The organism is Novosphingobium sp. ERW19 (assembly GCF_012641315.1).
Classification (GTDB): domain Bacteria; phylum Pseudomonadota; class Alphaproteobacteria; order Sphingomonadales; family Sphingomonadaceae; genus Novosphingobium.
Genome location: NZ_JABAIC010000002.1, coordinates 57672 through 114982, shown reverse-complemented (window position 1 = coordinate 114982; position 57311 = coordinate 57672). Strand labels below are relative to the sequence as shown.

The window sequence follows — 57311 nt, the reverse complement described above, 5'->3', positions numbered from 1 at the left end:
TCCTCCAGTCGCCAGCACCAGCAGTTCGCCGCGCGGCACGTCCATGGCATCATCCATGTGGACGAGGTCAGGGAAGTTCTTGAGATAACCGCAGGACTGCGCGACGCGGATGATCCGATCGAGCGACCGCCCTGCAACGCACAGCTTGCGATTGGTCGCTTCCGCCACTTCGCCCAGCGTCTGCAGACGCGCCACGTTGGAAGCGAAGGTGGTTACGACAACACGGCGCCCCTTCTGCGCACCAACGGCTTCGAGCAGCCCTGCCCGCACTTCACCTTCCGAACCGGATGGCTTGGGATTGAACACGTTAGTGGAATCGCAGACCAGCGCCAGAACGCCCTCATCACCGATGGCGGTCAACTCTTCTTCGGTCGCCGGAGTACCGATGCGCGGCTCGTCGTCCAGCTTCCAGTCGCCGGTATGGAAGATACGGCCGTGCGGCGTGTCGATCAGCAGCGCATTGCCTTCAGCAATCGAGTGCGCCAGCGGCACGTAGCGAACGCCAAAGGGGCCGAGTTCGAACCTGTCGAGATGGTCGATGACGTTGAGTTCGACCTCGTCATCGATCCCAGCTTCGACCAGCTTCTCATGGACCAGCTTGGCCGTGAAAGGCGTCGCATAAAGCGGCACGCCGAGGTCCTGCGCAAAGTACGGCACGGCGCCAATATGGTCTTCGTGCGCGTGCGTCAGCACGATACCCACCAGGTCATCGAGCCGCTGCTCGATGAAATCGAGGTCGGCAAATACCAGATCGATCCCGGGATAATAGGGGTCGGCGAAAGTCATGCCGAGGTCGACCATCAGCCACTTGCCGTCACAGCAATAGAGGTTGACGTTCATCCCGATCTCGCCCGATCCGCCGAGCGCGAGGAAAAGGAGTTCCTTGGCAGGCTTCACGAAACAGGCACTCTTTCAGCAAGGATCGCGAGGCCATCGAGCGTAAGGTCGGTGTCAACGTGATCGAAAATCTCGGTATGCTCATCGAACAGCACGGCAAGGCCGCCCGTCGCGATGATCCGGGCAGGGCGACCGATCTCGGATCGCAGTCGCGCGATCAGGCCTTCCATCATCGCGACATAGCCCCAGAACACGCCGATCTGCATCTGGTCTTCGGTATTGCGACCGATGACCCGGCGGTCATTGCCCTGCGGTGGCGCGATTGCGATGCGCGGCAGTTTTGCCGCCGCCGTGACCAGCGCGTCGAGCGACAGGTTGATCCCCGGCGCGATGATCCCGCCCTTGTAGGCGCCGTTGAAGTCTACCACGTCGAAGGTCGTGGCCGTGCCGAAATCGACCACGATCAGGTCCCCGGCATACTTCGCATGTGCCGCGACAGTGTTGACTGCGCGATCCGCCCCCAGCGAGCGTGGTTCATCAACGTCCGCCTCGAAACCCCACTCCACCGGCGCCTGTCCGGCGATCAGCGGATCAAGCCCGAAATACTTCTGCGAGAGCACCTCAAGGTTGTGCTGCGCGCGCGGCACCACAGTCGAGATGATGATCTTGCTCACCGCATTCCGGTCAAAGCCTTGCAACTGCATGAGTTGCAGCAGCCACACCGCGTACTCATCCGCCGTTCGGCGCGGATCGGTCGCCACGCGCCAGCGCGACTTGATCTCGCGGCCTTCGAACAGTGCGAAGACGATATTGGTATTGCCGACGTCAACCGCCAGAAGCATGGGAACCCACCATATCTATGTCGCCCGCGTGGATGGCACGGACGGCCCCGTCAGCCAAGCGAAGAAGGGCAACACCGTCGTCATCGATCCCGGCAAAAGCCCCCATGATTGTGCCGTGGTCGCTATCCTTGACCGAGACAAGCGTCCCTGTGGGCAAGGCTCGGGAAATCCACTGCTGGCGCAACAGCGGCCATTCGCCAAAGTGCCACCGGTCGATCGCATCGCGCAGCCGGGCCGCAAGATCAGCGGCAAACTGGTCGCGGGAGATGTCGATGCCCAGATCGCGCAGCGAAACTGTGGTACGGTCAGGCACTTGCGGTGCTCGCGCGAGGTTCACGCCGATACCGATAACCACGGCATCGCGCTGGCGCTCGAGCAGGATGCCCGCCAACTTGGCCTCACCGACAAGCAGGTCGTTCGGCCACTTCAGATAGAGATCGGCCAATGCCGGGGCGACGGCACCAACCGTCTCGTGCACAGCCAGCCCAGCAACCAGCGCCAGCGTCTGCGGCAGGGCATCGGAACCGCGCAGATTGACGACGGTCGACCCCATGAAGTTGCCGAGGCCGTCGCTCCATGCACGCCCTGCTCGCCCACGTCCGGCGCTCTGCCGATCAGCAATCAGCCAGTCACCCTCGGCCAAGGCCTCTCCCCCGCCAAGGCGCGCAAGTAGCGCACCATTGGTCGAGGGAATTTCGGCGACAGTCTCTATCAAGTGATCAGCCGACCGGGAAAAGCGCTGCGGCAGCGTAGTTCGCCAGAGTGCCGAGGCACTTGGTGCCAAGGTAGCCCAGCGGCGAGATTGCAAGGCTGGAAAGCACCAGAAGCACGGTGTGCGAAGTCTCGCCCGCCCCCTTCACCACGTCGGCCGGTTCGTCGAAGTACATGACCTTGACGACCTTGAGGTAGTAGAACGCACCGATAACCGAAGCTGCAATACCGATCGCGGCAAGCACGATCATGTCGGCCTGCACGGCTGCCTGAAACACCACGAACTTGCCCCAGAAGCCGAACAGCGGCGGGATGCCAGCCAGGCTGAACATCACCGATGCCATCGCCAGAGCAATCCACGGGCGGGTCTTGGAAAGGCCCGCAAGGTCCGAGATCGCCTCGACCTGCTCGCCATTCTCGTCACGCAGCAGCAGGACGGCAACGAAGCCTGCCACTGACATGGCAACATAGATCGCGATGTATACCAGCATCGCCGACGCACCTGCACGTGTCGCCGTGGCGAGACCGATCAGGATGAAGCCGACGTTGTTGATCGACGAATAGGCCATCAGGCGCTTGATGTTGTTCTGGCCGATCGCCCCCAGCGCACCGATCACAATCGAAAGCAGCGAAGCAAAGATCACCACCTGCTGCCAGGCATGCGGCTGGCTGCCGAACGCCTCGAAGCTGACGCGCATAAGCAAGCCGAGCGCCGAGACCTTCGAGGCCGTGGCAAAGAAGGTCGTCACCGGGGTCGGCGCACCTTCATAGACGTCGGGCGTCCACATGTGGAACGGAGCGGCGCTGATCTTGAAGGCAAGGCCGGCCAGCACAAAGATCAGGCCGAAAGTTGCTCCGGTCGACAGACCGCCCGAAAGCGCCGCATTGATCCCGGCAAAGCTCGTCGTACCAGTGAAGCCATAGGTCAGGCTCATGCCGAACAGCAGGATACCCGAAGCCAGCGAACCCAGCACGAAGTACTTGAGGCCGGATTCCGCCGAACGCTCGTCATTGCGGAGCATCGAAGCCATGACGTACGACGCAAGGCTGTTCAGTTCGAGACCGATGTAAAGCGCCAGCAGGTCGCCCGCCGAGACCATCATGCCCATGCCGAGCGAGGCGAACAGCACCAGCAGCGGGAATTCGGCGCGCATCGCCCGCGACTTGTCGAAGAACGACTGCGCGACGATCAGCGTGACGCCAGCGCTGGCGTAGATCAGCAACTTACCGAATGCCGCGAAAGCATCCGCACGATGCTGGCCACCGAACGCGGCCACGTCCGGCCCCATAGCCTGACCCCACAGCGCGGGCGCAGTAAGGATCGCGCAAACCGTAAGGACAGCAACGGCAAGGATCGAGATCAGGCGCGAGGCCTTGTCACCGCCCCATGCGGCAATCAGCAGCAGCACCAGGCCCGAGATCGAAAGCAGGATTTCGGACGAAGTGAGCGCGAGCGAACGGGCGAAGTCCATCAGTGTGCCTCCCCGTGCGCGGCAGCATGTTCAGTCATAGCGTGTTCGGGAGCCATCGGCTTTCCAGCAGTAGGTTGCGCATCGCCCTTGGGCTTGGCCTGCGCGAGGCGCGCATCGAGCGCAGCAATGTCCTTGCGCATCGGCGCGATGAAGCTTTCCGGGTACACGCCCATCCACAGCACCACGGCGGCCAGCGGCACCATCATCGCCCATTCGCGCTTGTCGAGATCGAGCATCGCGGCGGCATCGGCGTTCTTCTGTTCGCCATAGGCAATGCGGCGATAGAGGTAGAGCATGTAAGCCGCACCGAGGATGATCCCGGTGGTGCAGATCAGCGCCACCCAGCTCGAGATCTGGTAGACTCCCATCAGCGACAGGAATTCGCCGACGAAACCACTCGTGCCCGGCAGACCGATCGATGCCATCGTGAACAACAGCAGGAACACTGCATAGTACGGCATGTTGATCGAAAGACCGCCGTAACGGGCGATTTCACGCGTGTGCAGGCGGTCATAGATCACGCCGACGCTGAGGAACAGCGCGCCTGCGACCAGGCCGTGGCTCAGCATGATCAGCATCGAACCTTCAAGACCCTGCTGGTTGAACGCGAACAGGCCGATCGTCACGATCGCCATATGGGCGACCGAGGAATAGGCGATCAGCTTCTTCATGTCGTGCTGCACCAGCGCGATCAGCGAGGTGATGACCACCGCAGCCATCGACATTCCGAAGATCAGCGGCGCGAACTGCGCCGAGGCTTCGGGGAACATCGGCAGCGAGAAGCGGATGAAGCCGTAACCACCCATCTTCAGCAGCACGCCGGCAAGGATCACCGAACCACCGGTCGGAGCCTGAACGTGGGCGTCCGGCAGCCAGGTGTGAACTGGCCACATCGGCATCTTCACCGCAAAGCTCGCGAAGAAGGCCAGCCACAGCCAGGTCTGCGCCTGAACCGGGAAGTTGTAGGCCATCAGCGTCGGGATGTCGGTCGTGCCCGCCTCGTTCACCATCCAGAACATCGCGATAAGCATCAGCACCGAGCCGAGCAGCGTGTAGAGGAAGAACTTGTAGCTGGCGTAGATGCGTTCAGCACCGCCCCACACGCCGATGATCAGGTACATCGGGATCAGGCCGGCTTCGAACATGATGTAGAACAGGAACAGGTCCTGCGCTGCGAAGACGCCGATCATCAGCGTCTCCATCAGCAGGAACGCCGCGTAATATTCGCCTTGGCGCTTGTCGATCGAGGTCCAGCTGGCACCGATGCAGATCGGCATCAGGAACACCGTCAGCGCAATCAGCAGCAGCGCAATGCCATCGATGCCGAGCTTCCACGAGAAGCCCGAGAACACCGCAGCACTTTCCGTGAACTGCCACTGCGCGCCGCCGATGTCGAAATTCGCCCAGAGGATCACCCCCAGCACGAAGTCGATCAGCGTAGCGACGAGCGCAACGGAGCGCGCCTGTTCGCGCGGCACGACAAGGCAGGCCACTGCCGCAACCAGCGGCACCAGCAGCATCAGCGAGAGGATCGGAAAACCGGTCATTGTGCGATCACCCAGCTGATCGCGCCGACAAGGCCGACGAGCATGACCAGCGCATAGCTATAGAGATACCCCGACTGGAGCTTGGCGGCGGCGCGGCTGCCCTGGGCCACGACCCATGCGGCACCGTTCGGTCCGAACCGGTCGATCACGCCCTGGTCGACAACCTTCCAGAACACGCGGCCCAGCCACATCGCGGGGACGACGAAGACGTAGTGGTAGAGTTCGTCGAAGTACCACTTGTTAAGCAGGAACTTGTAGAGGAACCCGAACTGGTCGACGAACGCCGCCGGGAACTTCGTGTTCTTGATGTAAGCATACCAAGCAATCAGCAGGCCAGTAGCCATGACCGCGAACGGCGCCCACTTCACCCAGGTCGGCACGCCGTGCATCGCGTGGAGCGTATGCTCGGCAAAGACCAGAGAACCCTTCCAAAACTCGCCCGTGCCTTCGCTGATGAAGGCGTGGTGGAACACGTACCCCGCGAAGATCGCACCCAGCGACAGCACGCCCAACGGAACCAGCATGTTCAGCGGGCTTTCGTGCGGGTGATAGCCCGCCGTTCCGTCGCTATGCTCGTCATCATGATGGGCGTGCGCGTGGTCGTCGTGACCATGGGCATGATCGTCATGGCCATGTGCATCATGCACCGCGTGCTGGATATGCTCGGACTGCTCCCAGCGCGGTTTACCGAAGAAGGTCAGGAAAACCAGACGCCACGAATAGAAGCTGGTCAGCAGTGCCGCGAAGATGCCGAGGAAGAAGGCGAAGTGGCCAAGTTCAGTGCCCTTGCCATAGGCCGCCTCGAGGATCGCATCCTTCGAGTAGAACCCGGCGAAGCCGAACACGTCGACGATGCCGACGCCGGTGATCGCCAGCGTGCCCATCATCATCGCCCAGTAGGTCAGCGGGATGCTCTTCCGCAGGCCGCCGTAGTACCGCATGTCCTGCTCGTGATGCATGGCGTGGATCACCGAGCCTGCGCCGAGGAACAGGAGCGCCTTGAAAAAGGCATGCGTGAACAGGTGGAACATCGCCGCGCCATAGGCCGAGACGCCTGCCGCAAAGAACATGTAGCCCAGCTGCGAACAGGTCGAATAGGCGATCACGCGCTTGATGTCGGTCTGCGTCGTGCCGACGGTTGCGGCAAAGATGCAGGTCATCGCGCCGATGAAAGTCACGAACGACAGCGCCGTCGGGCTGACTTCGAACATCGGCGACAGGCGGCAGACCATGAACACGCCTGCGGTCACCATCGTCGCTGCGTGGATCAGCGCCGACACCGGGGTCGGGCCTTCCATCGCGTCGGGCAGCCAGGTGTGCAGGCCAAGCTGCGCCGACTTGCCCATCGCGCCGATGAACAGCAGCAGACACAGCACGGTCATCGTGTCGAAGCGATGGCCCAGGAAGCCGATGGTCGAACCGGCCATGCCGGGAGCGGCTTCAAGGATCGCCGGGATCGACACGGTGCCGAACACCAGGAACGTCCCGAAGATGCCCATCATGAAGCCAAGGTCGCCCACGCGGTTCACCACGAAGGCCTTCATTGCAGCGGCGTTGGCCGAGGGCTTGCGGAACCAGAAGCCGATCAGCAGGTACGAGGCAAGGCCGACGCCTTCCCAACCGAAGAACATCTGCACGAGGTTATCAGCGGTCACCAGCATGAGCATGGCGAAAGTGAACAGCGACAGGTATGCGAAGAAACGCGGCTGATCCGGCTCCTCGCTCATGTAGCCCCACGAGTACAGGTGGACGAGCGCCGAGACGCTGGTGATGACCACCAGCATGACCGCGGTCAGCGTGTCGACCCGCAGCGCCCACGAGAAGTCGAGCGCGCCCGACTTTACCCAGTGCAGAACTGGCGTCACGCTCGCCTCGGCATGCCCGCCCAGGAACGAGAGGAAGATCGGCCAGGACAGCGCGCAGGAAATGAACAGCGCGCCGGTGGTCACGACCTTGGCCGGAACCGCGCCCAGCCTCTTGTTGCCGAGCCCTGCGATGATCGCTGCCAGAAGCGGCAGGAATACGATGATCAGGATGGAAGACATGTGTTCAGCCCTTCATCCGGTTGACATCGTCGACGGCGATCGTGCCGCGGCCACGGAAGTAGATGACGAGAATGGCAAGCCCGATCGCGGCTTCGCCCGCGGCCACCGTCAGCACGAACATCGCGAAGACCTGGCCGACAAGGTCGTGCAGGAACGCGCTGAACGCGACGAGGTTGAGGTTCACCGAAAGCAGGATCAGTTCGATCGCCATCAGGATGATGATCACGTTCTTCCGGTTGAGGAAGATGCCGAGCACGCCCAATACGAACAGGATCGAGCTGACGACGAGATAGTGTTCGATGCCGATCATCAGATCTGGACCCCCTTGCCGATCTCAGGCTGGAGATTGACGGTCGCCTCTTCCGGACGACGCGCGTTCTGCTTCGAGACGTTCTGGCCGCGCGTGTCGGTGCGCTGGCGATGCGTCAGCACGATCGCGCCGATCATTGCCACCAGCAGCACGATGCCCGCCGCTTCGAACAGGAACAGGTAACGGCTGTAGAGCAGCGCACCGATCGCCTCGATGTTCGAGGCCTCGGCCACAGGCGCAGCCGAACCATCGGCCTTGCCCAGAGCCACCGATCCCGCGCCACGCACGATAAGGCCGACGAACAGCTCGACGAACAGCACGACTGCCAGCGCCAGCCCGAGCGGGAAGTTCTTGATGAACCCGGCGCGCAGTTCGGCAAAATCGATGTCGAGCATCATCACCACGAACAGGAACAGCACCGCGACCGCGCCGACATAGACGATGACCAGCAGCATCGCGATGAACTCTGCGCCCACCAGCACCATCAGGCCGGCGGCGTTGAAGAACGCGAGGATCAGCCAGAGCACCGAATGCACCGGATTGCGCGCAAGGATCGTCACCGCACCACTGAAGATGCAGAGCGTGGCAAAGAGATAGAAGGCAAATACCTGAATCATTGGCGCGGCCCCCTAGCGATACGGCGCATCGGCTTCAAGGTTCGCGGCAATCGCCCGCTCCCACTTGTCCCCGTTCGAAAGGAGCTTGGCCTTGTCATAGAGCAGCTCTTCGCGCGTTTCGGTCGCGTATTCGAAGTTCGGCCCCTCGACGATGGCATCGACCGGGCAGGCTTCCTGGCAGAAGCCGCAGAAGATGCACTTGGTCATGTCGATGTCGTAGCGCGTGGTGCGACGGCTGCCGTCCTCACGCGGTTCGGCCTCGATGGTGATCGCCTGCGCCGGACACACCGCCTCGCACAGCTTGCACGCGATGCAGCGCTCCTCGCCGTTGGGATAACGGCGCAGCGCATGTTCACCACGGAAGCGCGGGGAAAGCGGGTTCTTCTCGAACGGGTAGTTGATCGTCGCCTTGGGCTTGAAGAGATACTTCAAGGTCAGCCAGTGCGCCTTCACGAACTCCCAAAGGGTAAAGCTCTTGATGAGCTGTCCGACGGTCATGCGAAGTGTCCGGTAGCCATGAGGTAGCCGCTGACGAGCAACACGAACAGCAGCGATACGGGCAGGAAGATCTTCCAGCCCAGGCGCATCAGCTGGTCATAGCGATAGCGCGGGACGGTCGCCTTCACCCAGCTGAATATGAAGAAGAAGAACAGGATCTTGAGCAGCAGCCACACGAAGCCCGGCACGAGGTAGAGCACCGGAATGTCGAGCGGCGGCAGGTATCCGCCCCAGAACAGCACAGCGTTCAGCGCGCACATCAGCAGCACGTTGGCATATTCGCCCAGCCAGTAGAGCGCAAAGGCCATCGACGAGTATTCGGTCTGATAGCCCGCAACCAGTTCCGATTCCGCCTCGGTCAGGTCGAACGGTGCGCGTGCGGTTTCAGCCATGCCCGAGATCAGGAACATCACCCACATCGGGAACAGCAGCGGGTTCGCGACGAAGCCGTTGATGATCCAGACGTGGCTTTGTTGCGCCTTGACGATGTCGTTCAGGTTGAACGTCCCCGCCCACAGCACCACGCAGATCAGGATGAAGCCGATCGAGACTTCGTAGGAGATCATCTGCGCCGAGGCGCGCATCGCCGAGAAGAACGGGTACTTCGAGTTCGACGACCAGCCCGCGATCACCACGCCGTAAACGCCCAGCGACGAAATTGCCAGAACGTAGAGCAGGCCGACGTTGATGTTGGCCAGCACCGCGCCCGAATTGAACGGGATCACCGCCCAGGCCATCAGCGCGACGGTAAAGGTGATGATAGGCGCGATCAGGAACAGGCCCTTGTTCGCGGCCGAAGGAATGATGGTTTCCTGCAGGAACACCTTCAGACCGTCGGCAAAAGACTGCAGCAGGCCCAGCGGACCCACCACGTTCGGTCCCTTGCGCAGCGCCATCGCCGCCCAGATCTTGCGGTCGGCATAGATGATCATGGCAACGCCGAGCATCAGCGGAAACGCGATCAGCAGGATCCCGCAGATGGTGGCAATGCCCCAGGCCCACTCGTACGAGAGGCCAAGACCCATGAAGAACTCGGTCATTCCGCGGCCTCCGCGAAGCTTTCCCCATGCAGCAGTTCCGCCGAGCAGCGCTGCAGCGTCGGGCTGGAACGGGCGATGGCGTTGGTCAGGTAGCGGTCCTTGATCGGATAGCCCGCAATCACGCCCTCGGCCTTGGCACCCGAAGGGGCGGCAGGCAGAGCGCCATAATCGGCCAGACCTTCCACACCCAGCGCCGGAACCTCGGCAACCATCGCGGCACGAAGCTGCTCGAAGCTGTCGAAGCCGACCGAAACGCCCAGCGCATCGGCCATGGCGCGCAGGATCGTCCAGTCCTCGCGGGCATCGCCCGGCGCGAACACGGCCTTTTCGGCATACTGCACGCGGCCTTCGGTGTTGACGTAAGTGCCGTCCTTCTCGCTGAACGCGGCGGCCGGCAGGATCACGTCGGCAGCATGCGCCGCCTTGTCGCCATGATGGCCGATGTGGACGATCATGCTGTCGGCAAACTTCGTAAAGTCCACCTCGTCTGCGCCCAGCGAGATCACCATCTTCGGCTTGGCCGCAACCAGATCGGCAATGCCGCCGGCCTGAGCGTAACCGAGCATCAGTCCGCCCATGCGGCTCGCGGCCATGTGGACGACGTTGAAGCCGTTCCAGCCCTCACGAACGAGGTTGAACTGCTCGGCAAAGGCCAGACCTGCGCCAAGCGCGCCCTTGCCCAGTGCCGCGCCGCCCAGAATGACCGCAGGCTTCAGCGCCGAACCGAACACATCGCTGACTTCGGCAGGCAGGTTGCCCAGCACCGCCAGATCGTCACCGAGGAACGTCGCCGGATAAGTCGGGTCCCACTGCGGGCCGACCACGAAGACCTTCGCGCCCTTCTTCACCGCCTTGCGCAGGCGGGTGTTAAGCAGCGGCGCCTCGTCGCGGATCATTGACCCCACGATCAGCACGGCGTCCGCATCCTCGATGCCAGCCAGCGTCGAATTGAAATTCACTGCCGCAAGGTTCGACGTGTCATAAGCAAGACCGGTCTGGCGGCCTTCGAGCAGCGTGGAACCCAGGGCTCCGGCCAGCTTCTTGGCCGCAAACATCGTCTCGCAATCGACCAGATCGCCCGCGATCACCGCCACCGACGAACCCGGATTGATCCTCGCAACGGCCTCGAAAGCCTCGGCCCAGGTCGCCGCAACCAGCTTGCCATCACGGCGTAGCCACGGCTTGTCGAGACGGCGGCGGGTCAGCCCGTCGACCATGTAGCGGCCACGGTCGGACAGCCATTCCTCGTTCACGTCGTCGTTCACGCGTGGCAGGATGCGCAGCACTTCACGGCCACGGCTGTCGAGCCGCACGTTCGAGCCGATCGCGTCCGAAACGTCAATCGACAGCGTCTTCTTCAGCTCCCACGGACGCGCTTCGAACGCATAGGGGCGAGAAGTCAGCGCGCCGACCGGGCAAAGGTCGATCACGTTGGCGGAAAGCTCGTGCGCCGCAGCCTTTTCCAGATAGGTGGAAATCTGCATCGTCTCGCCGCGATAGAGCGCGCCGATCTCGTCCACGCCCGCCACTTCCTCGCTGAAGCGGACGCAGCGGGTGCAATGGATGCAGCGCGTCATCGTCGTCTTGATGAGCGGCCCCATGTACTTCTCGGTCACCGCGCGCTTGTTCTCGTGATAGCGCGAGGCGCCGCGGCCATAGGCGACCGACTGGTCCTGCAGATCGCATTCGCCGCCCTGATCGCAGATCGGGCAGTCGAGCGGGTGATTGATAAGGAGAAACTCCATCACTCCTTCCCGCGCCTTCTTGACCATCTCGGAATCCGTGCGGATTTCCTGGCCTTCGCTGGCCGGAAGCGCGCACGAAGCCTGCGGCTTGGGCGGCCCCGGCTTCACTTCGACCAGGCACATGCGGCAGTTTCCGGCAATGCTCAGCCGCTCGTGATAGCAGAAGCGCGGGATTTCCTTGCCGGCCAGCTCGCACGCCTGCAGGACGGTAGCGCCTGCCGGAACCTCGAGTTCTACGCCGTCGACTTTGACCTTGGGCATTATTCTGCTGCCTCCCGGACATCGCCCGCACGTTCGGCGATGCGACGTTCGATTTCGGGGCGGAAGTGGCGGATCAAGCCCTGGATCGGCCAAGCGGCCGCGTCACCCAGGGCACAGATGGTGTGGCCTTCGACCTGCTTGGTCACGTTGAACAGCATGTCGATTTCCTCGACATCCGCATCGCCCGTGCGCAGGCGTTCCATCACGCGCCACATCCAGCCCGTTCCTTCGCGGCACGGCGTGCACTGGCCGCAGCTTTCGTGCTTGTAGAAATACGACAGACGGCTGATCGCGCGGACGATGTCGGTCGACTTGTCCATGACGATGACAGCGGCGGTGCCAAGGCCCGAACCCAGCGCGCGAAGGCCATCGAAGTCCATCGGCGCGTCCCAGATTTCGGCCGCCGGAACCAGCGGGACCGACGAGCCGCCGGGGATCACGGCGAGCAGGTTGTCCTTGCCGCCACGGATGCCGCCGCAGTGCTTCTCGATCAGCTCGCTGAACGGGATGCTCATCTCTTCCTCGACCACGCAGGGCCGGTTCACGTGGCCGCTGATCTGGAAGAGCTTGGTGCCCTTGTTGTTCTCGCGCCCGAACGAGGAGAACCACGAAGCGCCGCGACGCAGGATCGTCGGCGCAACCGCGATCGATTCCACGTTGTTGACCGTGGTCGGGCAGCCATAAAGGCCCGCGCCTGCCGGGAACGGCGGCTTGAGACGCGGCTGGCCCTTCTTGCCTTCGAGGCTCTCGATCATCGCGGTCTCTTCGCCGCAGATGTAGGCGCCCGCGCCGCGATGGACGAAGACGTCGAAATCGTAGCCCGAACCGCTCGCGTTCTTGCCGATAAGGCCGGCGTCATAGGCCTCCTGCACGGCGGCAAACAGAGTCTCGGCCTCGCGGATATATTCGCCGCGAATGTAGATGTAGGCGGCGCGCGCACGCATCGCATAGCCCGCGATCAGCGCGCCCTCGATCAGCTTGTGCGGATCGTGGCGGATGATCTCGCGGTCCTTGCACGAACCCGGCTCGGACTCGTCGGCGTTGATCACCAGGAAGCTGGGACGGCCGTCCTTCGATTCCTTGGGCATGAACGACCACTTCATGCCGGTGGGGAAGCCCGCACCGCCACGACCGCGCAGGCCCGAAGCCTTGATTTCCTCGATGATCGCGTCCTGCCCGCGCTCCATCAGGGCCTTGGTGTTGTCCCAATCCCCGCGCTGACGAGCAGCGGCGAGGTTCCACGGCTGGAAGCCGTAGACGTTGGTGAAGATGCGGTCCTTGTCCTGAAGGGCCATCTTACCACTCCCCTCGATAGTCGTGGTTGGCATCGACCATCGCCGTCAGGTTGCTCAAGGCACCTGCCGGTTCCACCGTATGACGGCCCGGCAGCTGCGTGCCGGTCTTCGGCTGCTTGCCCGCGGCCAGCTCGTCAAGGATGCGCTCCATGTCGGCGGCGGTGAGGTCTTCGTAGTTGTCGTCGTTGATCTGGACCATGGGAGCAGAGGCGCAGTTGCCCATGCACTCGACCTCGGTCAGCGTGAACATGCCGTCCGCCGTGGTGTGGCCCTTCTTCAGGCCCTTGCCCTTGCAGGCGGCGAGGATGTCGTCAGACCCGCGCAGCATGCACGGCGTAGTGCCGCAGACCTGCACGTGGAAACGGCCGATCGGCGCGATGTTGTACATCGTGTAGAACGTCGCCACCTCGACCACGCGGATCACCGGCATGTCGAGGTACTTGGCGACATATTCCATCACCGGGATCGGCAGCCAGCCTTGCGTGTTCAGCTCCGCCCCCACCTGGCGCTGCGCCAGATCGAGAAGCGGCATCACCGCAGAGCGCTGACGCCCCGCGGGATAACGACCGACGATGACCTTGGCCTGCTCGGCATTCTCCGCCGTCCATTCAAAGCCACCCCAGCGCGCGCGCAGTTCGGGGCTGTCCGGTTCGATGAAGCGATCAGCCATTGGTCCGCCCCCGCTTGATCAGGATATCCTGCGCATAGTGGAACAGCTCGAACCCGCCGATGGCGGCGATCAGCATGGGCAGCGTCTCGGTCGCCTGCGCGCCGAGATACAGTTCGCCGAAGTACCACGCGGCGAGCACGAGGCCCGTCAGCATGGCCCACAGGCGCATGAGGTCAAACGTGGACTTCACCGGATAAACTCCACCCGAGAGCACTTGTCGCCCTCGAAAGAATAGACTGCGATCACATCGAACGGCTCGACCAGCGCCGAACCATCGGTGGCGGGCCCGCGCGTCACATGCTCGCGCATCAGCACGTAGTTGCCGATGGCCTGCGCTTCCTTGATCTCGGCATGGTTCTGCGGCCAGCGCGCAAACGCGGCAGCAAGGCCCGAGCGCGTGCCCTCCTTGCCCTCACGCACCACATCCCCACGATAGTTCGCCTCGCAGGCATCGTCGGTCATGTAGGAGACGTAAGTATCCACGTCCTGCGCGTTGTAGGCGGCGATCATCGCCTTGGCCGTGTCAAGATTGCTCACCGGTCACACTCCCCGAACACCACGTCGATCGCGCCGATGATCGCGGTCACGTCGGGCAGCATGTGGCCTACGCTCATGAAGTCCATTGCCTGGAGGTGGCTGAATGCGGTCGGGCGGATCTTGCAGCGGTAGGGCTTGTTCGAGCCGTCCGAGATCAGATAGACGCCGAATTCGCCCTTGGGGCTTTCGGTTGCCACGTAGACTTCGCCCGCCGGAACGTGGAAGCCTTCGGTGTAGAGCTTGAAGTGATGGATCAGCGCTTCCATCGACTGCTTCATCTCGGCGCGCTTGGGCGGCACCACCTTGCGGTCGGTGCTGGCCACCGGGCCTTCGGGCATCTGCGCAATGCACTGCTTCATGATGCGGGCCGACTGGCGCACTTCCTCGACACGGACCATGAAGCGGTCATAGCAATCGCCGTTGGTGCCCACGGGCACGGCAAAATCCATGCGGTCATAGACGTCGTAGGGCTGGCTCTTGCGCAGGTCCCACGGAATGCCCGAGCCACGGATCATCGGGCCGGAGAAGCCCCAGCGCAGCGCATCTTCCTTCGAGACGATGGCAATATCGACATTGCGCTGCTTGAAGATGCGGTTGTCGACGACGAGGCTCATCGCGTCTTCGAACAGCGGGAACAGACGCTCGTCGATCCAGTCCGCGATGTCGGTCAGCAGCTTGAGCGGCACGTCCTGGTGCACGCCGCCGGGGCGGAACCATGCCGAGTGCATGCGCGCGCCCGAAGCGCGTTCGAAGAAGTTGAGGCAGTCCTCGCGGATTTCGAACAGCCACAGGTTCGGCGTCATCGCGCCGACGTCCATGACGTGCGACCCGAGGTTGAGCATGTGGTTGCAGATGCGGGTCAGCTCGGCGAACAGCACGCGCAGGTACTGGGCGCGCAGCGGAACCTCGATGTTCAGCAGCTTTTCTACCGCGAGCACGTAGGAGTGCTCCATGCCGAGCGGCGAGCAGTAGTCGAGCCGGTCGAAATACGGCAGCGCCTGCAGGTAGGTCTTGTGCTCGATCAGCTTCTCGGTGCCGCGATGGAGCAGGCCGACGTGCGGGTCGATTCGCTCGATGATCTCGCCGTCAAGCTCCATCACCATGCGCAGCACGCCGTGTGCCGCCGGGTGCTGGGGCCCGAAGTTGATCGTGTAGTTGGTGATGACCTCGTCGCCGGTGGTCGGCGACTGTTCGAGGCTCAGGCTCATGCGCCTTCTCCATCGGTCTTCTTCTTGCGCGGCTTGCGAGCCGGACGATCTTCGGTCGGCTCAGGCGCGGCAGGCGCGTCCTTGGTCGAATCCGCAGGCGGCACAGCCTTGGCAGCCTCGGCGTTGGCCTTCTCGCCCGCACCGGTATCGGCAGGCTTTTCCGTCGTCGTGGGCGTAGCGACAGGAGCAGGCGCTGGGTTTGCCGGTGGCACAACAGCCTTCTCGTCGCCCGGCAGCACGTAGTCCGCGCCTTCCCACGGGCTCATGAAGTCGAATTGGCGGAGGTCCTGCGCCAGCTGCACCGGCTCATAGACCACGCGCTTGTCTTCTTCCGAATAGCGCAGCTCGACATAGCCGGTCAGCGGGAAGTCCTTGCGGAACGGATGCCCCTGGAAACCATAGTCGGTGAGGATGCGGCGAAGGTCCGAATTGCCCGCGAACAACACGCCAAACATGTCGTAGACTTCGCGCTCGTACCAGCCGGCGTTCGGCCAGAGCGTCGTCACGGTCGGCACCGGCGTCGCCTCGTCGGTCGAGGTCTTGACGATCACGCGGTGGTTCTTCGTCACCGACAGCAGGCAGTAGCACACGTCGAAACGTTCAGCCCGCTGCGGGTAGTCGACGCCCGCGATGTCCATCAGCTGCTGGTATTCGTGATTGTCACGGAGCAGGCGCAGGGCATCCTCGACGCTGTCGCGCGCAACGGTGAGCAGGATTTCGCCATGCTCCTCGTCAGCCGAGACCAGCATCGCGCCCAGCGAAGCCGCCAGCGCTTCCTTCACACCCTCGTTCGAGGACCAGCGCGGCGCGGAGTGGAGAACGGTCATAATCCCTTGCTCCTCAGCGCTCGATCGTGCCGGCGCGGCGGATCTTCCGCTGCAGCTGCATCACGCCATAGAGCAGCGCCTCGGCGGTCGGCGGACAGCCGGGGACATAGATGTCCACGGGCACGATGCGGTCACAGCCACGCACCACCGAATAGCTGTAGTGATAATAGCCGCCGCCATTGGCGCACGACCCCATCGAGATCACGTACTTCGGGTCCGACATCTGGTCGTAGACCTTGCGCAGCGCCGGGGCCATCTTGTTGCACAGCGTGCCGGCCACGATCATCACGTCCGACTGGCGCGGCGAAGCACGCGGGGCAACGCCGAAGCGCTCCATGTCATAGCGCGGCATGTTGACGTGGATCATCTCGACCGCGCAGCAGGCAAGGCCGAAGGTCATCCACCACAGCGAGCCGGTACGGGCCCACTGGAACAGTTCCTCGGTGCTGGTGACGAGGAAGCCCTTGTCATTCACCTCGGCATTGAGGCTGTCGAAAAACGCCTGGTCCGGCGCCGTCACGGCACCGGCATTGGCAGTAACGAGCGGGTTAGTGGCCATGTTGCTCATTCCCAGTCCAGCGCGCCCTTCTTCCAGGCGTAGATGAAGCCGATCACCAGTTCGCCGAGGAAGACCATCATGGTCGTCCACCCGGCCCAACCGGTTTCCTTCAGGCTGACGGCCCAGGGAAACAGGAACGCGGCTTCGAGATCGAAGATAATGAACAGGATCGCGACGAGATAGAACCGTACGTCGAACTGGCTGCGCGGGTCTTCGAACGCGGGGAAGCCGCATTCATACTCGCTGAGCTTTTCCGCGGTGGGATTGTGAGCGCCGGTCAGGCGCGACACGCCCATCGGCAGGAACACGAATGCGGAAGAAAGCGCCAATGCGATCCCGAGGAAGATCAGGATCGGCAGGTATTGAGACAGATCGACCAAAGGGCTGACTCGCGAAGCTGCAGGTTCGCCTGCGCCCTAGTCCCGACCGCGCCCGTACGCAAGTGGGGTGGATTGCACTAAGGGCGGAATTGCCCGCCCTTTTCCCCGTCTTGCACCGCGGGGCGACGCAGATGCGCCGCCGTGCCATTCGTAAGCCTTGCTTACTTCAGCTGCATCTTGAGCGTGCGCGCCGTGGCAGCACCATAAGGCGGCTTGAGGCCCGCAATCTTGGCAAGGTCAATCTTCGGCTGGCTATAGACTGCGCGGGCATGGCTGAACGAACGGAAGCCTTCCACGCCGTGGTAGCTGCCCATGCCCGAAGGCCCCACCCCGCCGAACGGCAGGTCATCGGCCGAGACATGAAAAATAACATCATTGACGGTAACCCCGCCCGAGATCGTCCGGGTCAGCACTGCCTCTCGCTCGGCCGCATCCTCGCCGAAGTAATAAAGCCCCAGCGGACGGTCATGCGCATTGATATAGTCGATGGCCTGTTCGATCCGGGAATAGGTCTTCACCGGCAGCACCGGCCCGAAGATCTCGTCCTGCATGACCTTCATGTCGTCACTGACGTTGCGCAGGATCGTCAGCGGCAGCTTGTTGCCGTTCGATCCCTCGAAGTTCTCGTTCCCCGGATTGACGACAATCGCCTCGGCCCCCTTGGCAACGGCATCATCGACAAGGCCCGCCAACCGGTCACGGTGCCGCCGGTTGATGACCGAGGTGTAGTCATCATTCGCCAGAAGCGTCGGGTACATCTGCGCCACGCTTGCCTGCACCGCGCCGATGGCCTTGTGCTCGAGCTCCTCGGGCACAAGCATGTAGTCTGGTGCAAGGCAGATCTGCCCGGCGTTCATCATCTTGCCCAGCGCGATCCGCTCCGCCGCCTTGGCAACGTCGGCACTGCGACCGAGAATGGTCGGCGACTTGCCGCCCAGTTCCAGCGTCACCGGCACCAGATTGTCGGCCGCCGCATGCAACACATGCTTGCCAATCGAGGTCGCCCCGGTGAACAGCAGGTGGTCAAACGGCAGCGAGCAGAAGTCCTGCCCCGTCTGCGGTCCCCCAAGGATCACCGCTACCTCCTCCTCGCCGAAGAACTTCGGAAATAGCTCGGCCATCAGTTCCGAGGTCCGCTCGGTAAACTCGCTGGGCTTCAGCATCGCTCGGTTGCCTGCCGCGAAGGCCTGCGCCAGCGGCCCCATCGTCAGCCCCACCGGAAAATTCCACGGCGCTACGATGCCGATCACACCCTTGGGCTCGTACCGCACCTCGGCCCGCGCCCCAAGCAGGTTCAGCGGGAAGTTGACGTGGCGCTTCTCAGGCTTGCTCCACGCCTTCATGCGCTTCTGCGAATAGCGGATCAGGCTGATCGAAGGCATGATGTCGGTCAGCATCGACTGCTCGTGGCTGCGATGGCCAAAGTCGGCGCTCATAGCCCGGGCGAAGTCCTCCCCATGTGCCAGCAGCATTCTGGCGCACCGCTCCAAACGGTCATTGCGCGTGGCCAGCGGCTCGGGCCGCGCTGCCGTGAACGCCTCGCGCTGCTTGCCCAGCGCAGTCATCATCTCGTCGCGCGCCGTTTCCTTGAACATGTCGCCCCGCTCCCCGAATCGTTCTCAGCCTGGTCCCTGCAGCAGGAAGAGCAGCCATGCCGTAGCGGCAAGGCAGGTCCCCAGCGGCAGGGCCGTGTCGGCATCGATCTTACGCTTGCTGACAAGCATGACAATAGCCGCCGCAATGCCGATGATGCTCGCGCCAAGCATGGTCTCGACCACGCCGAGCGGCCCCAGCCAGAGCCCGATGGCGCCAAGCAGCGGCGGATCGCCCGAGCCCATCCCCTCGCGCCCACGAGCCTTGAGATAGAACCGCGCGATCAGCCACAGCATTGCATAACCCAGCACGCCCCCGGCAAGGGCTGTTCCGATCACCCCGGCGTCGTCGGTCACCCTCGCCCGCGCGACCGCAACGAGCAGCCCGCTAGCCGCCAGCCAGCCGACCAGCAGCCGCGGCAGCCACAAGTGCCTCAAGTCGAGCAAAGCCAGCAGCAGCAACTGCCACCCCAGCAGCATCGCGGCGAGCGCCAGCCCATCGCGCGCAAGCAGTAGTGATGCCACGCCGATGCCCGCGCCGCCCAGTTCGCAGGCCAGTTGCCATCCGCCGATCCGGGAGCCGCAGGTCCGGCAACGCCCCGCCTGCACCAGCCACGACAGGACCGGAACCAGCTCGACCACCGTCAGAGCCTTGCCGCACCCTTCGCAAGCCGACCGGCCGCTCACGATCGAACGGCCCGACGGCAACCGTTCCAGAGCAGCGCCCAGAAAACTCCCGAAAATTGCGCCCAGAATGGCCGAACCGACCAGCGGAACGCCTGCAGGCAGGCTCGAAAATGCAGGTTCCAGCATCTGTTCGACCAATGCCCCATTTGCGTTCGCTGCAGTGCAGCACTATGTACGCAGATGAACGCGGGAGCACACAAGCCCGCGCATCAGCGCCCAGACACAAGGGCCAAATGCAAAGGTCAGTCAAGACATGGCACAGTTCTCGTCAGCCGATCCCGTCGTCATCCTGTCCTATGCCCGCACCCCGATGGGCGCGATGCAGGGAGCCTTGGCAGACGTTTCTGCCACCGATCTCGGCGCCACCGCCGTCAAGGCTGCGGTCGAGCGCGCAGGCGTCTCGCCCGATGGCATCGACCGTATCTACATGGGCTGCGTGCTTCCGGCAGGCCTTGGTCAGGCTCCTGCCCGCCAGGCGGCCATCAAGGCCGGTCTTCCCAAGTCGGTCCAGGCAACCACGGTCAACAAGGTTTGCGGCTCGGGCATGCAGACCATCATCATGGGCGCCGAAGCGCTGGCTGCGGGCAGCGTCGATGTCGTCGTCGCCGGCGGCATGGAATCGATGACCAATGCGCCGTACCTTCTCAAGAAGCACCGCTCGGGCGCGCGCATCGGCCACGACACGGCCTATGACCACATGTTCCTCGACGGTCTGGAAGACGCCTACGAGGCTGGCCGCGCCATGGGCACCTTCGCGCAGGACACCGCCAACGCCTATCAGCTGACACGCGAACAGCAGGACACCTACACCGTGGAGTCCCTGCGCCGCGCCCAGACGGCTGTTGCGGACGGGACTTTCAAGGACGAGATCGCCCCGGTCACCGTGAAGACGCGCGCCGGCGAAGTCACCGTCGACACCGACGAGGCACCCGGCAAGGGCCGTCCTGACAAGATCCCGTCGCTCAAGCCCGCCTTTGCCAAGGACGGCACGATCACCGCCGCCACCTCCTCGTCGATCTCAGACGGTGCGGCAGCAGTTGTCCTCGCCCGTGAGAGCACTGCCAAGGCTGCGGGCCTCGCCCCTGTCGCAAAGGTCATCGCGCTTGCCGCCCACGCGCAGGAACCGAAGGACTTCACCACTGCCCCGGTCGGCGCGATCCAGAAGGTTCTCGACAAGGCCGCATGGTCGATCGCCGATGTCGACCTGTTCGAAGTCAACGAAGCCTTCGCCTGCGTTGCCATGTTCGCGATGCACGACCTCGGCATCCCGCACGAGAAGATCAACGTCCATGGCGGCGCAACGGCACTCGGCCATCCCATTGGCGCGTCGGGCACCCGCATCGTCACCACGCTGATCGCCGCGCTCAAGAAGCATGGCAAGACCAAGGGCGTTGCCAGCCTCTGCATCGGCGGCGGTGAAGCGACGGCCCTGGCCATCGAACTGGTCTGATCCGCAACAGTCCGGCACAACGCCCGGAACAACGAAAGACCCCGACCGCAAGGCCGGGGTCTTTTCGCATCACGAACCGGCCATCGCCGTCAGGGCTTGCCCGCACCCCACACCGCTGTCGCCTTGATAAAGCCTTTGCGACCGTCAACGTCGAAGCTGCACCAGCCAGCCTTGCAATCGCCGATCTTGCCCATGACTCCGGGGGCCACGCGCCAGAGCAGACGCCCTGATCCGTCTTTGTTTTCGCGCAGGCCGGTGATCGAGCCCTTGACGATACCGGTCTGGTCCCTGCTCAGGAACTGCGCCAGCATCCAGCCCCGCGCGCCATCGGGATCCTCGACCAGACGCCAGCCCCCCATCACGCGCAACACTTTCATGGGCACGCCCTTGCGGGTGTAGGTCCAGTTGATCCGATATTCCCGACCCGGGCCCACGCGCATGTTCGCAGTGTCCTTGCGGGTCGATACCCAGTACGGCACGCCCGCGTCTGCGTCCTGCGCAACGGCTGTCGGCGCAAGCAGGGCGCAGGCGACTGACGCAAGGATGGCAGCAGGGGCACGACTGTAGCTCTTGATCATGTCCCAGCCGTCGCAAAAATGACCGGCAAGAGCAACACCGCACAGCGCTCTGTCCACGATGGCAGGGCCTTACCGCGCTTGACCGCTGCCCCACCCCCGGCCTAGCTTTGCAGCCATGCCGAGTTCCGCCGACTATCGCCCGACCCGCCGTGTCGATGGCACCCCGCGCGTCGCCGTCACCCGCCGTCTGCTCCCGGAAACGGAAGCGCGGATGGCCGAGCTTTTCGACGTCTCCCTGAACGATGAAGACCGCGCCATGTCGCGTGACCAGCTTGTCGCGGCGATGCAATCGGCCCATGTCCTCGTCCCCACGGTAACGGATCGGATCGATGCGGCGATGATCGCCGAAGCTGGTCCGCAACTTGGTTTGATCGCCAACTTCGGTGCGGGCACCGAACATATCGACCTTGCCGCCGCGCGCGCCCGCAAGATCATCGTCACCAACACGCCCGGCGTATTCACCGACGACACTGCGGACATGACGATCGCCCTGATCATCTCGGTCGCCCGCCGCTTGAACTATGGTGGCCGCACACTGCGCGCCGGGAAATGGGAAGGCTGGGCACCATCCACGATGCTGGGCCACCGCCTCGCCGGAAAGACGCTGGGCATCATCGGCATGGGTCGCATCGGCCAGGCCGTCGCGCATCGGGCAAGGGCTTTCGGGCTCAATGTCCTGTACAACAGCCGCCACCGCCTGCCCGAAGCGCTCGAGACGATGTTCGGCGCAAATTTCGAACCCGATCTCGACAGGCTGGTCGCCGAGGCGGACATTCTGACGCTGCATTGCCCGGCCACGCCGGAAACGCATCACATGATCGACGCGCGACGCATCGGCCTGATGAAGCCGCACGCCTACATCGTGAACACTGCGCGCGGCCAGTTGATCGAGGAAGAGGCCCTCATTGCAGCCTTGGTCGATGGCCGCATCGGCGGCGCCGGGCTCGACGTGTTCGAACACGAACCCCAGGTCGATGCGCGCTTGCTGGCCCATCACAATGTGGCGATCCTGCCGCACATGGGCAGCGCCACGTTCGAGGGCCGCATTGCTTCGGGCGACAAGGTCATCGCCAACATCCGCTTCTGGGCGGATGGTCATCGCCCGCCAGACCAGGTGCTTGAAGGCCTCGTTTAACGCAAAGCCACTGTCCGAAACTGGAACCGTTCGTCGCGTTTCGCACAACAAACGGTTGTCGGCGCGCTTGTGCGCTGCCGCAAAGTTGCTCTAAAGCCCCGCGCGGAGAGGATCTGGCGCAGCACCACTGCGCGAGGGGGAGAGTCACGCATGCGTAAACTACTGGCGATGGCCTGCGCCGCAGGAGCGATTCTGCTGCCCGCACTGGCCCATGCCCAAGGCGCCGTCAGCGTCGAGGATGTTGCCGATACCGGAGACACCGCCTGGATTCTGGTGTCTTCAGCCTTCGTGCTGATGATGGCGATGCCGGGCCTGACGCTGTTCTACGGCGGTCTCGTCCGAGCCAAGGGCTTCCTTGCCGTGCTCGTGCAGGTGGGAGCAATTGCGGCAGTCGCCTCGGTGCTTTGGGTGATGGTCGGTTACACCCTGGCCTTTGGCGACGTGTCGGGCGGCTGGCTCGGCGCAGGCAACGCCTGGATGCTCCTGAACCTCGGCAACGTCCGCGCCAATACCGCGATCCCGGAAAGCGCCTTTGCCCTGTTCCAGATGTGCTTCGCGCTGATCACGCCCGCCCTGATGGTCGGCGCATGGGTCGATCGCGCGCGCTTCGGTTGGGTCGTCGCCTTCACCGCGTTGTGGAGCCTTCTGGTCTACGCACCGGTAGCGCACTGGATCTGGGGCGGCGGTTGGCTGGCAACCCGCTTCGGCACGCTGGATTTCGCCGGCGGGATCGTCGTCCACACCACCGCAGGCGTATCGGCGCTGATCGTAGCGATGTTGCTTGGCAAGCGCGCCGGTTTTCCCAAGACGCTGATGCTGCCGCACAGCCCTGCTCTCACGATGGCCGGTGCCGCCCTGCTCTGGGTCGGCTGGTTCGGCTTCAACGGAGGCTCTGCCCTCGCCGCCAATGACGATGCCGCCTCGGCGATCATCAACACTCACCTTGCCGCCTGCGTCGCCGCGCTCGTCTGGATCGGCATCGAAAAGCTCAGCGTCGGCAAGGCCACCTCGGTCGGCTTTGCCACCGGCGCCATCGCCGGCCTCGCAACCGTAACGCCTGCCGCCGGGTTCATCGCCCCGGGTTCTGCCATGCTGTTCGGCATAGTCGCTGCGGCCGTCTGCTATCCGATGATCCAGCTGGTCAAGCAGCGGCTCCAGATTGACGACTCGCTCGACGTCTTCGCCGTCCACGGTGTTGGTGGCATGATCGGGTCTCTGCTGCTGGCCGTGTTCATCTCGCCTTCGTTCGGCGGGACTGGCTTTGCCGAGGGCATGACACTGGGCCGCCAGATCGTGGCCCAGGTTGCCGGCGTCGGCATCGTGGCGGTATGGAGCGGCATCGCCACCGTCGTCTGCTCGCTGATGGTTTCCATGGTCATCCCCATGCGCGTCAGCGAAGACGAGGAACGCGAAGGCCTCGACATCACCAGCCACGGCGAACGCGCCTGGGAATTCGACTGATCGAACGCAGGCAAGGCGCGGCTTCGTCAAGTCGCGCCTTGCACCGGCCAGCGCACAGCCATAATCAGGTGCCATGACCGTACCTGAGGCCGACGCCCCGCCCCTGCTCGAACAGGATCTGTGCACGGGCTGCGCGGCATGCTGCGACGGCACGTTGTTCACCCATGTCGAAGTAACCCGCGACGAGGAGCAGGCACTTGGCCATCGCTTCGCCATGCAATCGCGCGAAACCGATGCGATCTTCTTTCAGCCCTGCCCGCACTCTGTTTGCCAGAGCTGCCAGATCTATACGATGCGCCCCGAAACCTGCCGCACCTTCCGTTGCAAGACATTGAAGGCCATGCGCGCCAGCGAGATCGAGAGTGCCGAGGCCTTTCGGCGCGTGGACGAAATGCTGAAGGCGCGTGAGCAGTTGCAGCCATTCCTGATCGCAGGGGAAACGCTCAACGCCGCACGCGATCGCCGCGCACACATCGCCGCCAAGCCCGAGCGCACGGCGGTCGAAACGGCCTTCCTGCTTAAACTGACAGCCTTCGACCTCCTGCTCGACCGCTACTTCCGGGATTCTCGCAAGGCGATGTTTCTTCAAAGGTCGTCAGGTCAGGCGGCGGCCTAGGCACTAACCTTGGTTATAACTGTCTCTAGCTAAAATTTCCTGAAGCTCATGACCTTCGGTAGATAGCAAGGCTGCTTTGCCGCCGGTATCATCCCGACAAATGGCCGAAACTGACGAACTCTCCATCGCAAGCAAGCTCTGCCTCGCTTGTGGCCTTTGCTGCGACGGCACGGTCTTCGGCTTTGCCCTGATCGAGGAATCCGAGGTCGAGGATACGGCCGCGATCGGTCTGCAAACCTTCCGCACGACCAATGATGAGCCGGCATTCCGGCTAGGGTGCCACTATCTCGATGGCACGGCCTGCACGCGCTACCAGTCCTGGCGACCGTCGGTCTGCGGCGACTACTACTGTCAGGTCCAGAAGCGCGTGCGCAAGCACGAACTCGCCGAGGAAAAAGCGTTCAGCATGATTGCCCGGGCCAGGCAGATGACCGATGAAATCAAGGCCTTGCTGCCCCCCGGAGTGCCAATCTCGCAAGCGCGGCGGCTCTTCAAGGATCTCGCTGCAAAGCAGCCCGATCTTGCGCCAGATGAAGCCACCTTCCTGGTCAAGATGTTCGTGCTCGAACGCTTTCTCGACAGCGAGTTCAGAGGAGCCAAACGTGCGCATCTTCGCGGCGCGGAAAAGCGGCAGGCGTCCCAGCATGGCGCTGCCTCGCAAAGTTGAACTTGCGGTCGATTCCTGCCGAAAGTTATCCCGGCTTTGTGACTAATTTCCCCGCTGCGCTTGCCTTCCGACAAGTGGCGCCACGCCGACGTCGCCTGTATTCCTGCTGGAATGTCTGCCGCCGCACCTGATCTCACGCTGGAAAGCAGGCTTTGCCTGGCATGCGGCCTGTGTTGTGACGGCACCCTCTATGAGGATGCCAAGATCCGCGAAGACGAAATCAGCGATGTCGAAAGCATCGGCCTGACAACTTCGCGCAATGCGCAAGGCCATCCCACGTTCGCATTTGCCTGCCACTACCTCGATGGCGCCTGTTGCACCCGATACGAGCAATGGCGCCCATCTGTCTGTTCAAAATTCTTCTGCAGGGTCCAGCAAAGGGCGCGCGCAGGCGAATTGACCGAAGGGCAGGCTCTCGAAAAGATTGCAGCGGCTCGCCAACTGGTCACCGAGGTCAAGGCAGTGCTGCCCGACGGCATGCCCATCGTCGAAGCGCGTCATCATTTCACGCGCATCGCGGCAAGGCAGCCCGACCTTTCGCCGATCGAAGCCCGCTTCGCAGTCAAGATGTTCGTGCTCGAACGATTCCTGGATCTAGAATTCCGCAAGGCCGACAAGGGGCATCTACCCGCTGCCAGCACATCCAGCACCCCGGCCTGACCGGAGCGCCGCGCCGGCAAAGCGCGGGACGCCCCGTTGGCCGGAAACGGTCAGTCCCCGGTAAGGATACGGTCGACCAGTTGCTTCACCGTCGGGGTGAAGTTGTTCGAATAGAACGGGTCCTGCTTGAAGCGATAGGCGGCGTGGCCTGCAAACATCAGGTTCTTGTCGATGTCGCCGCCGTGCGCGATGTCCTGCAGCGTCTTCTGGATGCAGAAGCTGCGCGGATCGGCGAGGCGCCCGGTGGTGTAATCGTCATGGTCCTTCCACGACGAGAAACCGCAGTGCGAAAGGCACCCCATGCAGTCCTTCTGGTCCTGCTGGATCTCGTCGCGCTCTTCCGGCGTCACGAACACCATCGTGTCATCCGGCGTGCGCAGCGCATGGACAAACCCCGCGCCATGCCATTCGCGCGCGCGGGCAAGGTCGTTCGGCGTCACCCAGAAATTCTTGCCGCGCACACCGACGTCAAGCTGAGCGGTATGCTCGCCCGCTTCGACCCGCGAGTACGGAATCTGGCGCTCGGACCGCGCTTCGAGCGAACGCAGGAAAGGATTGCGCACGGCCGAGGAATAGAAGCCCGTGGGCGAGAAGCGGTGCAGCAGCACGTCACCCGGCTCAAGCGTGCGCAGGTGGTCCTTCCAGCCCTGGGGGATCGGGCTTTCCTCGGTCAGCAGTGGGCGCGTACCGAACTGGAAGGCGATCGCGCCCAGTTCAGGATTGTCGATCCAGTCGTTCCATTCGCGCAGGAACCATACGCCACCGGCCATCACGATCGGCACCGAGTCCGCGATGCCTTCTGCCCGCATGACATCGCGAAGCGCCTTCACCCGCGGGAACGGGTCTTCCGGCTTGCGCGGATCTTCTGCGTTGGAAAGCCCGTTGTGGCCGCCTGCCAGCCAGGGGTCTTCGTAAACCACGGCGCCCAGCAACTGCGGGACCTTGTGGTAGGCCCGCTTCCACAGGGCACGGAACGCGCGGCCTGACGACACGATTGGCAGATAATTCACGTTGAAACGCGCGGCGATCTCGGAAAGCTTGTAGGGCATTCCGGCGCCGCAGGTCACGCCGGTCACCAGACCGGGGGTCTGCTCCAGCACCGCTTCCAGAATCGGCTGCGCCCCGCCCATTTCCCACAGCACGTTGATGTTGATGGCGCCCTTGCCGCCCGAAATGTCGTGCGCGCGCTTCACCTGCTCGACTGCGCCATCGATGGCATAGCGCATCAGCTCTTCGTGGCGCTCCTTGCGGGTGAGGGCGTTATAAACCTGTGGAATTATCTTGCCTTCGGCATCGTAGCTGTCGGCATTGACCGCGCTGACCGTGCCGATCCCCCCGGCAGCAGCCCACGCGCCCGAACTCATGTGATTGGTTGCCGCAACACCCTTGCCGCCCTCAACCAGTGGCCAAACCTCGCGGCCACCATAGAGAATCGGCTTCAACCCCTTGAACGCAGACATCAATTTCCTTTCAACGCGCTTGTCGCGCTCGCACCCTTGGCCGTCTTCAGACGGCACGGCTTTATCTCGCCCGGCTCAGGACGGCTCTTCGCCGCGACGAACTGGGCATAATATCCCGCAATCTCTGGTTTACGGTGAAATTCATCCAAGCGAAAGCCCACGGCTTCCAGTTCGCAGATCAGCAGCGCCGGCGGAATGCCGTGGCGATCCGTCGAACGATCGAGGTCGACCACCACGATCTTGCCTCCGGCCTTCAGTGATGGCCACATCCGCCACGCGAAGGCGTAAGGCTCGGTCACTTCGTGATACATGTGGATCAGCAGCACGCGATCGAAGCTGCGCTCGGGCAGGCGCGGGTCGTCAACACCGCCCGGCTTGATCGAGACGTTGTCGAGCCGGTCATGCTCCACACGCGATCCCAGCCGCCGCAAGGCATCGCCGTCAATGTCCTGCGCCAGCACACGTCCCTTGTCCCCGACGCGCTCGGCAAGACGAACGGTATAGTACCCCTCGCCTGCGCCGATGTCGGCCACGCTCATGCCCGGCTTTATCCCGGCAAGGTTCATCACCATGTCCGCCTCGCCCAGGCGGTCACGTTCCTGCTCGTTGGAAAAGGCATTGCTGACCACGCCGGAAACGGGACGGTCGGCGGTCGGAAACTCGCGCGCAGTTTCAGGACGCTTGTCGTCCACCTGCGGCTTGCAAGCGCCAAGCGCCAGCAATGCCAGAACGGCGAAAGCGACTGAACAATGGGCCGAAGCCCGCCGCATCAATCGTCGTCCTCCACGGTCACCTTCTCGCCGGTGACCTTCTGCGAAAGCGCCGCCGCCATGAACGGATCGAGCGCGCCATCGAGCACTTCGGTCGGGTTCGTGGAGACCACGCCGGTGCGCAGGTCCTTCACCTGCTGGTACGGCTGCAGCACGTAGGAGCGAATCTGGTGGCCCCAGCCGATCTCGGTCTTTGCGGCATATTCGCCGCTAGCCGCCGCCTCGCGCTTGGCCAGTTCGGCCTCGTAGATGCGCGCCTTCAGCATGCCCATCGCGGTCGCACGGTTCTTGTGCTGGCTGCGGTCGTTCTGGCTGGCAACAATGATCCCGGTCGGAACGTGGGTGATGCGCACTGCCGAGTCCGTGGTATTGACGTGCTGCCCGCCCGCGCCCGAAGCACGGTACGTATCGATCTTCAGGTCGGCCGGATTGATCTCGACCTCGATGTTGTCGTCGATCTCCGGATAGACCCAGACCGAGCTGAACGAGGTGTGCCGCCGCGCCGAGCTGTCATAGGGGCTGATCCGAACGAGCCGGTGCACGCCGCTCTCGGTCTTGGCATAGCCGTAAGCGTTTTCGCCCTTGATCAGCAGCGTGGCAGACTTGATGCCCGCCGCTTCGCCGGCGTGGTAATCGACCAGATCGACCTTGTAGCCATGGCGCTCCGCCCAGCGCGTGTACATGCGCTGCAGCATTTCCGCCCAGTCCTGGCTTTCCGTGCCGCCCGCGCCGGCGTGAACTTCGAGGAAGCAGTTGTTGGCGTCGGCCTCGCCTGCCAACAGGGCCTGAACCTTGTCGTTGTCGGCGCGGTCGGCCAGCGCGGCCAGCGTGGCAAGACCTTCGTTCACCGTGGCCTCGTCGTCTTCCATCTCGCCGAGCTCGATGAATTCGATGGCATCGGCCATTTCCTGCCCGATCTCGTTCACCGTCCCGACCGACGCCTCGAGGCGCCGACGCTCGCGCATCACCTCTTCGGCTTTCTTGGGATCATCCCACAGCTTCGGGTCCTCGACGCGGGCGTTCAACTCGTCGAGACGGCGCACGGCGCGATCCCAGTCGAGGAACTTGCGCACCAGCGCCAGCGCGGCGTTGATGCGGTCGATATGGGCCTGCCCTTCGGCACGCATGGGGCTGAACTCCGGTCAATTCGAACAAGAACGAACTGCGCCGCTTAGCGAAGCGGGCAGGCATGTAAAGCCCAAGCGTGAAAAGCCGAGTGGTTAAGCAGGGTGCGCGTTCAGCCCTTGAGCTTGCGCACCGCGGCCAGCGTCATCTTCACGTGGTCGCGATAGTCCATGTCGGAATGAACCATCACGATCTTGCCGTTGCGGGCAATGACATAGCTGGTGCGCTTGGTCAGCCCGGTCGACGAGCCATCGGGCTTGCGGAGGTCCACATCGTAGGCCTTGATCACGGCGGGACTGGCGCTGGCCACCGCGAACTTGTCGCGGCAAGCCTCGGTCGAGAACTTCTGCAGCGTCGCCACGTCGTCGTTCGACATGCCGATGACCGTGGCGCCTGCCGCCTTGAACTGCGCCGTCGCTTCGGCAAAGGCGTGGGCCTCCAGCGTGCAACCTTGCGTGAAGGCCTTGGGGTAGAAATACAGCACAACCGGCCCCTTCTTCAGCGCCTGCTGCAGCTTGAACGAGAACGGCTTGCCCGCCAGCGCTCCTGACGCTGCGAAATCCGGCGCGCGCGCACCGGTCGGCAATTCGGCAAAGGCCGGGGCGGAAACGGAAAGGGCGATGGCTGCGGCGGCAGCGGCAAGGGTGCGGATCGTCATGGCAGGGAGGCTAACAGAGCTTCTCCGAACTAGCCAATGCCTTTGAGGACAGGCCGCACAACGATCAGTAGATCCCGCCCTGTTCCTCCAGGAAGTCCTGCTCGACCGGCGCTTCCTCGGCGCCACCTTCGGGGATGCCGCGTGCGGCACGCGCCTTGCGCAAGGCGTCGATCACCGCCTGCTTGGCACTGACTTCGCCTTCGCGCGCCGTGCGCCGCGGTTCGGTGTCGGGTTTGAACGCTTCCCAGATCACCGAAGCCTTGGCCACGTCGTTCTCGGGCGTTCCACCGAACACGCGCTTGCCTGATACGCGGTCGATCTTGACCATGCGCACACCCTCGGGAACCGCGAAGGGCACGTCCTTCCAGCGCGTGCGCGTCTCCTGCACCAGTTGCTTGAACACCGGCGCGGCAATGCGCCCGCCCTGCGCATAGCCACCCAGGCTGCGCGGCTGGTCGTAACCGATATAGACGCCCGCGATGATGTCTGGCGATCCGCCAACGAACCACACGTTGGTCGGGCCCGATGTCGTCCCCGTCTTGCCGAACAGCGGCAGGTTCAGGTCGCGCAGAGTCACGGCCGTGCCCCGCACCACCACGCCTTCGAGCATGTGCACCACCTGATAGGCCGTGCGCGCATCCATCACCTGCTTGCCGGTCGGCTTGAAGCGCGGCATCGGCTTGCCGTCCCACTGCGGCATCGCGCAGTTGTCGCAGCGGCGGTTGTCGGCGCGCCAGATCACCTTGCCGTTGCGGTCCTGAACGTAGTCGATCAGGCTCGGATTGTGCTGACGCCCCTGGTTGGCCAGCGCCGCATAGGCGTTGACCATCTTGATCACCGTCGTGTCACCCGCACCCAGCGCCATCGACAGGTAAGGCTCATACTCGCCGATCCCGACATTCCGGATCGTGCGCACGACCTTGTCCATACCCACGTCGTTGGCCACGCGCACCGTCATCAGGTTGCGCGATTGCTCAAGCCCCCAGCGCATGGTGTGGCTGCCCGATCCGCCCTCGTTGCCGAAGTTGCGGAAGCACTTCTCGCCCAGTGCCGCGCCCTGATAGACGCAGAACGTGCCATCGACGACCATCGAGGCCGGCGTCATCCCGTTGTCCAGCGCAGTGGCATAGACGAACGGCTTGATGGTCGAGCCCGGCTGGCGGTTGGCCTGCGTCGCGCGGTTGAACGAGCCGAGCCGCGCGTCGAACCCGCCCTGCATCGCCAGAACGCGCCCGTTCTGCGGGTCCTCCACCACCATCCCGCCCGAAACCTCGGGCACGGTCCGCACCGCGTAAGTCGAGCCGTTGACGGGTGCCACCGCCGTCACGTCACCCGGCTTGATGGCGTCGGGCAGGCCGATCAGGCTGGCGGTCTTGCCATCGGCAAAGCCCACCTGCCCGGAGGAGCCGCTGCGCGAGAGCAGCACGCCGATCCGCCAGTTCTGATAGTTGATCGCAATATTGCTGGTGATCAGCTCGGTCTGCCAGCGATCGCCGTCGACATCGATCCGCGCAATCGGCCCATGCCATGCCCGCCCGCCCGAATAGCGCAGCAGCGCCGCCCGCAGCGCATTCTGCGAAGCTGTCTGCAATTGCGTATCGAGCGACGTGCGCACCCACAAGCCACCGGCATAGACGCTGTGCGGACCATCCTCGGCCTTCTCGCCGAACTTCTCGATCAGCTGGCGGCGCACTTCTTCAAGGAAATAGCCCGCATCGGCCGTGTAATTCTCGGCGCGACGCGGCTTGAGCCCCAGCGGCATGGCTTGCGCGGCGGCAGCCTGCTGCGGCGTCGCCCAACCGTTCTTGACCATCTGGTCGAGCACCCAGTTGCGCCGTTCGATTGCCTTGTCCTCGAACTTGGCCCGGCCATAGCGCTCCGGTGCCTTGGGCAGGATCGCGAGGAACGCCGCCTCATGCAGCTGCAGGTCGCCCACATCCTTGTCGAAATAGGCCCGCGCCGCCGCCTGCACGCCAAAGCTCTGCCGCCCCAGCGGAATTTCGTTGAGATAGAGTTCGAGGATCTGCTGCTTGGTCAGCACGCCCTCGATCCGCCGCGCCAGCACCATTTCCTTGAGCTTGCGGGTGATCGAGTATTCGTCGCCCAGCAGGATGTTCTTCGCCACCTGCTGCGTGATGGTCGAGCCGCCCTTGGCCCGCTCGTCCGAGCCAGCCTTCCTCGCATAATCGACCACCGCCCCGGCAAAGCCGAGGTAGTCGATGCCGCCATGGGTCCAGAACGTCTTGTCCTCGGCGGAAAGGAACGCATTGATCAGCGGCTCGGGAAAATCGACGAAGCGCAGCTGCACGCGGCGCTCGCGCGCATAGCTCGATACGATCTCGCCATCGTTGCCGCGCACCATCGTCGGCAGCGGCGGCTGATAGGTCAGGAGCATGTCGGCCGAAGGCATCGTGCGGATCACCGCCGCCCACAGCACGAACCAGCCAACCAGAATCGCGCCAATGGCGTAGTTGAGGAAGCGGAAGCGGCGGCTGTCGCCCCACTTTGCGCGATACCACCTGGAAAGGTTGCCCCACCGTGCGCGACCTTCCGCGCGGATGAGCTTGAACCGGGATTGCTGGGACGTCTCTTCGGCCATGTTGCAGGGCCTCTAGCACGCTCGCGCCCTGCCAAGCCAGAGCCAACCTGCCGCCAATCCGCTCAGCGCGTCGCAGGACCCTCAGATGCGCCCGCCTGAGGCACGTTAGCCTGAGAGGTACCGGCTTGGCCCTCGGCAAGGAAAATCGCGATCGCGCGCGCTACCGAACCGGCAAAGACCCGCCGCCACGCCGGATCGCGCATTTTCTGGGCATCGTCCACGTTGCTGATATAGCCTGCTTCGATCAGGGCAGATGGCAGGTCCAACGACTTCAGGACAACAAACGCCGCCTCGCGTTGCGGAGTCTGGTGAAAGCGCACCGTGTCCTGCCCTTCCCTGACGACCAGTTGCCCGAACCGCAACGACCGTCCCCGCATTTCCCGCCGCGCCAGATCGACAAGGATCGAGGATACTTGCGCTCCCTGCCCGTCGAGGTTCACGCCGTTGACGGTATCAGCCTTGTTCTCCCGCGCCGCCAGCGCCTCGGCAACGCCGTCCGATGCCTTGTCCGAAAGCGTGTAGACCGTCGCCCCTTGCGCCGAGTCATTCTGCGCAGCGTCGGCATGGACCGATATGAACAGGTCTGCGGCAAGGCGGTGCGCGATGTCGGCGCGCTCTTCCAGCACCAGAAACCGGTCCGAGTTCCGCGTCATCGCCACCCGCACCTTGCCCTCGGCCAGCAGGGCATCGCGCAGGGATTGCGCCAGCAACAGCGTCAGGTCCTTTTCACGCTCTCCCGCCGAACCGCTCGCGCCGGGATCATGGCCGCCATGCCCGGCGTCGATCACCACCAGAGGCCGGCTGACATCGGCCGGCCCTTCAACCGGTGGAAGCCCGACGCGCCCGCCGCTCGGCGGCATGTCCAGCCGCAGCACCGAACGCGGTTCGATCTCGGCAAGACCCGATGAAAACGCCGCCCACATCAGCGCCGCCGCCGCAACCGGCGCGGCAAAGACCGCGATCAGGACCCCCTTGTTCTCCATCTTCTCCGGTCTATGCCCCGCCCCACCCCTGCCGGTCCAGACCGAAAAGGCGCGCATGGTTAACGGGTCGTTCCCGGCATTGTTTTAATTGCCGGTTTGCAATTGGGGTGCTAGCACCCATCTACCGGGGCAAGCCAGCACCGGCGCATCCACGCCGAAACCGCCGGAAAGCGCACATTTGCGCCGCGGTGGGCGAGGGAAAGTCCGCTGGTGAAGATCCCGCCAACGTGGAGAGAAAGAAGCGCAAGCGCCCTCCTCCACGCGACAAGGTTGATGCCGTGATGATGAGCCGCGTTTCGTTCCTGCCTAGCTGCCCCACCGGGGCGGTCGCGGCTTGGACGCTTGCCGGCACGCGCACTTCGCCGCGAGTTGTCTTCACAGCAGACACAAACCAACCGCCGCCGGGCGGCGAGCGACAGGGCAAGGCAGTCGATACGCTGCGCGCCGCAACGCTCCGATCCGGCAAACCCGCATTCGCGAATGGCATTGGCAACGGAGCGATCCGTGCAACTGCCGTTCGTGCATCCCAAACGAACCGCGCCAGAAACGCATTGGTAGCCCCAGAGGCAATCCAGCGGCGGCGCGGCTGGAGAATTTGTAATGACCACGCGCATGCTGATCGATGCGCGCCACCAGGAAGAAACCCGGGTGGCGGTGCTGAAGGGCAATCGGATTGAAGAATTCGACTTTGAATCTGCTGATCACAAGCAGATCAAGGGCAATATCTACCTCGCCAAGGTAACCCGCGTAGAACCTTCGCTTCAGGCGGCATTCGTCGATTTCGGCGGCAATCGCCACGGGTTCCTCGCGTTCAGCGAAATCCACCCTGACTACTATCAGATCCCCAAGGAGGACCGCGAGGCCCTGCTGGCCGAAGAGGCCGCCCACGCCGAGGAAGAGGCCGCCCTGCGCGCCGCCGAGGACGCCGAGGACGAAGACTACGCCGATGGCGAAGGCTACGACTCCGATGAGGGCGTGACCGAGGTCGACACGTCGGAGAAGGACCAGGTCGCCACCATCGAAGGCGGCGTCGTCGAAAACGGCTTCGACCACGAAGGCGAAGAGGGCGACGAAGGCGAGGAAACCTCGGAAGCTTCGGACGAAGGCGAGGAGGCCGACAGCAACCGCCGTCGCGGCCGTCAGGGCCGTCGCCGTCAGGGCGGTCGCTCGCAGGGCAAGGAAGCCGACGAGCTGCGCGCCAAGCGCATGGCCCTGCGCCGCCGCTACAAGATCCAGGACGTGATCCAGCGCCGCCAGGTGCTGCTCGTCCAGGTCGTCAAGGAGGAGCGTGGCAACAAGGGCGCCGCCCTCACCACTTACCTCAGCCTCGCCGGTCGCTACTGCGTGCTCATGCCGAACAGCAGCCACGGCGGCGGCATCAGCCGCAAGATCAGCTCCTCGGCTGATCGCAAGCGGCTGAAGACGATCATTTCCGAAATGGAACTGCCGCGCTCGATGTCCTGCATCGTTCGCACGGCCGGCCTCCAGCGCACCAAGCCCGAAATCAAGCGCGATTTCGACTACCTCGCCCGCCTGTGGGACGAGATCCGCGAACGCACGATGCGCTCGGTCGCGCCTGCACTGATCCATTCGGACTCCGACCTGATCAAGCGCGCCATCCGCGACATCTACAACCGCGAGATCGAGGAAGTCGTGGTCGAGGGCGAGCATGGCTATCGTGCCGCCAAGGACTTCATGAAGCTCCTGATGCCGAGCCACGCCAAGCGCGTGAAGGCCTATGCCGATCCGGTGCCGCTGTTCCAGCGCTATGGCGCGGAAGACCAGCTCACCGCGATGTACGATCCGGTCGTGCAGCTCAAGTCGGGCGGCTACCTCGTCATCAACCCGACCGAAGCCCTCGTCTCGATCGACATCAACTCGGGCCGCTCCACCAAGGAGCACGGCATCGAGCAGACCGCGGTTGCCACCAACCTCGAAGCCGCGCGCGAAATCGCCCGTCAGCTGCGCTTGCGTGACATGGCCGGCCTCGTCGTGATCGACTTCATCGACATGGAATACGGATCGAACATCCGTAAGGTTGAAAAGGCGATGAAGGACGCGCTCAAGAACGATCGCGCCCGCATCCAGGTCGGCCGCATTTCCGGCTTCGGCCTGATGGAAATGAGCCGCCAGCGCCTGCGCACCGGCGTGCTCGAAGCGACCACCCGCGCCTGCCCGCACTGCGATGGCTCGGGCCTCGTCCGCACCGCTTCGTCGGCCGGCTTGTCCGCGCTGCGCCTGATCGAGGACGAAGCCGCCAAGGGCAAGGGCAACGTCGTCACGCTCTACGCCAGCCAAGAAGCCGCAATCTACGTCCTCAACGCCAAGCGCGGCGATCTGGCCGAGATCGAGGAGCGCTACGGCGTCACCGTCGAAGTGATCCCCGAAGGTGAGAACGAAGGCGCCAAGATGCGCGTCGCCTCGCGCGGGCCCAAGCCGGAATTCGTCCCCCGCTTCGAACCGATCATCGAGCCTGAAGAGGACGATCTCGTCGAAGAGGACTTCGACGACGAGGAAGAAGCCGAAGAACAGCCCCGCCAGCGCTCGCGCGATGGTGAGGAAGGTGACCGCGAAGGCCGCCGCAAGCGCCGCAAGCGCCGCCGTGGTCGCAACCGCGATCGTCGTGACGAGAATGGCGAGAGCGAAGGCTCGGCCGAAGAAGCTGACGATGCCGAAGGCGAAGAGGCTGAAGGCGGCGAAGCCGAAGGCACCGAAGGCGCTCGTACCGATGAAGGCGATGATGGCAACGAGCGTGGTCCGCGCAAGCGCCGCCGTCGTGGTCGTCGTCGGCGCGGTGGCCGTGAAAACGGCGAGGGCACTGGCGAACACGCTGAAGGCGATCAGGCCGAAGATGGTGCCGAGCAGGCCGAGCCTGCCGAAATCTCGGCAGACCCCGCCCCTACCAAGCCGGTCGTTGCCGAGCCGGTCGTCGCCGAACCGGTCGCAGCGCCAGTCGAGGCCGAAGCCGCTCCTGCCACAGAAGCAGCACCGGCCAAGCCCAAGCGCACCCGCAAGAAGAAGGCTGACGTCGCGGTAGAAGCCGAAGCTGCCCTGGCAGCCGAAGAAGCTCCCGTCGCTGCACCAGCTGTCGAGGAAGCCGCCGCACCTGCGCCGGAAAAGCCCAAGCGGACCCGCAAGAAGAAGGTTGAAGCCGCTCCCGAAGCGCCTGCACCTGAAGCTGAAGCTGCTCCCTCCGAAGCCCCGGCAGCCGAAGCTGAAGTCCCGGCAGAAAAGCCCAAGCGCACCCGCCGCAAGAAGGCCGACGCTGTCGCCTCCGAAGCTGCTCCGGCCGAAACGGTCAGCGCCGAAGCTCCAGCCGCCGAAGACGCCGCATCCGAAGCGGAGGCAGGCGAACAGTCTGCACCGCGTCGCGGCTGGTGGCAGCGCACCTTCGGCGCCTGACAACAAGCCAAGGCCCCAAACCGGAAGGCCCCGCCAGTCTTGGCGGGGCCTTTTGCTATCGGGTAAGCGCACCACCTCACGCTGTTGACCGGCGCTGTCGGCCCCGCCATGGTAACGCAAACAACATTAGGGAGACGGACATGCGCAAAGGATTCCTGCACACGGCAGCAGCTGTCGGATTGGCCCTTGGACTGGGCTTGAGCGCGACGGCCCATGCCGCGCCGGTGCTGGATTGCCCGCTGGGGCGGCAGCCATTGTCGACGCAGTCCCCTTTGGGTGACGTTCTGGTCGTCCCGGCGGCGAAGGCCGTCGTCGAGGCAGCCTCCCCCGGCCTGTCCGACGCCATGATGCACCCCTTCAACGGCAACGCCCTGCCCCCCGGCTTCGAACGTATCGTCACGCCGCGCTCGGTCCTGAGCATGATCGGCAAAGGCGATACCGCGCTTGCCGCCCAGCTCGACAAGGACCTTGCCAAAGTGCGGCTGACCACGGCCGACGTCGCCGCCCGCTGCCGTACCTATGATCATGACCGTCCCGCCATCCCCGCAGACCTGCCTCGCCCGGCCATCCTCGTCTTCGGCAAGATCACCGGCTTTCGCGATTCTCCCTCGGTCAACGCTGCCGAGGCCGCGCTCAAGGGCATTGCCGCACGCCATGGCTGGGGCATCGTCTTCACCTACCGGGGCGGCGTCTTCAACGCAGGCGACCTTGCCCGCTTCGATGCCGTGGTGTGGAACAACGTCAGCGGCGATGCCTTGACCTTGCCCCAGCGCGCCGCCTTCCGCCGCTATATCGAAAACGGCGGTGGCTACGCCGGCATCCACGGTTCGGGCGGCGATCCCCAATTCTTCTGGGACTGGTATGCCGATACCCTGATCGGCGCGCGCTTCATCGGCCATCCCATGGCCCCGCAGTTCCAGCAGGCCCGCGTCGTCATGGAAGACCGTGCCCACCCGGCAGCCCATGCCCTGCCCGCCGAATGGCGCATGACCGAGGAATGGTATTCCTTCGATCGCAGCGTGCGTGCCCTGCCACGCACCCGCGTCCTCGCCTCGCTTGACGAGAGCACCTACAACCCGGGCGAAGGCTTCGGGCGCAAGATGGCCATGGGTGACCATCCCATCGCCTGGACCCGGTGCCTGGGCCGTGGCCGCAGTTTCTACACCGCCATCGGCCACCGGCCCGAAAACTACAGCCAGCCCGAAAGCCTGCAACTGCTCGATCAGGGCATCCTCTGGGCCATGGGACTCAGCACGGAAGGCTGCACCACAAAGTGAAACGCCCGGGCGCGGCCAATTGCGCCGCGCCGCTCCCTTTGCCAGTCTGCCCGGATAACAGACGGGGAAACGGGATGGGACTGAAAGCCGTTTGGGACGCGCACGTCGTTCCGCGCATGATCAAGTGTGCCTGTGCTTCGCCGAACATCATGGAGCTTCGCGCCGGCGTCGTGCCCCGCGCGCAGGGCCGGGTGTTCGAGATCGGCTGCGGTGGCGGACTCAACCAGCAGTTCTATGATCCCGCCCGCGTCACCGGATTTGCCGGGATCGACCCGTCAGGCAAACTGCTCGACTATGCGCGCGAAGCCGCCGCCCGCAAGGGCTGGCAGGCCGACATCCGCGAAGGCGTGGGCGAGGACATTCCCTTCGGTGACGAGAACTTCGACACCGCCGTCTGCACTTACACGCTCTGTTCGGTCGATGACCCGGCCAAGGTCCTGTCCGAACTGCGCCGCATCCTTAAGCCCGGCGGCACCCTGCTGTTCCTCGAGCACGGCCTCAGCCCCGATGCCGACGTGGCGAAATGGCAGCGCCGGGTCGAGCCTGTCTGGAAACCCCTGATGGGCGGCTGCCACCTCGCCCGCGCCGTCACCGCCCCGGTCCTGGCCGCCGGTTTCCAGCTGGAACACCCCGGTCACCAGTACATGCCCGGCATGCCGAAATGGGCGGCGTGGATGGAATGGGGCGCCGCCACCAAACTGCGCTGACCCAATTCCTCCCGGTGCGCCTGTCCCCGCGGAGGCCGGGAGGAAGAGGGACCATCGAAGATGGTAGAGGGGCAACCCCGCTTCAATTCCTCCCCGCCCCGGGGAGGGGGACCACCGCAGGTGTTGGAGGGGCACCCGCAAGACCACACACCCGCACGTCGCGTCCCGCTAATCCTGCGCCTATCGCAGGATCATGCGACGTCTGTTAGACGGAAGATTTCCTGCACAGCTAGGGCGCGCCAGCCCGTAACTCGCAACAGGCTGGCACGTCCGTCACTCCAACGCGCGGTATTGGAAATTGCGGAACAGGACTCGGCCATCGCCCGAACCGAAAAGCGCAGGCCGCAGGCTCAGCAGGTTGTCGACAGTGTTGGCGTTATAACCGGTCACTTCCGAGCGTACCCCGTGGCGGGTCCAGTTCTTGCCATCGAGGCTATAGTAGAAAGTCACCACCTGATCGCGGTTGGTGATGCGCATGAACATGCGGCGGGCCGGTGGTGCAGGCTCCGGCCAATAGGACGCCTTGCCACCGCGATAGCTGGTCATCCGCGTGCCATCGATGCCCATGCCGAGGTAAAGCCGATCGTCAAAGAACAGCAGAAGGCCGCCGGTGACCTGGCCTTGAAGTTCGACATCCACGGTCACCTCGTAGGCGCGGTCACCGACCTGCTGGGTGACGACCACGCCGTTCGACGGACCGGTGCCCTTGGCCTTCAGCGAAAGTGTGCGATCGGCAACGGCGATGCGGGCTTTCTCGGCAGGCGTGCTACCGTAAAGGCTCCACAGCGTGCCGAAACGCTCGCTCTCGAAGGCGTCGGAATGCGGCATCCCATGCACTTCTGCCGCAGCCGCAGGCTTGGGCAGCGGCTTCGAAAGGTCCCCGCCCGTCGCGCGGAACCATCCGTCGGCAGTCCATTCGATCGGTTCGAGCAGGGTCTGGCGGCCGAGCGTGTGATAGCCGTTCTCATAGCCGTGGTAGATCATGTACCACTTGCCGCCCGGCCCTTCGACGCACGTGGCGTGCCCGCGTGACCACCACATTTCATCCTTCGAAAGCGTGCGCTGGATCGGATTGTGCGGGCAATGCTCCCACGGTCCGTTGATCGAGCGCGACCGCGCCGCGACGATCATGTGACCGGTGGCCGGGCCGCTGGTGCCGCCGACCGCGTTGACCAGATAGAAATAGCTGCCCTTGCGGAACAGCTTCGGGCCTTCAGGAGACCACGCCTCGGTGATCCAGTCATCGGGATATCGCCAGGCCTCGTAGACGGTCTCGACCGGGCCGGCCGTGGCAAGGCCATCGGCGGTGAGGCGAACGCGCTTGCCATCGTTGAAGAACAGGTAGCGGTGGCCGTCCTCGCCGACGACGTGGCCCGGGTCGATCAGTCCGCCAACCTTGAGGTCGATCGGATCGCTCCAAGGGCCGGCCATCGAAGGCGCATGAATCACGTAAGTGTTTGCGAAACTTGGGAGATCGGCCGACCATGGCGCTTTCATGAAAGGGATGTAGATGAAATAGCGCCCGTCATGCTTCGCGATGTCGACCGCGAACACCGTCCCCAGTGGCTTGGCCAGAGCCGGGCCGACCGGACGCCAGTTCACCAGATCGCGCGAATGCCAGATCAGCAGCCCGGGCGCAGAATCGAACGAGGAGTGCGTCATGTAATAGTCGTCGCCGTCCTTGAGCACGGACGGATCGGCATAGTCACCTGAAAGGATCGGGTTCAGATAGCGCCCGTCACCAAGGTCCGCGATGCGCTGGCCTTCGATACCAGTTCGCCATACGGGTGTGGCTGCAGGCTTGGATTTGCCAACGGAACATGCCCCCGCGGACTTGGCGGAAGCGCTGGCGCGAGACCCGGGCAAGCCTGCAATTGATCCCAAGGCACCTGCTGCGGCAAGCTTTATCAACGTTCTGCGCGATTCCACGACCCACTCCCAGAAATTAGGATGCACATTCTATTTCATAGTGGAGAGCCTTGCAATCCGACAAGGACATTCCTCGAACAACTGGTCGGCGTCTTTGCAAATGGAGACAGCCGACCCTCTTTGCTGTCCTACACGACGGCGAAATGGCATGGTGGCGAAATGAGCGCCCAACCCTCTCCGCCTGCCTTCCGGCCCGAAACCTCTCGCAAGGATCCCCCCCATTTTTCCGAAGGACAAATGGGGGGGGGGCAGTCGCCCCAGCGACTGACGGGGGGGGGACCACCCCAAACTCCACTTCACATATGCGAACAAAACCTGAACGCCGCGTCAGGAATCCCCCGAGACCGCCCGGGACCGGCCCACACCGAATTTCCCTGAACAGTGTAAACCCCGTAAACCCCTCATCACATCCATGAAGCGCCGCACCTCTACCAACGGGCAGTTCAGAGCCTCTTGCCCCCCGCGCTGCAATCGCTAAGGACGACTCAGCAAGCCGCAAAGCACGCAACACAGGACAGAACGATGGCGACCTTCTCGCTCCCGAAGAACTCCACGATCACCGGCAAGGCCCGCCACCATGCGTCGGCCACCAACGGCAAGATCCGCAAGTTCAAGGTCTATCGTTACGATCCCGACAGCGGCGAAAACCCGCGTTACGACACGTTCGACATCGATCTCGACCAGTGCGGTCCGATGGTGCTCGATGCGCTGATCAAGATGAAGGGTGAACAGGACCCCACCCTCACCTTCCGCCGCTCCTGCCGCGAAGGCATCTGCGGTTCTTGTGCGATGAACATGAACGGTCGCAACGGCCTTGCCTGCACCACCGCGATCGAGGACCTCTCGGGCGAAATCCGCATCACCCCGCTGCCGCACATGGAAGTGATCAAGGACCTCGTCCCCGATTTCACCCACTTCTATGCGCAGTACGCTTCGATCCGTCCGTGGCTGCAGACTGTGTCGCCCACGCCTTCGGGTAAGGAGCGCCTGCAGTCGCCCGAACAGCGTGAAAAGCTCGACGGTCTTTACGAGTGCATCCTGTGCGCCTGCTGCAGCACCTCTTGCCCGAGCTACTGGTGGAACTCCGACAAGTTCCTTGGCCCCGCCATCCTGCTCCAGGCCTACCGCTGGCTGGCCGACAGCCGCGATGAAATGACCGGTGAGCGTCTTGACGAGCTGGAAGATCCCTTCCGTCTCTATCGCTGCCACACCATCATGAACTGCGCGAACGTCTGCCCGAAGGGTCTCTCGCCCGCGCGCGCGATCGCCGAAATCAAGAAGATGCAGGCCGAGCGTCTCGTCTGATCCGGTGAGTGCGCAAGCTTTCCGTTACGAACCGGCCGAGGATCACCCCGGCTGGTTCACCTGGAACCTGACCGACGAGACCCGCTTCAACGCCCAGACGATGGGCCGGATGCTGACGCGGATCGAGGAAGGCGCCGACGGCATCCGCCGCGCCCGCCTGCGCATGTTCCCGGAGCGCCGGCACTCCAACCTGCTCGATGCCGTCCACGGCGGCGTCACGCTCGCTCTCATGGACATCGCACTCTTCGCCGCCATGCGCACGCTCCTGTCTGGAGACGCTGCAGGCTCTGTCACCCTCGACCTGTCCAGCCAATTCATTGGCGCAGGCCAAATCGGCGAGCCTCTCGATGCGGTAACGGAAGTGCTGCGCGAAACCGGGCGCCTGGTGTTCTTGCGCGGTCTCGTCGTCCAGGGCCAGGACACCATCGCCGCCTACAACGGCACGATCCGCAAGCCGAGTCCGAAAAAGCCGATCGGACGATGACATCAGTCCTGTCCCGCTACCGCGAGCTGGTTGCCGCGGGTGAACTGCGGCCCGACCCTGAGCAGGCCGCCGCTGCGGCTCGGCTAGACGCGCTGCAGCAGGAATTGGAAACGCCGCCGCCCGCGCCCAGCCTGTTCGGCAAGCTCTTCGGTGCAAAGCCCGCGCCGCCGCCGCGCGGGGTATACATGTGGGGCGGCGTCGGCCGTGGCAAGTCCATGCTAATGGATCTGTTTCACGACAACCTGAACCTGCCTGCCAAGCGCCGTGCGCACTTTCACGAGTTCATGCTCGACGTCCACGCCCGCCTGCGCGAGGAGCGCAAGAAGGAAGGCGGCGATCCGATCCTGCCCGTGGCCGCGGCAATCGCTGCGGAAACGCGCGTGCTGTGCTTCGACGAGATGGTCGTCAACAACAGCGCCGACGCCATGATCATGAGCCGCCTGTTTACCGCGCTGATGGTCGAGGGCGGTGTAACAGTTGTCACCACCTCCAACCGCGCGCCGCAGGATCTCTACAAGAACGGTCTCAACCGCGAACACTTCCTGCCGTTCATTGCACTGATCGGGAGCAAGCTCGACGTGCTGACCCTGAACGGGCCTACGGACTACCGGCTCGAACGCATGAAGGGCGTCGGCACCTGGCATGTGCCGGTGGGTCCGGAATCGACGGCAAAGGTCCGCGAAGCATTTTTCCGGCTGACGGACTATCCGCCCGAGGACAGCGAGCATGTCCCGTCTTGCGACCTCGACGTCGGCGGCGGCCGCAAACTGCACGTACCGAAGAGCCTGAAGGGCGTCGGTGTGTTCAGTTTCAAGAAATTGTGCAGCGAAGCGCGTGGAGCGGCGGATTATCTGACAATCGCCCGCAACTTCCACACCGTGATCGTCGTTGCGATACCGCGTCTGGGCCCGGAACTGCGCAACGAGACAGCGCGCTTCATCACGTTCATCGACGCGCTTTACGAGCACAAGGTGAAGTTGATCGCCACCGCTGACGCCGAACCGGCAGAACTTTACGATTGGGGCGGAAAAGGCGACGACGAAGGTCGCTTCATGTTCGATCGCACGGTCAGCCGTCTGATCGAAATGCAGAGCCAGGACTATCTGGCGCTAGGTCACGGCGAAGACTGACGGGTCGGCAGCGTCAACCATTGACGCGCAGGCTGTTAACCACGAATCGGTTCAGACTTCGCGGTCGCTAAAATGAAACAGGCGCTGCCGCTTAGGAAGCGGGCAGCGCCTTTTCGTTTAACCTCTTGTTTTCAAAGAAAACCAGGGCCGAAATTACATTACTGGAACAGCCAGCGCAGGATTTCGATAACGGCGTTTACAGCGGACATTCGTGCCTCCATCCACGATTGGAGACACATGGTTAACACCGACTTGGATGGTTAACAACTTCTAAACGACACCAATCCGGCGCTGTCCCATTTTGAGAAGCCCCTGATAGAACTCTGGAAAAGCTTGCGGCCGGCCAAGGAAGTAGCCCTGCCCTACGTCACACCCCAGATCGACGAGGGCGCGGTAGGTCGCTTCATCCTCGATTCCCTCTGCCACGACGGTTTGGCCAAGAGCATGTGCCAGACCAATGGTTGCGCTGATGATGCTGCGTTCGCGATCGTGAGTCAGCAGGCGCGAAACGAAGCGCCGATCAAGCTTGAGTTCGTCGCTCGGCAAGTCTGCAAGGTACGCGAGGCTCGCCTCACCGGTCCCGAAATCGTCAATCGAGAGGCGGAAGCCCATGGCCCGAAGTTGGGACAGATTCTGAACTGCGGCCGGACGATTGCGCACGCTCGACGTTTCTGTCACTTCGATCGTCAAAAGCCTGGCATCGATGTTTCGGCGACGGACTATCTCGACAAAGTTGGAGACAAGGGATGGCTTGTCCACCATCTGCGCCGACAGGTTGATGCTCATCTGAAAAGGCCGACCGGCTGCGTTCAAAGCCAGTGCAGCCGTGATCGCCTCGTCCACCACCCAGTAGGTCAGGGCATCAATTCGCCCGGCGCGCTCGGCTTGCAGTATGAACGCATCGGGCGCGATCGGACCACGGGTGGGGTGATTCCATCGAATCAGAGCCTCAGCACCGCAAGGGCCACCCAGTCGCATGTCCCACTGGCTCTGATAGGCGAGCCAGATTTCGCCGTTGCGCAGTCCCTCATCGATGCGGGCATGGAGCGAAAGCTCCCAACTCGCTTCGGCAAGCCGTTCCGCTTCGAACAGTTCCACAGAGCGGCCAGAACTCAGCGCGTCGTTCGCGCTCGCGAGGGCCGAATTAACGCGAGTCTGAGCATCCAGCCCTTCATTTCGATCGAGGCCAAAATGGATGTTGGTGTCAAACGTGTAGGTACCGATCTGCAACGGCGCCGAAAAAAGCGCCCGCAAACCTTCAAGATGATTCAGCTGCATCTCGAGTGGACGCGCTTCCTCGGTCCACGCGAAATGACCACCTTCACCGTTGAAGATCGTCTCGATGCCCGAGCCGACTGACAATCTTCTCGCAATCTGGCGAGCGCATTCTCCATGAAGATCGCGGGGCAAGGTTGCGAGAATTTCCTCGTAGCGACCGATGACAGCGACGATGACGTCGCGTCCGACTTCGAAAGGCTGCGCGCTAAGCGCCAGAAGGTTGGGCAGCCCGGACGTGCTGGTATGCTGGACGCGGCGCACGCGCAATTGCCAGACGCGAGCACAGCCATAGATCACGAGCGACAAGAACGCTGCGCCAGTATCGACAGTGACACCGATAAGCTGGAGAGCCGGAGCAACTACGAAAGGCGCCAGCGCTGCAAGAGCGTGCAGTGCGAACTTCGACTTGCGTGAACTTGCGCGAGATCCCGCTTTGATCAGCAACCATACGATGACCAGCAGCGGAAGTTGCCCGAGAGAAAGCGAGATGGGCTTGGCCAGCCCGGATGCCCCGGCGATATCGACGGCCAGAGGGTGAATGCGTCCCTTGCCGTAATAACCGATTGTCGGGACGTTCTGGGACTGCGTAACCACGATCGTTCGGCCAGTCAGCAACCCAGGCGTGTAGGCACCATTGAGCAGCGTCCTTTCGCCGACTTTCGGGATCGTGTCCGGCTCGACCAGAAAATCGGGTTCGAAAGTGTCCTGAAGCCCCGAGTATTTCCCAGCAAGGGATGCCGCAAACGTGGCGTATTCGCGTCCGGCGATATTCACCGAGTACGGAGACGACACGGCATAATCGATAAAGTTGCCGTTCCACACAGAGACAACAACCGGCGCCACGTCCGCCAGCGCCTTGGGCGGCATGCGCACATCGCGAAGCGTGAACTGGTGGCCAAGACTCCCGACCGTCTGACCACGCGCCACCAGGGAAACCCCTGATCCAAACGATCTGATTGTTTCAGCCAACAGCTGATCGCCGGCTGTATCGGTGCCGTACTTTACGGGTGCGTCGACATAGACCCGGTAAGGCATCTGGGGACGAACCTGCTCCAGAACCCTCGCAAGTCTGGATGTCGCGACCGTGTCGGAATCCGGGTGATCGCTATCACTCCCAAGCTCCACGATGACCGTGGAATTGTTGGCTTGGTGTTGGTTCAGCTTGTGCCGAACATTCCAGAACACGTGATCAATTGGCGTCAAAAAATCGGTAAGCGCCAGCAACGCCGGAATCAGCAGCGCAAGGTACAGGGGGGTGCGCAGTTTCTTCAGCATGGACCCACGGGCGTTGTTTCCACACCCGATTAGTCCGCAATGGTGAAGATCACCTTACCAAGCAAATAGACTTAATGGCCGATCAACCAAGGCGATCCAAGGATTTCCGCAGCATGAGAAGCTGCCAGATCAATCGGCTGTGATCCGCCCGGCCCGCAATATGGGCTTCGGCAAGCGCGTCGATACGCGTGCTGTTGAACCAGCCCGTGGCAGCCAGCGAACCGCTGGCGGCAAGACCGCGCGCTTCTCCCGCCAGTGGGCCGCGCAGCCACTGCGCAATCGGCGTGACGAAACCCATTTTCGGGCGGAACAGGACGTCCTGCGGCAGATACCGGCGCATGGTCTGCTTCATCAGCCACTTGCCGGTGCTGCCGCGCACGCGCATTCGCTCCGGCAGGCGTGCGCCGAACTCCACAAGCCGATGATCGAGCAACGGTTCGCGCGCTTCCAGACTTACCGCCATGCTGGTGCGATCGACCTTGGTCAGGATGTCGCCGGGCATGTAGAACTTGAGGTCGGCATACTGGGCGCGGTCAAGGCCCGAGCGGGCGGGAGCCTTGCGCATCAATTCCATCAGCGGCTGTTCGGCGCGGTATTCGCCGCGCAGTGTCATGAAATCCGGGGTATACAGCGTGTCTCGCAGGTCTGCCGAGGTTACCGCAAGAGCACGTGCGTAACCTTCTTCGCCGCTGCCGGCGAGGCTGAGCAGCGTTGTCTTTGCACGAAAGGGGCGCGGCGCCCAATCGGCCTTCGGCCATAGGCGCCCCATGGTCCCGAACACCGGCTGTCGTACTGCCGCTGGCAACAGGCCCCTCGCCTGTTCCTCGCGGTGCTGGAACGTCTGCCTGCGGTAACCGGCGAATGCCTCGTCCGCGCCGTCGCCGGACAGGGCGACTGTCACATGCTCGCGCGCCAGCTCGCAGACCCGGAATGTTGGCAGCGCCGAAGCATCGGCGAAAGGCTCGTCGAACATTTGCGCTAGCCGATCGACCAGCGAGAAATCCTCGGGCGAAACCGTGCGTTTCCAATGCTGGGTGCGATACTGCGCTGCGATGCGATCAGCATAGGCGGTTTCATCGAGCGCGGCGACATCGAAGCCAATCGAACAGGTCTTGACCGGTGCCGTGCTTGCCTCGGCCATCAGCGCCACGACGCTCGAACTGTCTACCCCGCCCGAAAGGAATGCGCCCAAGGGCACGTCGGCGAGCATGCGCGACGTGACAGCCTCGCGCATATGGTGAAGGAGATGGGCTTCGAGATCCTGCTGGCTGCCGGTGGCACGATCGGCAAAGGACACGTCCCACCACTGAACCGGCGGCGACGGCGGCGCATCGGCTCGAAGCAACTGGTAATGCCCGGCAGCCAACTTCTGCACGCCCTTGAGGATCGAGCGGTGATCGGGGACATAGCCCCAGGCAAGGTAATCTTCGACAGCGAGCGGATCGATCTCGCGCCGCAGCGATGGATGTGCGAGCAGCGCCTTGAGTTCCGAACCGAAGATGACGGCGCCATCGGCCAGGCGCGCCGTGAACAGAGGTTTTACGCCGAAGCGGTCCCGCGCCAGCAAGGTGCTGCGCCGGCGCAAGTCGTGCAGCGCGAAGGCGAACATGCCATGAAGACGCGGGAGGCAAGCGACGCCCCAATGCCGCCACGCCTGGAGGATGACCTCAGTATCGCCATCGGTGCGGAAGCTTGCGCCGAGCGCTGTCAGATCTGCGCGAAGTTCCCGGTAGTTGTAGATTTCGCCATTGAAGACGATGACCGCATCGCCTTCAGCGGCAAGCATCGGCTGGGGCGATCCGGCGAGGTCGATGATGGACAGGCGGCGATGGCCGAGGCCCACGCCCGGCGCCGTCCAGACGCCTTCGCCATCAGGCCCGCGGTGGGCAATGGCATCGCACATCCGCCGGACCCTTTCCGGGTCGACAGGCTTGAGCCCTTCGGTATGGATGATTCCGGCTATTCCGCACATGCGAACGTGACCTAGCGCCCTGTGGCCGTGCGGTCCATCCACGCTTCGAGCGGCCCGATCGTGGCAATGGCTGCGCGGAGGGAGGCTTCGGCAGGTGGCTGGCCGGGAACCCCGTCTTCCGCCGACAGGATCAGCGCGGCCGTGCTGCGGGTCCGCAGCAGCAGGCGATCGGCGATGTTGCCAAGCTTGAGGCGGGTGTTGCTGCCGGTGAACAGCGGACCCGAGCGATAGTAGGTCTCGGCAAGGCGATGCACCGGGCCTGCCGCCTGGATGCGCTCGGCATGGCCCCCGGCGAGCGGAACGGCGGACCTTTCCCACGCCCAACCGCTGTCGAGAGGAATTGCGCCCTGACCGAAGCCACCCGCCTCGCGGCCATCTGCCTGCGCTGCGTAGAGCGCGAACGAAATGTCTACGACATGGCCTGAACCATCGCGGAAGCGGCCGAGGAGGACGTGCGATGCGCCGGTGTGCAGCGGTTTCCACGGCGCCTGAGGTGAATAATCGATCTGCTGCCAGCCCGGGATCGGGGCAAACTCTATGCGCGCGGGCATTGTCGCCTCAAGCCGACCGGCCCATGCGCTCCACCCGGTGAAGATCAGCGCCAGAGCAGCAAGCGCCGCCAACGCTCTCTGCGGCCCGATCCGATACTGGGAAAGCGCGCTCAGCAGACGGTTGGCCTTGATGGCTTCGGCATCGATCATGCGGTCGTCGATCGCGCGATCAAAAAAGCGCCAGGCGATGACCATGACCATGACCATGACCAGCGCGAAGAAGATCCAGCCGTAGAAGATATGATCGAACCCGGCGGCAAATTCGATGCCGCGGTGTTCGGCGATGAAGATGGTGCCCCAGGCCCGCACCCCGTTCGCCAGGATCGGCATGACGATGCTCAGCGCCATGAAGGCGATGCGTCGGCTCCACGAAGCGAAGCAGACGTTGGCGACCAAGGCGCCATAGGCGATCATCGCGATGAGGAATTTGACGCCCGAGCAGGCCTCGGCCACTTCGAAATAGCCGCCCGGCGTGGTGATGAACACGCCTTCGATGTGCGCCGGGACCTGGCTTGCGTCGAGCAGAGCCATTGTCATGTGTGCGGTGATCGTCTGCAGGTATGGGATCAACTCGTCGCCGGCCGGGACCAGAAAGAGAATGTAGGCGATCGGAAAAAGCAGGCCCGCGCAGACCCTCGGGCCGAGCAGCACCACAGCGCTCGCCTGCGCCATCAGGACGACGCCGAGCTGCGTGGCTAGTGACAAGCCCGCAAACGTCCCGAGCAGCCACAGGAACGCCGCCCCTGCGAAGAAGACCAGACCGGGCCACCAGCCTTGGGGCTCAAGCTTCATCACCTCGCGCCAGCGCAGCGAGATCAGCCACGCGAGTATGAAGGGGATGAGGAGGACGTGATTGTAGGTCGAGCTGTCCCACCACTGCAGGAACATCTCGCGCCAGTCGGAAGCGAAGAGTGCGACGTTGCCGGCCCAGGCAATGGCAAGGCAAGCGAGCGCGCGCCGCCACGTTGCGGGCAGATTTGCCCACCTGCGCTGGAGCGGGGCGTTCAGGGTCAGATCAGGCTGCGACACGTGAACCCTCAGGCCCCGCAAGGCCGAGCAATCCAGCGAGCGGGGCGAGGACCCCTGCCCAGCCACACTTCTCCACGACGAGAGCGCGGGCGGACTGGCCGATGGTCCCGGCACGAACCTTGTCGTGAAGCAGGCTGAGCGCGGCCTTTGCCAAAGCGTCGGCACCATTGGCGACGACCAGTTCCTGCCCATCGCGCGCAGGGATTCCGGTAGCGGCTTCGGGCGTGGCCAGCACCGGGCGGGCCATGGCCATGGCTTCAAGGACCTTGTTCTGTACCCCGCGCGCGATGGTCAGCGGTGCAACGACGAGGTCGGCTCCGGCAAGCCACGGGCGCACATCGATGACTGCACCGGTCACGCGAGTGCCGTGAACGCCTTCAAGGGCGCGAACGGCGAGGGTCGGCGCGCGGCCTACAACATTGAAGCGGGCCTGCGGGAAGACCGCGCGGATCTGCGGCATGACTTCACGGGCGAACATTTCGACGGCGGCGACGTTGGGCGGATAGTCCATCTGGCCGGTGAAGGTCAGCTGCGGCCCCTGCCCTTCAAGCTCGGGCGCCTTTGGCATCCCTTCGGGATCGAAGAAATCGGTATCAATGCCGTTGCCCAGCGCGAGGACCGTTGGATTCGCACCCGGCGAAAGACGATGGCGGAACAGCGCGGCTTCCTCGGGCGTCACCAGCAGGCTTGCATTGACACGGCGGGCAACATCGCTTTCGAAGCGGGACAGTAGACGGGCTTCGCGAGAGTAGAGCAGGCCAAGCGGAAAGCGTGCCTGCTGCGCGTAGGCCTCGAATTTGGCCGAATCGACGTCAACGAAGTCCATCACGACGCGGCCCGGAAAGTCCGCAGGGACGTACTGCGCCATCTGGCTGGAAAAAACGTAGATCGCCGAGATCGGGCGGGCGGCAAGAACTGTCGCCACGTAAGCCGAAATGCGCTTGTCCGCGAAGGCCGTCAGGCTGACCGGCTTGCCCGACGCCAGCGCCTCAAGCGCAGCGATCTTCAGCGAGCGCGACCGCCGGACGAGGCAATACGAAGCGGCGACGGTGGCAAGGTCCGGCTCGTGCCCCATGTCGCCCTCGTCATCGGCAAAGCACGCGACGTGAGCCGGTGCGAGGCCAGCAATGTGTCGCAGGACATGGCACGAGCGGATCTTGTCACCGCGATCGGGCGGAAACGGGATGCGATGGGCGAGGAACAGGACCTCGCTCATGCCAGGCCTTGCGCGATCAGCGGGCCGACACGATTGGCGAAGCCAAGTGGCAACTTCTGCCACAATGCGATCTTGGCCTTGTAGCGCGGGCTGAGCGGGTTGACGTCACGCGGGGCCTGCCCGTCGGCTGTCCACGTCGCATAGGCCAGCGGTTCTGGCGTGAAGCCCCAGTTGCGCTTGAAGTGATAGGCGCCGGTATCAACCTTCGAGCGGCCGAAATCGAACCGGTCACACCCACGCGCACGGGCGTGGTTCATCAGCGCGTAGTACATCACGTCATTGGCGCGCATCGTCCGCGCCGCGAAAGTGCCGCCGCCCCAATAGGGCATGACTGCGCCGCGATGATACAGGCTCAAGACCGAGGCAAGCGGCTGCCCTTCGTGAAGCACGGTCAGGATATCGGCCTCGTCAGCGAAAGCTTCCATGACCGCATCGAACAGGCGTTTCGGAAAGACCGGCGTACCGAGATTGCGCACAGACTCCGCGTAGACCGCGTAGTGCATGGCGCGGTCATCGGCGCTGTTACCCGTCCGGACTTCCATGCCGTGGCCAAGGCCGCGCCGGACTTCGGCGCGCTGCTTGCGCGGGATGGCGAGCAGTTGCGCTTCATCGTCGGAGGCGAGCGCGGTAACGAAGCCCGCGTGGCTGTCAGTCTTGACGTGCCAGCCGTCACCTTCCGGCAAAGGCCCCCCGCGAAGCTCCAGCGTCGGGCAATTCAGCCGCACTGCCAGTTCCTGCGCGGCGATGAACAGGGCCGGGCTGCCCTCGCCGACAACGCCGCCGCCGACACCAAAGCCGGTAGAGACCAGCGCGCGACCGAACAACGGCGAGTGGACTTCATGCATGGGCAGCACGGCGCGGATCGCAGCGTCCTGTTCCGAAATCAGGATATGGGTGCGGTGACCGGTCGCACGCTCGACCGCGTCCAGCCATTCTGGCCCGTGAAACGCGGTGGTATCGGGATGGTCCGCGAGAAAGCGGGCGATGGCCGCACTGTCACCAGGATCGCCTAGGCGAACGACAGAACTTGAAGGAAAGAACGGCGCGTTCATGCCGCGCGGCTTTCCGGAATGCGCGCAGCTTCGCTGGCCGCAACCTCGTCCATCCGACCCCAGCGGAACTCTCGCACCAGTCGCGCCAACTTGGCGGCCATGACGTCGAGATTGGTATAGTGCCGCAACTTCGACTTGAGCGGCGCAACCGGCGGACGCGGCTGATCCGGATCGATTTCCCAAGGGTGGAAATAGAACACGGCCGGGCGGCAATCGCGTTCGTTGACCTGCCGGATCGCCCACCGGGAAACGGCGTAAGGCAACAGCCGGAAGAAGCCTCCACCACCCGCCGCCATGCGACGGCCGGCGACTTCAGCAGTCGTGACCGGAATCTCGATCAGGTCAGCGCCTGCGACCGGACGGAAGGCAAAGCGCGGTGCCTCGCGCCAGCCATAGTGGTCATGCACGATCGGCGCGACCGAGGAGGAATAGACGTAGCCCTGCTCTGCCAGCACTTCGTGCGCCCAGGGGGTGCGGGCATCGATGGAGAAACTCGGCGCGCGATAGCCAGTGACGCGCTGCCCGGTGGTGTCTTCCAGAACCTTGCGCGCGCGCTCGATATCGGCGGCAAAGGCATTGCGGCCCAGGGTGAAGACGCGGGCATGGTCCCAGCCATGGCTGGCAATTTCGTGCCCGGCGCCAGCAATCTGGCGCATCATCGCGGGATAGCGCTCGGCAATCCAGCCGAGGGTGAAGAATGTGCCCTTCACGCCCGCTTCGTCGAACAGCGCGAGGATCTGCTGGCAATTGCGCTCGACGCGGCAAGCGAGCCCGTCCCAGTCCTTGCGATCGATCACGGTTTCGAACGCGCCGACCTGGAACCAGTCCTCGACGTCGACCGAGAGTCCGTTGAGTACCCGGCCGTTCAGCACCCCGGACGACATTGCTCTACCCCTTGCAGCAACGCTCAAGCAGCGGCGCGATGGAAGTCTTCAGCTTCGATCCACTCGATCAGCATGGTCAGCGTATGGCGGATCGCCTGCTCCTGCTCGCTGGTGCGCGATTCGAGCGCGGCAATCGTGCGCTGCGCTTCGGCAAGCGCCGCCAGAACGCCTTCATCGCCGGGACGCGCTTCGAGAGCGGCAATACGGCGGTTGGCTTCTTCAAGCTGCGCGGCGAGATCGAAGTCCGGCAGTGGCGCGACCGGCGCGGCGCGCATGTCGGCCAGTTCGATGATCGCTTGCTGCAATTCGGCAATCTGTTCGTCACGCTCGGCCAAAGCCGCGCGCCACGCGCTTTCGTCGATGGCCGGCACGGCAACTGCAGCAGCAGCAGGAGCAGCGGCAGGTTCAACCTGTGGCACTTCGGCCAAGGGAGCAGGTGTTACCGAGACTTGCGGCTTGCCGAATGCGCCATCGCCGGCAAGGTCTGCCAGCACGGCTTGCAGCATCGCCGCGTCGATATGATCGCGCTGTTCGACCGCGCCCATCAGCATCAGACGGTTGACGATCTGGTTGACCCGGCGGGGCACGCCACCGCTGGCCTTGGCAAGATCGGCATAGACGCGCGCATCGAACTGCGGACGCCCCTGCCAGCCGACCAGAGCAAGGCGATGCTCGACATAGCTGCCGACTTCGGCCGGCTCCATCGCGTCAAGATGATGCGAGGCGATGACGCGCTGGCGCAGTTGCTCGAGCTCGGGCGAGGTCTGGATCAGCGTGCGGAATTCGGGCTGGCCGAGCAGCAGGATCTGCAGCAGCGGGTGCGCGCCCAACTGGAAGTTGGAAAGCATGCGCAGCTCTTCGATCGCTTCGACCGAAAGGTTCTGCGATTCGTCGACCACCAGCAGGCAGCGACGGCCCTCGCGGGCTTCGTGATGAAGGAACGCCTCGATCTGTGCGAGGGCGGTGGCCTTGTCATGGCCGGCCACTTCCAGCCCGAAGGCGCGCGCGGCGACATGAATCAGTTCCTCGCCATCGAGCGCGGAAGTTACGATCTGGGCGGCGGTGAGTCGCTGGCGGTCAACCGTCGCCATGAGGTGCGCCGCGAGCGTCGACTTGCCCGCGCCGACCTCGCCGGTAATGACGATGAAGCCTTCCCCCTGGGCGAGGCCATAACCGAGGTAAGACAAGGCCTTACGGTGCGTTCCGCTCTCAAAATAGAAGCGCGGATCGGGCGTCAGCTGGAACGGACGGCCGGTAAGTCCATAAAATTCATCGTACATCGAAGCCGTCTCCGGGCATCAGAAGGAATAGCGCAGGCCAACAAGGCCCGATGCGATTACTTCATCTTCAATCACTTTACGGTTAACACTGTCCAAACCGACCGCTGCGGTCGCCACGAGGCGGTCTGTCAGGTTGCGGAAGTAGGCAGCGTTGACGCCGACAGTGGTCACGTCACCGAGGCTTGACGCCCCCGATTGGAACCACGCGGCATAGGCCGACACGCCAAAGCTCGACCGGCGGTCGATCGGGCCGTTGAGCCCGGCGTCGACATAGAAGCTTTCGTCCACCACGCCGTTTGCAGCGCCGAGAACGGAGTCCTCACGCGCGATGTACTTCCGGCGGATGTAGCCTGCGCCTACCCCGGCCTGAAGGCGGCCGATGCGGTGGGCATAGGTGGCGTTCACGCCGCGCGCGCGGAACACCGAACTCGCGACCGAGGACAGCGCGTTGTTGACGCAGCCACCGGATTCGGAACCGATCGCGCAGCCGCTGATCTGGCCGTTGAACGGATCGCGGTTGACCTGGAAATCGGTCGGCAGATCACGCAGTGCACGGTTCACCTGCCCGCCGAAGCCCGAGACGTTGTCGTAAACCGCAACGGTCAGCGAACTGCGCACGTTCGGGTTGTAGGAAAAGCTGCCGTAGTAGGTCGTGCTGTCATAGCGGCGACCGACGAAAGCAGAGAGCGCGGTGCGGCGGCTCGGCCGCCACATCACGCCGGCATCCCAGGTAAAACCTTCAGTGTCGTAAGCCAGCTTGCGCGCTTGCGACTTGTCGGTGACATAGCGGCCATTGCTGCCGATGACCGGATCGCCATTGGCATCGCGCACTGCGTCACGGGCCGACACTTCGACGTCCTCGTAACCGACCGCCCCGACCAGTGCGAGTTCCATGGTGACGGGATATGTCACCTGCACCCCGGCGCGCATGTCGCGCACGCGCTGGTCGAGATTGGTGACGTCTTCCTGATAGTACGATCCGCTGGCGGTGATACCGACCGGCAGCACGGTGTCTGGTGCTACGCCTGCCGAGACTTGCGCGGACTGCGACACGGAATCGTCAAAGATGTCGGTCAGTGCCTGCCCTGGCGCCAGCTGCAGCGCGTCCTTCTGCTGCACCTTGGTATAGCCGAGGATATAGGAGCCGGAGAGCGCAACATCGCCGACATGGGTCGAAACGGCGGGTCCGGCGTAGAGCGAGTAGACCTGGCTCACCGCGTCGTTGGCGGCGATCGGATTGAGCGTCGATGCGCCGCTGCCCTCGACGCGGGTACGGGCGGCAAGCCCGCCAGCTTCGACCGAGAGGGTGCGCGGGATCAGGTCATGCTTGACGCGAGCAAGGCCGGACAGCGTATCGCCATCGCGCACGCGATCGGTCTGCGAGATGCGCCGTTCATAGCGGACGGACACGGCGCCCTGGGTGCGGCGACCGTTGAGCGTCATGTCGACGCCGGCCGCGATGGTGCTGTAGGTCAGGACTTCGTCGCCGGGCGAGAGTTCCCACAGGACGTTCTGCGTCGCTTCGATATAGGGCGTGATCGTGGCGCGGGGGCCGCCCCCGGCCCCGCGCGAGGTCAGGCCGCCACCCTTTCGCGGAGCATCGGCCTTGCCCGACGGCGCATCGCCATCGACACTCTCGTAATCGAGCGACTGCGCCTGAAGCGGGCCAGCCACGAGCATCGCTCCGGCCAGCGCGAGCAGGCGCACAGGAAGCCGCATCCGGGTCATTCCTTGTATCCGTAGTAAGTGCCGAAGCGGCGCCCGGTGGTCGAGAACCGGGTGCCGTTAAGCAGGAGCTTGATGTCATCGCAGGCCGAAAGCAGGCTCACCGCATCGCGCAGCGCGGCCTCGCCGGTCATATCGGCCCGCACCACCATGACGGTCTGCCCGACATGGTTGGCCAGAACGCTGGCAGGCGAAGCGGCCAGCACCGGCGGCGAATCGAAGATGACCACGCGGTTGGGGGCGTGGGCCGTAAGCCGGGCCAGCACATCCTCGGTCCGAGCCGACGCGAGGTACTCGGTGTCCGACCCCGTCGCATTGCCGGCAGGCAGGACGTAGAGCCCGGCGATGTCGGTGCCGATCACGCAGTCTTCCACGGCAATGTCCGGATCGGCCAGCGCGTCCATCAGGCCCTTCCCGCCCGGCAGGCCGAGAGTCGAGAGAACCGAAGGCTTGGCGAAATCGGCATCGACCAGCAGGACTTCGGTGTCCTTCTCCGCCGCCATCGAGAGCGCGAGGTTGACCGCACAGAACGTCTTGCCCTCGCCCGGATGGGCCGACGCGACGAGGATGCGCTCGCCGTGCTCGACACGCTCGTCCGCAGCGGTGCGCAGCAGCTGGCGCTTCACGATGCGGAATTCCTCGAGCAGGCCAGTGACACCGCCCTCCGGTTCGATCAGGCACTGCTCGCGCAAATGCGCACGGTCGATCGCGTGGCGCTCCCCGGTGAAGGGGCGCACCGGCGGTTCGGACCTGACGACCGGTTCCGGCATGACAGGTTCGGCCATCGGCTTGGCCACTGGCACGACCTTCGGCACCGGCGCAGGCGGCAGGTCCGGCACAACCGGGCGCGTCAGCATGCGGAAATCGAACGTCCCCGAGGCGCGCTCGATCAGCGAGGGGCCGCTTGCCGGGAGAGGGATCTTGCTCTGATCGGTCATCGCATCTCTCCTCAGGCCACCATGCCACGCTTGAG

51 protein-coding genes (2 of these 51 cut by a window edge) are annotated in these 57311 nt (G+C 63.8%); 12 read left to right on the top strand and 39 right to left on the bottom strand.

Features of this window, described 5'->3' with window-relative positions; all coding sequences use genetic code 11:
• The 21 genes from HGI46_RS03885 to HGI46_RS03785 form a co-directional block, all read right to left on the bottom strand.
• Positions 1-897, bottom strand: partial view of a ribonuclease J gene (locus tag HGI46_RS03885; RefSeq protein WP_168903199.1) — the 5' portion only. The gene continues 756 nt to the left of window position 1, outside the view; the window shows 897 of its 1653 coding nt (coding positions 1-897); the start codon lies at positions 895-897; its stop codon lies off the left edge, out of view.
• On the bottom strand, positions 894-1679 hold the full coding sequence (locus HGI46_RS03880; protein WP_118074058.1) for a type III pantothenate kinase: 786 nt from the start codon (positions 1677-1679) through the stop codon (positions 894-896). Before HGI46_RS03880 ends, HGI46_RS03885 begins: the two co-directional genes overlap by 4 nt.
• A complete protein-coding gene (locus HGI46_RS03875; protein WP_168903198.1) occupies positions 1663-2394 on the bottom strand; it encodes a biotin--[acetyl-CoA-carboxylase] ligase in 732 nt (243 codons plus the stop codon). Before HGI46_RS03875 ends, HGI46_RS03880 begins: the two co-directional genes overlap by 17 nt.
• A gap of 4 nt (positions 2395-2398) precedes the next feature.
• The gene (gene nuoN, locus HGI46_RS03870) at positions 2399-3862 is read right to left on the bottom strand and encodes an NADH-quinone oxidoreductase subunit NuoN (protein WP_168903197.1); all 1464 of its coding nucleotides are present in this window, start codon (positions 3860-3862) and stop codon (positions 2399-2401) included.
• Positions 3862-5409 (bottom strand): NADH-quinone oxidoreductase subunit M, encoded by a 1548-nt coding sequence (locus HGI46_RS03865; protein WP_168903196.1) that lies wholly within the window; start codon positions 5407-5409, stop codon positions 3862-3864. The genes nuoN and HGI46_RS03865 overlap by 1 nt, the downstream gene beginning before the upstream one ends.
• Positions 5406-7454: an NADH-quinone oxidoreductase subunit L gene (nuoL, locus tag HGI46_RS03860; protein WP_168903195.1), complete on the bottom strand. Its 2049-nt coding sequence runs from the start codon at positions 7452-7454 to the stop codon at positions 5406-5408. Before nuoL ends, HGI46_RS03865 begins: the two co-directional genes overlap by 4 nt.
• A gap of 4 nt (positions 7455-7458) precedes the next feature.
• Complete coding sequence (gene nuoK, locus HGI46_RS03855; RefSeq protein ID WP_011445933.1) at positions 7459-7764, bottom strand: NADH-quinone oxidoreductase subunit NuoK; 306 nt, start codon at positions 7762-7764, stop codon at positions 7459-7461.
• Complete coding sequence (locus tag HGI46_RS03850) at positions 7764-8381, bottom strand: NADH-quinone oxidoreductase subunit J (protein ID WP_168903194.1); 618 nt, start codon at positions 8379-8381, stop codon at positions 7764-7766. The genes nuoK and HGI46_RS03850 overlap by 1 nt, the downstream gene beginning before the upstream one ends.
• 12 nt (positions 8382-8393) lie before the next feature.
• On the bottom strand, positions 8394-8879 hold the full coding sequence (nuoI, locus tag HGI46_RS03845; RefSeq protein ID WP_118074064.1) for an NADH-quinone oxidoreductase subunit NuoI: 486 nt from the start codon (positions 8877-8879) through the stop codon (positions 8394-8396).
• The gene (gene nuoH / locus HGI46_RS03840) at positions 8876-9919 is read right to left on the bottom strand and encodes an NADH-quinone oxidoreductase subunit NuoH (RefSeq protein WP_168903193.1); all 1044 of its coding nucleotides are present in this window, start codon (positions 9917-9919) and stop codon (positions 8876-8878) included. The genes nuoI and nuoH overlap by 4 nt, the downstream gene beginning before the upstream one ends.
• Positions 9916-11925, bottom strand: coding sequence for an NADH-quinone oxidoreductase subunit NuoG (gene nuoG, locus HGI46_RS03835; RefSeq protein WP_168903192.1), 2010 nt, complete (start codon positions 11923-11925; stop codon positions 9916-9918). Before nuoG ends, nuoH begins: the two co-directional genes overlap by 4 nt.
• Complete coding sequence (nuoF, locus tag HGI46_RS03830; protein ID WP_118074067.1) at positions 11925-13220, bottom strand: NADH-quinone oxidoreductase subunit NuoF; 1296 nt, start codon at positions 13218-13220, stop codon at positions 11925-11927. The genes nuoG and nuoF overlap by 1 nt, the downstream gene beginning before the upstream one ends.
• A gap of 1 nt (position 13221) precedes the next feature.
• Positions 13222-13890 carry an NAD(P)H-dependent oxidoreductase subunit E gene (locus tag HGI46_RS03825; RefSeq protein WP_168903191.1) on the bottom strand — a complete coding sequence of 223 codons (669 nt, stop codon included), beginning with the start codon at positions 13888-13890 and terminating at the stop codon, positions 13222-13224.
• On the bottom strand, positions 13883-14080 hold the full coding sequence (locus HGI46_RS03820; protein WP_118074069.1) for a hypothetical protein: 198 nt from the start codon (positions 14078-14080) through the stop codon (positions 13883-13885). The genes HGI46_RS03825 and HGI46_RS03820 overlap by 8 nt, the downstream gene beginning before the upstream one ends.
• Complete coding sequence (locus HGI46_RS03815) at positions 14077-14427, bottom strand: nuclear transport factor 2 family protein (RefSeq protein WP_168903190.1); 351 nt, start codon at positions 14425-14427, stop codon at positions 14077-14079. Before HGI46_RS03815 ends, HGI46_RS03820 begins: the two co-directional genes overlap by 4 nt.
• Positions 14424-15635, bottom strand: coding sequence for an NADH-quinone oxidoreductase subunit D (locus tag HGI46_RS03810; protein ID WP_168903189.1), 1212 nt, complete (start codon positions 15633-15635; stop codon positions 14424-14426). Before HGI46_RS03810 ends, HGI46_RS03815 begins: the two co-directional genes overlap by 4 nt.
• Positions 15632-16462: an NADH-quinone oxidoreductase subunit C gene (locus tag HGI46_RS03805; RefSeq protein ID WP_168903188.1), complete on the bottom strand. Its 831-nt coding sequence runs from the start codon at positions 16460-16462 to the stop codon at positions 15632-15634. Before HGI46_RS03805 ends, HGI46_RS03810 begins: the two co-directional genes overlap by 4 nt.
• 13 nt (positions 16463-16475) lie before the next feature.
• Complete coding sequence (locus HGI46_RS03800; RefSeq protein ID WP_118074794.1) at positions 16476-17021, bottom strand: NADH-quinone oxidoreductase subunit B; 546 nt, start codon at positions 17019-17021, stop codon at positions 16476-16478.
• A 5-nt stretch (positions 17022-17026) separates the two neighbouring features.
• Complete coding sequence (locus tag HGI46_RS03795) at positions 17027-17401, bottom strand: NADH-quinone oxidoreductase subunit A (RefSeq protein ID WP_039331365.1); 375 nt, start codon at positions 17399-17401, stop codon at positions 17027-17029.
• Between the two features lie 161 nt (positions 17402-17562).
• Positions 17563-18996: a coniferyl aldehyde dehydrogenase gene (locus HGI46_RS03790; protein ID WP_168903187.1), complete on the bottom strand. Its 1434-nt coding sequence runs from the start codon at positions 18994-18996 to the stop codon at positions 17563-17565.
• Positions 18997-19020: 24 nt separating this feature from the next.
• Positions 19021-19806, bottom strand: a complete 786-nt coding sequence (locus HGI46_RS03785) for an A24 family peptidase (RefSeq protein ID WP_168903186.1) — start codon at positions 19804-19806, stop codon at positions 19021-19023.
• A 127-nt stretch (positions 19807-19933) separates the two neighbouring features.
• On the opposite strand from HGI46_RS03785, the gene HGI46_RS03780 reads away from it, so the two are divergent.
• Positions 19934-21130, top strand: coding sequence for an acetyl-CoA C-acyltransferase (locus HGI46_RS03780; RefSeq protein WP_168903185.1), 1197 nt, complete (start codon positions 19934-19936; stop codon positions 21128-21130).
• 89 nt (positions 21131-21219) lie between these two features.
• On the opposite strand, the gene HGI46_RS03775 is transcribed toward HGI46_RS03780, so the two are convergent.
• Positions 21220-21708 (bottom strand): SH3 domain-containing protein, encoded by a 489-nt coding sequence (locus HGI46_RS03775; RefSeq protein ID WP_118074077.1) that lies wholly within the window; start codon positions 21706-21708, stop codon positions 21220-21222.
• A 115-nt stretch (positions 21709-21823) separates the two neighbouring features.
• On the opposite strand from HGI46_RS03775, the gene HGI46_RS03770 reads away from it, so the two are divergent.
• The 5 genes from HGI46_RS03770 (at position 21824) to HGI46_RS03750 (ending at position 26247) form a co-directional block, all read left to right on the top strand.
• Positions 21824-22843, top strand: coding sequence for a D-glycerate dehydrogenase (locus tag HGI46_RS03770; protein ID WP_168903184.1), 1020 nt, complete (start codon positions 21824-21826; stop codon positions 22841-22843).
• 150 nt (positions 22844-22993) lie between these two features.
• Positions 22994-24304 carry an ammonium transporter gene (locus HGI46_RS03765; RefSeq protein WP_168903183.1) on the top strand — a complete coding sequence of 437 codons (1311 nt, stop codon included), beginning with the start codon at positions 22994-22996 and terminating at the stop codon, positions 24302-24304.
• A 73-nt stretch (positions 24305-24377) separates the two neighbouring features.
• Positions 24378-24920 (top strand): YkgJ family cysteine cluster protein, encoded by a 543-nt coding sequence (locus HGI46_RS03760; protein WP_168903182.1) that lies wholly within the window; start codon positions 24378-24380, stop codon positions 24918-24920.
• Between the two features lie 100 nt (positions 24921-25020).
• Complete coding sequence (locus HGI46_RS03755) at positions 25021-25587, top strand: YkgJ family cysteine cluster protein (protein ID WP_168903181.1); 567 nt, start codon at positions 25021-25023, stop codon at positions 25585-25587.
• Positions 25588-25698: 111 nt separating this feature from the next.
• Positions 25699-26247: a YkgJ family cysteine cluster protein gene (locus HGI46_RS03750; RefSeq protein ID WP_168903180.1), complete on the top strand. Its 549-nt coding sequence runs from the start codon at positions 25699-25701 to the stop codon at positions 26245-26247.
• Between the two features lie 50 nt (positions 26248-26297).
• Here HGI46_RS03750 and HGI46_RS03745 read toward each other — a convergent pair whose 3' ends face one another.
• The 6 genes from HGI46_RS03745 to HGI46_RS03720 all read right to left on the bottom strand — a co-directional run bounded on the left by HGI46_RS03745 (position 26298) and on the right by HGI46_RS03720 (position 33899).
• Complete coding sequence (locus HGI46_RS03745) at positions 26298-27707, bottom strand: nitronate monooxygenase (RefSeq protein WP_168903179.1); 1410 nt, start codon at positions 27705-27707, stop codon at positions 26298-26300.
• Positions 27707-28477 (bottom strand): class I SAM-dependent methyltransferase, encoded by a 771-nt coding sequence (locus tag HGI46_RS03740; protein WP_118074084.1) that lies wholly within the window; start codon positions 28475-28477, stop codon positions 27707-27709. The genes HGI46_RS03745 and HGI46_RS03740 overlap by 1 nt, the downstream gene beginning before the upstream one ends.
• On the bottom strand, positions 28477-29604 hold the full coding sequence (gene prfB / locus HGI46_RS03735; protein WP_118074085.1) for a peptide chain release factor 2: 1128 nt from the start codon (positions 29602-29604) through the stop codon (positions 28477-28479). The genes HGI46_RS03740 and prfB overlap by 1 nt, the downstream gene beginning before the upstream one ends.
• 110 nt (positions 29605-29714) lie before the next feature.
• Positions 29715-30260: a peroxiredoxin gene (locus HGI46_RS03730; protein ID WP_118074086.1), complete on the bottom strand. Its 546-nt coding sequence runs from the start codon at positions 30258-30260 to the stop codon at positions 29715-29717.
• Between the two features lie 64 nt (positions 30261-30324).
• Positions 30325-32859 (bottom strand): transglycosylase domain-containing protein, encoded by a 2535-nt coding sequence (locus HGI46_RS03725; RefSeq protein ID WP_168903178.1) that lies wholly within the window; start codon positions 32857-32859, stop codon positions 30325-30327.
• Between the two features lie 62 nt (positions 32860-32921).
• Positions 32922-33899 (bottom strand): N-acetylmuramoyl-L-alanine amidase, encoded by a 978-nt coding sequence (locus HGI46_RS03720; RefSeq protein WP_168903177.1) that lies wholly within the window; start codon positions 33897-33899, stop codon positions 32922-32924.
• A 543-nt stretch (positions 33900-34442) separates the two neighbouring features.
• Between HGI46_RS03720 and HGI46_RS03715 the strand changes: the two genes are divergently transcribed.
• The 3 genes from HGI46_RS03715 to HGI46_RS03705 all read left to right on the top strand — a co-directional run bounded on the left by HGI46_RS03715 (position 34443) and on the right by HGI46_RS03705 (position 39228).
• Positions 34443-37244 carry a ribonuclease E/G gene (locus HGI46_RS03715; protein ID WP_168903176.1) on the top strand — a complete coding sequence of 934 codons (2802 nt, stop codon included), beginning with the start codon at positions 34443-34445 and terminating at the stop codon, positions 37242-37244.
• A gap of 140 nt (positions 37245-37384) precedes the next feature.
• Positions 37385-38521 carry a ThuA domain-containing protein gene (locus HGI46_RS03710; RefSeq protein WP_168903175.1) on the top strand — a complete coding sequence of 379 codons (1137 nt, stop codon included), beginning with the start codon at positions 37385-37387 and terminating at the stop codon, positions 38519-38521.
• 74 nt (positions 38522-38595) lie between these two features.
• The gene (locus HGI46_RS03705) at positions 38596-39228 is read left to right on the top strand and encodes a class I SAM-dependent methyltransferase (RefSeq protein ID WP_168903174.1); all 633 of its coding nucleotides are present in this window, start codon (positions 38596-38598) and stop codon (positions 39226-39228) included.
• 273 nt (positions 39229-39501) lie between these two features.
• Here HGI46_RS03705 and HGI46_RS03700 read toward each other — a convergent pair whose 3' ends face one another.
• Positions 39502-41103 carry a family 43 glycosylhydrolase gene (locus tag HGI46_RS03700; protein ID WP_346766679.1) on the bottom strand — a complete coding sequence of 534 codons (1602 nt, stop codon included), beginning with the start codon at positions 41101-41103 and terminating at the stop codon, positions 39502-39504.
• A gap of 576 nt (positions 41104-41679) precedes the next feature.
• On the opposite strand from HGI46_RS03700, the gene HGI46_RS03695 reads away from it, so the two are divergent.
• From HGI46_RS03695 to zapE, 3 genes are read left to right on the top strand one after another with little or no spacing between them, the layout of a single operon-like run.
• Positions 41680-42462, top strand: a complete 783-nt coding sequence (locus tag HGI46_RS03695; protein WP_118074092.1) for a succinate dehydrogenase iron-sulfur subunit — start codon at positions 41680-41682, stop codon at positions 42460-42462.
• Positions 42463-42466: 4 nt separating this feature from the next.
• On the top strand, positions 42467-42946 hold the full coding sequence (locus HGI46_RS03690; RefSeq protein WP_168903172.1) for a PaaI family thioesterase: 480 nt from the start codon (positions 42467-42469) through the stop codon (positions 42944-42946).
• Positions 42943-44076 carry a cell division protein ZapE gene (gene zapE, locus HGI46_RS03685; RefSeq protein ID WP_168903171.1) on the top strand — a complete coding sequence of 378 codons (1134 nt, stop codon included), beginning with the start codon at positions 42943-42945 and terminating at the stop codon, positions 44074-44076. Before HGI46_RS03690 ends, zapE begins: the two co-directional genes overlap by 4 nt.
• A 270-nt stretch (positions 44077-44346) precedes the next feature.
• Here zapE and HGI46_RS03680 read toward each other — a convergent pair whose 3' ends face one another.
• The 10 genes from HGI46_RS03680 to HGI46_RS03635 all read right to left on the bottom strand — a co-directional run.
• Positions 44347-46629 carry an EAL domain-containing protein gene (locus tag HGI46_RS03680; protein WP_240946574.1) on the bottom strand — a complete coding sequence of 761 codons (2283 nt, stop codon included), beginning with the start codon at positions 46627-46629 and terminating at the stop codon, positions 44347-44349.
• Between the two features lie 82 nt (positions 46630-46711).
• Positions 46712-48601: an XrtA/PEP-CTERM system amidotransferase gene (locus HGI46_RS03675; protein WP_168903170.1), complete on the bottom strand. Its 1890-nt coding sequence runs from the start codon at positions 48599-48601 to the stop codon at positions 46712-46714.
• Positions 48602-48612: 11 nt separating this feature from the next.
• Positions 48613-50181, bottom strand: coding sequence for an exosortase A (xrtA, locus tag HGI46_RS03670; protein WP_346766667.1), 1569 nt, complete (start codon positions 50179-50181; stop codon positions 48613-48615).
• Positions 50168-51397: a TIGR03087 family PEP-CTERM/XrtA system glycosyltransferase gene (locus tag HGI46_RS22050; RefSeq protein WP_168903169.1), complete on the bottom strand. Its 1230-nt coding sequence runs from the start codon at positions 51395-51397 to the stop codon at positions 50168-50170. Before HGI46_RS22050 ends, xrtA begins: the two co-directional genes overlap by 14 nt.
• Positions 51394-52449, bottom strand: a complete 1056-nt coding sequence (locus HGI46_RS03660) for a FemAB family XrtA/PEP-CTERM system-associated protein (protein ID WP_168903168.1) — start codon at positions 52447-52449, stop codon at positions 51394-51396. The genes HGI46_RS22050 and HGI46_RS03660 overlap by 4 nt, the downstream gene beginning before the upstream one ends.
• Positions 52446-53333 carry an XrtA system polysaccharide deacetylase gene (locus HGI46_RS03655; RefSeq protein WP_168903167.1) on the bottom strand — a complete coding sequence of 296 codons (888 nt, stop codon included), beginning with the start codon at positions 53331-53333 and terminating at the stop codon, positions 52446-52448. The genes HGI46_RS03660 and HGI46_RS03655 overlap by 4 nt, the downstream gene beginning before the upstream one ends.
• Before the next feature lie 23 nt (positions 53334-53356).
• The gene (locus HGI46_RS03650) at positions 53357-54613 is read right to left on the bottom strand and encodes an XrtA/PEP-CTERM system-associated ATPase (protein ID WP_168903166.1); all 1257 of its coding nucleotides are present in this window, start codon (positions 54611-54613) and stop codon (positions 53357-53359) included.
• 18 nt (positions 54614-54631) lie between these two features.
• The gene (locus HGI46_RS03645; protein WP_240946572.1) at positions 54632-56332 is read right to left on the bottom strand and encodes a preprotein translocase subunit YajC; all 1701 of its coding nucleotides are present in this window, start codon (positions 56330-56332) and stop codon (positions 54632-54634) included.
• Between the two features lie 5 nt (positions 56333-56337).
• A complete protein-coding gene (locus HGI46_RS03640; RefSeq protein WP_168903164.1) occupies positions 56338-57276 on the bottom strand; it encodes an AAA family ATPase in 939 nt (312 codons plus the stop codon).
• Positions 57277-57287: 11 nt separating this feature from the next.
• A protein-coding gene (locus HGI46_RS03635; RefSeq protein ID WP_168903163.1) for an XrtA system polysaccharide chain length determinant crosses the window boundary here: on the bottom strand, positions 57288-57311 show its end. 1494 nt of this gene lie beyond the right edge of the window; 24 of the gene's 1518 nt are visible here — the last part of the coding sequence; the start codon falls outside the window, past its right edge; its stop codon occupies positions 57288-57290.

What these genes read in the sequence shown, in the direction of transcription:
- HGI46_RS03880 (WP_118074058.1), bottom strand. Translation starts at nt 1,679, where the DNA reads ATGCTTCTGGCGGTTGACGTCGGCAATACCAATATCGTCTTCGCACTG.
- nuoN (WP_168903197.1), bottom strand. Translation starts at nt 3,862, where the DNA reads ATGGACTTCGCCCGTTCGCTCGCGCTCACTTCGTCCGAAATCCTGCTT.
- HGI46_RS03865 (WP_168903196.1), bottom strand. Translation starts at nt 5,409, where the DNA reads ATGACCGGTTTTCCGATCCTCTCGCTGATGCTGCTGGTGCCGCTGGTT.
- nuoL (WP_168903195.1), bottom strand. Translation starts at nt 7,454, where the DNA reads ATGTCTTCCATCCTGATCATCGTATTCCTGCCGCTTCTGGCAGCGATC.
- nuoK (WP_011445933.1), bottom strand. Translation starts at nt 7,764, where the DNA reads ATGATCGGCATCGAACACTATCTCGTCGTCAGCTCGATCCTGTTCGTA.
- HGI46_RS03850 (WP_168903194.1), bottom strand. Translation starts at nt 8,381, where the DNA reads ATGATTCAGGTATTTGCCTTCTATCTCTTTGCCACGCTCTGCATCTTC.
- nuoI (WP_118074064.1), bottom strand. Translation starts at nt 8,879, where the DNA reads ATGACCGTCGGACAGCTCATCAAGAGCTTTACCCTTTGGGAGTTCGTG.
- nuoH (WP_168903193.1), bottom strand. Translation starts at nt 9,919, where the DNA reads ATGACCGAGTTCTTCATGGGTCTTGGCCTCTCGTACGAGTGGGCCTGG.
- nuoG (WP_168903192.1), bottom strand. Translation starts at nt 11,925, where the DNA reads ATGCCCAAGGTCAAAGTCGACGGCGTAGAACTCGAGGTTCCGGCAGGC.
- nuoF (WP_118074067.1), bottom strand. Translation starts at nt 13,220, where the DNA reads ATGGCCCTTCAGGACAAGGACCGCATCTTCACCAACGTCTACGGCTTC.
- HGI46_RS03825 (WP_168903191.1), bottom strand. Translation starts at nt 13,890, where the DNA reads ATGGCTGATCGCTTCATCGAACCGGACAGCCCCGAACTGCGCGCGCGC.
- HGI46_RS03810 (WP_168903189.1), bottom strand. Translation starts at nt 15,635, where the DNA reads ATGAGCCTGAGCCTCGAACAGTCGCCGACCACCGGCGACGAGGTCATC.
- HGI46_RS03805 (WP_168903188.1), bottom strand. Translation starts at nt 16,462, where the DNA reads ATGACCGTTCTCCACTCCGCGCCGCGCTGGTCCTCGAACGAGGGTGTG.
- HGI46_RS03800 (WP_118074794.1), bottom strand. Translation starts at nt 17,021, where the DNA reads ATGGCCACTAACCCGCTCGTTACTGCCAATGCCGGTGCCGTGACGGCG.
- HGI46_RS03790 (WP_168903187.1), bottom strand. Translation starts at nt 18,996, where the DNA reads ATGTTCAAGGAAACGGCGCGCGACGAGATGATGACTGCGCTGGGCAAG.
- HGI46_RS03785 (WP_168903186.1), bottom strand. Translation starts at nt 19,806, where the DNA reads ATGCTGGAACCTGCATTTTCGAGCCTGCCTGCAGGCGTTCCGCTGGTC.
- HGI46_RS03780 (WP_168903185.1), top strand. Translation starts at nt 19,934, where the DNA reads ATGGCACAGTTCTCGTCAGCCGATCCCGTCGTCATCCTGTCCTATGCC.
- HGI46_RS03775 (WP_118074077.1), bottom strand. Translation starts at nt 21,708, where the DNA reads ATGATCAAGAGCTACAGTCGTGCCCCTGCTGCCATCCTTGCGTCAGTC.
- HGI46_RS03770 (WP_168903184.1), top strand. Translation starts at nt 21,824, where the DNA reads ATGCCGAGTTCCGCCGACTATCGCCCGACCCGCCGTGTCGATGGCACC.
- HGI46_RS03765 (WP_168903183.1), top strand. Translation starts at nt 22,994, where the DNA reads ATGCGTAAACTACTGGCGATGGCCTGCGCCGCAGGAGCGATTCTGCTG.
- HGI46_RS03760 (WP_168903182.1), top strand. Translation starts at nt 24,378, where the DNA reads ATGACCGTACCTGAGGCCGACGCCCCGCCCCTGCTCGAACAGGATCTG.
- HGI46_RS03755 (WP_168903181.1), top strand. Translation starts at nt 25,021, where the DNA reads ATGGCCGAAACTGACGAACTCTCCATCGCAAGCAAGCTCTGCCTCGCT.
- HGI46_RS03750 (WP_168903180.1), top strand. Translation starts at nt 25,699, where the DNA reads ATGTCTGCCGCCGCACCTGATCTCACGCTGGAAAGCAGGCTTTGCCTG.
- HGI46_RS03745 (WP_168903179.1), bottom strand. Translation starts at nt 27,707, where the DNA reads ATGTCTGCGTTCAAGGGGTTGAAGCCGATTCTCTATGGTGGCCGCGAG.
- HGI46_RS03740 (WP_118074084.1), bottom strand. Translation starts at nt 28,477, where the DNA reads ATGCGGCGGGCTTCGGCCCATTGTTCAGTCGCTTTCGCCGTTCTGGCA.
- prfB (WP_118074085.1), bottom strand. Translation starts at nt 29,604, where the DNA reads ATGCGTGCCGAAGGGCAGGCCCATATCGACCGCATCAACGCCGCGCTG.
- HGI46_RS03730 (WP_118074086.1), bottom strand. Translation starts at nt 30,260, where the DNA reads ATGACGATCCGCACCCTTGCCGCTGCCGCCGCAGCCATCGCCCTTTCC.
- HGI46_RS03725 (WP_168903178.1), bottom strand. Translation starts at nt 32,859, where the DNA reads ATGGCCGAAGAGACGTCCCAGCAATCCCGGTTCAAGCTCATCCGCGCG.
- HGI46_RS03720 (WP_168903177.1), bottom strand. Translation starts at nt 33,899, where the DNA reads ATGCGCGCCTTTTCGGTCTGGACCGGCAGGGGTGGGGCGGGGCATAGA.
- HGI46_RS03715 (WP_168903176.1), top strand. Translation starts at nt 34,443, where the DNA reads ATGACCACGCGCATGCTGATCGATGCGCGCCACCAGGAAGAAACCCGG.
- HGI46_RS03710 (WP_168903175.1), top strand. Translation starts at nt 37,385, where the DNA reads ATGCGCAAAGGATTCCTGCACACGGCAGCAGCTGTCGGATTGGCCCTT.
- HGI46_RS03705 (WP_168903174.1), top strand. Translation starts at nt 38,596, where the DNA reads ATGGGACTGAAAGCCGTTTGGGACGCGCACGTCGTTCCGCGCATGATC.
- HGI46_RS03695 (WP_118074092.1), top strand. Translation starts at nt 41,680, where the DNA reads ATGGCGACCTTCTCGCTCCCGAAGAACTCCACGATCACCGGCAAGGCC.
- zapE (WP_168903171.1), top strand. Translation starts at nt 42,943, where the DNA reads ATGACATCAGTCCTGTCCCGCTACCGCGAGCTGGTTGCCGCGGGTGAA.
- HGI46_RS03680 (WP_240946574.1), bottom strand. Translation starts at nt 46,629, where the DNA reads ATGCTGAAGAAACTGCGCACCCCCCTGTACCTTGCGCTGCTGATTCCG.
- HGI46_RS03675 (WP_168903170.1), bottom strand. Translation starts at nt 48,601, where the DNA reads ATGTGCGGAATAGCCGGAATCATCCATACCGAAGGGCTCAAGCCTGTC.
- HGI46_RS22050 (WP_168903169.1), bottom strand. Translation starts at nt 51,397, where the DNA reads ATGAGCGAGGTCCTGTTCCTCGCCCATCGCATCCCGTTTCCGCCCGAT.
- HGI46_RS03660 (WP_168903168.1), bottom strand. Translation starts at nt 52,449, where the DNA reads ATGAACGCGCCGTTCTTTCCTTCAAGTTCTGTCGTTCGCCTAGGCGAT.
- HGI46_RS03655 (WP_168903167.1), bottom strand. Translation starts at nt 53,333, where the DNA reads ATGTCGTCCGGGGTGCTGAACGGCCGGGTACTCAACGGACTCTCGGTC.
- HGI46_RS03650 (WP_168903166.1), bottom strand. Translation starts at nt 54,613, where the DNA reads ATGTACGATGAATTTTATGGACTTACCGGCCGTCCGTTCCAGCTGACG.
- HGI46_RS03645 (WP_240946572.1), bottom strand. Translation starts at nt 56,332, where the DNA reads ATGCGGCTTCCTGTGCGCCTGCTCGCGCTGGCCGGAGCGATGCTCGTG.
- HGI46_RS03640 (WP_168903164.1), bottom strand. Translation starts at nt 57,276, where the DNA reads ATGACCGATCAGAGCAAGATCCCTCTCCCGGCAAGCGGCCCCTCGCTG.